General features: G+C 62.7%; 56 protein-coding genes, 5 tRNA genes and 1 pseudogene. 29 read left to right on the forward strand and 33 right to left on the reverse strand.

The genetic code is table 11. The features are described from left to right. Window positions 1-130: 130 nt before the first annotated feature. The 6 genes from HDG39_RS29450 to HDG39_RS29475 all read left to right on the forward strand — a co-directional run bounded on the left by HDG39_RS29450 (window position 131) and on the right by HDG39_RS29475 (window position 3,928). Window positions 131-397: a type II toxin-antitoxin system RelE/ParE family toxin gene (locus HDG39_RS29450; RefSeq protein WP_221305907.1), complete on the forward strand. Its 267-nt coding sequence runs from the start codon at window positions 131-133 to the stop codon at window positions 395-397. Window positions 398-413: 16 nt separating this feature from the next. Beyond that, a complete protein-coding gene (locus HDG39_RS29455) occupies window positions 414-860 on the forward strand; it encodes a HigA family addiction module antitoxin (RefSeq protein ID WP_184011077.1) in 447 nt (148 codons plus the stop codon). 85 nt (window positions 861-945) lie between these two features. Continuing rightward, the gene (locus tag HDG39_RS29460; RefSeq protein ID WP_184011079.1) at window positions 946-1,962 is read left to right on the forward strand and encodes a class 1 fructose-bisphosphatase; all 1,017 of its coding nucleotides are present in this window, start codon (window positions 946-948) and stop codon (window positions 1,960-1,962) included. Window positions 1,963-2,036: 74 nt separating this feature from the next. Continuing rightward, a tRNA-Thr gene (locus HDG39_RS29465) sits at window positions 2,037-2,112 on the forward strand. 786 nt (window positions 2,113-2,898) lie between these two features. Further along, window positions 2,899-3,048: a hypothetical protein gene (locus HDG39_RS29470; protein ID WP_008921206.1), complete on the forward strand. Its 150-nt coding sequence runs from the start codon at window positions 2,899-2,901 to the stop codon at window positions 3,046-3,048. A 283-nt stretch (window positions 3,049-3,331) separates the two neighbouring features. Further along, window positions 3,332-3,928, forward strand: coding sequence for a chorismate mutase (locus HDG39_RS29475; RefSeq protein ID WP_018421454.1), 597 nt, complete (start codon window positions 3,332-3,334; stop codon window positions 3,926-3,928). A gap of 38 nt (window positions 3,929-3,966) precedes the next feature. Here the strand turns inward: HDG39_RS29475 and HDG39_RS29480 are convergent, their stop codons facing one another. Further along, the gene (locus tag HDG39_RS29480; protein ID WP_184011081.1) at window positions 3,967-5,115 is read right to left on the reverse strand and encodes an exonuclease domain-containing protein; all 1,149 of its coding nucleotides are present in this window, start codon (window positions 5,113-5,115) and stop codon (window positions 3,967-3,969) included. Window positions 5,116-5,445: 330 nt separating this feature from the next. Then, window positions 5,446-5,649, reverse strand: coding sequence for a cold-shock protein (locus HDG39_RS29485; RefSeq protein WP_184011206.1), 204 nt, complete (start codon window positions 5,647-5,649; stop codon window positions 5,446-5,448). Window positions 5,650-6,042: 393 nt separating this feature from the next. Between HDG39_RS29485 and HDG39_RS29490 the strand changes: the two genes are divergently transcribed. Together HDG39_RS29490 and HDG39_RS29495 are read left to right on the forward strand one after the other, a co-directional pair. Continuing rightward, window positions 6,043-6,291, forward strand: coding sequence for a hypothetical protein (locus HDG39_RS29490; RefSeq protein WP_184011082.1), 249 nt, complete (start codon window positions 6,043-6,045; stop codon window positions 6,289-6,291). Between the two features lie 526 nt (window positions 6,292-6,817). Continuing rightward, a complete protein-coding gene (locus HDG39_RS29495) occupies window positions 6,818-7,987 on the forward strand; it encodes a porin (protein ID WP_184011084.1) in 1,170 nt (389 codons plus the stop codon). Window positions 7,988-8,120: 133 nt separating this feature from the next. Here the strand turns inward: HDG39_RS29495 and greB are convergent, their stop codons facing one another. Then, window positions 8,121-8,690 (reverse strand): transcription elongation factor GreB, encoded by a 570-nt coding sequence (gene greB / locus HDG39_RS29500; protein WP_184011087.1) that lies wholly within the window; start codon window positions 8,688-8,690, stop codon window positions 8,121-8,123. 123 nt (window positions 8,691-8,813) lie between these two features. Here greB and HDG39_RS29505 point away from each other — a divergent pair. After that, a tRNA-Arg gene (locus HDG39_RS29505) sits at window positions 8,814-8,890 on the forward strand. A 75-nt stretch (window positions 8,891-8,965) separates the two neighbouring features. Next, window positions 8,966-9,042: transfer RNA gene (locus HDG39_RS29510), tRNA-Arg, on the forward strand. A 73-nt stretch (window positions 9,043-9,115) separates the two neighbouring features. Here the strand turns inward: HDG39_RS29510 and HDG39_RS29515 are convergent. From HDG39_RS29515 to HDG39_RS29535, 5 genes are all read right to left on the reverse strand, one after another. Then, the gene (locus HDG39_RS29515) at window positions 9,116-9,601 is read right to left on the reverse strand and encodes a phage protein NinX family protein (protein WP_184011089.1); all 486 of its coding nucleotides are present in this window, start codon (window positions 9,599-9,601) and stop codon (window positions 9,116-9,118) included. Window positions 9,602-9,723: 122 nt separating this feature from the next. Continuing rightward, window positions 9,724-12,084: a RelA/SpoT family protein gene (locus HDG39_RS29520; RefSeq protein WP_018421461.1), complete on the reverse strand. Its 2,361-nt coding sequence runs from the start codon at window positions 12,082-12,084 to the stop codon at window positions 9,724-9,726. A gap of 98 nt (window positions 12,085-12,182) precedes the next feature. Further along, window positions 12,183-12,386 (reverse strand): DNA-directed RNA polymerase subunit omega, encoded by a 204-nt coding sequence (gene rpoZ, locus HDG39_RS29525; protein WP_008921215.1) that lies wholly within the window; start codon window positions 12,384-12,386, stop codon window positions 12,183-12,185. A gap of 60 nt (window positions 12,387-12,446) precedes the next feature. Further along, window positions 12,447-13,130, reverse strand: a complete 684-nt coding sequence (gene gmk, locus HDG39_RS29530; protein WP_018421462.1) for a guanylate kinase — start codon at window positions 13,128-13,130, stop codon at window positions 12,447-12,449. A 19-nt stretch (window positions 13,131-13,149) separates the two neighbouring features. Further along, a complete protein-coding gene (locus HDG39_RS29535) occupies window positions 13,150-14,073 on the reverse strand; it encodes a YicC/YloC family endoribonuclease (protein WP_184011091.1) in 924 nt (307 codons plus the stop codon). Window positions 14,074-14,398: 325 nt separating this feature from the next. Between HDG39_RS29535 and rph the strand changes: the two genes are divergently transcribed. The 4 genes from rph to HDG39_RS29555 all read left to right on the forward strand — a co-directional run bounded on the left by rph (window position 14,399) and on the right by HDG39_RS29555 (window position 17,165). Further along, entirely contained in the window at window positions 14,399-15,136 is a 738-nt protein-coding gene (rph, locus tag HDG39_RS29540) for a ribonuclease PH (protein WP_184011093.1), read from the forward strand. Further along, window positions 15,133-15,795, forward strand: a complete 663-nt coding sequence (gene rdgB / locus HDG39_RS29545) for an RdgB/HAM1 family non-canonical purine NTP pyrophosphatase (protein ID WP_184011095.1) — start codon at window positions 15,133-15,135, stop codon at window positions 15,793-15,795. Before rph ends, rdgB begins: the two co-directional genes overlap by 4 nt. Continuing rightward, window positions 15,792-17,021, forward strand: a complete 1,230-nt coding sequence (hemW, locus tag HDG39_RS29550) for a radical SAM family heme chaperone HemW (protein WP_184011097.1) — start codon at window positions 15,792-15,794, stop codon at window positions 17,019-17,021. The genes rdgB and hemW overlap by 4 nt, the downstream gene beginning before the upstream one ends. A gap of 54 nt (window positions 17,022-17,075) precedes the next feature. After that, window positions 17,076-17,165: transfer RNA gene (locus HDG39_RS29555), tRNA-Ser, on the forward strand. A gap of 249 nt (window positions 17,166-17,414) precedes the next feature. On the opposite strand, the gene HDG39_RS29560 is transcribed toward HDG39_RS29555, so the two are convergent. The 12 genes from HDG39_RS29560 to HDG39_RS29615 all read right to left on the reverse strand — a co-directional run bounded on the left by HDG39_RS29560 (window position 17,415) and on the right by HDG39_RS29615 (window position 27,480). Then, on the reverse strand, window positions 17,415-17,819 hold the full coding sequence (locus HDG39_RS29560; protein ID WP_184011099.1) for a lysozyme inhibitor LprI family protein: 405 nt from the start codon (window positions 17,817-17,819) through the stop codon (window positions 17,415-17,417). Between the two features lie 650 nt (window positions 17,820-18,469). Next, window positions 18,470-18,997 (reverse strand): hypothetical protein, encoded by a 528-nt coding sequence (locus HDG39_RS29565; protein ID WP_184011102.1) that lies wholly within the window; start codon window positions 18,995-18,997, stop codon window positions 18,470-18,472. Beyond that, complete coding sequence (locus HDG39_RS29570) at window positions 18,994-19,698, reverse strand: glycoside hydrolase family 19 protein (protein ID WP_184011103.1); 705 nt, start codon at window positions 19,696-19,698, stop codon at window positions 18,994-18,996. The genes HDG39_RS29565 and HDG39_RS29570 overlap by 4 nt, the downstream gene beginning before the upstream one ends. Before the next feature lie 111 nt (window positions 19,699-19,809). Then, complete coding sequence (locus tag HDG39_RS29575; RefSeq protein ID WP_184011105.1) at window positions 19,810-20,028, reverse strand: hypothetical protein; 219 nt, start codon at window positions 20,026-20,028, stop codon at window positions 19,810-19,812. Next, complete coding sequence (locus HDG39_RS29580) at window positions 20,006-20,698, reverse strand: hypothetical protein (protein ID WP_184011107.1); 693 nt, start codon at window positions 20,696-20,698, stop codon at window positions 20,006-20,008. Before HDG39_RS29580 ends, HDG39_RS29575 begins: the two co-directional genes overlap by 23 nt. 162 nt (window positions 20,699-20,860) lie before the next feature. Beyond that, the gene (locus HDG39_RS29585; protein WP_184011109.1) at window positions 20,861-21,403 is read right to left on the reverse strand and encodes a hypothetical protein; all 543 of its coding nucleotides are present in this window, start codon (window positions 21,401-21,403) and stop codon (window positions 20,861-20,863) included. Between the two features lies 1 nt (window position 21,404). Next, entirely contained in the window at window positions 21,405-24,041 is a 2,637-nt protein-coding gene (locus HDG39_RS29590) for a glycoside hydrolase family 19 protein (RefSeq protein WP_184011111.1), read from the reverse strand. 148 nt (window positions 24,042-24,189) lie between these two features. Further along, the gene (locus tag HDG39_RS29595) at window positions 24,190-24,498 is read right to left on the reverse strand and encodes a hypothetical protein (protein ID WP_184011113.1); all 309 of its coding nucleotides are present in this window, start codon (window positions 24,496-24,498) and stop codon (window positions 24,190-24,192) included. Window positions 24,499-24,755: 257 nt separating this feature from the next. Then, window positions 24,756-25,007, reverse strand: a complete 252-nt coding sequence (locus HDG39_RS29600) for an Arm DNA-binding domain-containing protein (protein ID WP_184011115.1) — start codon at window positions 25,005-25,007, stop codon at window positions 24,756-24,758. A gap of 321 nt (window positions 25,008-25,328) precedes the next feature. Then, window positions 25,329-25,733 carry a RidA family protein gene (locus HDG39_RS29605; RefSeq protein ID WP_184011117.1) on the reverse strand — a complete coding sequence of 135 codons (405 nt, stop codon included), beginning with the start codon at window positions 25,731-25,733 and terminating at the stop codon, window positions 25,329-25,331. Window positions 25,734-25,815: 82 nt separating this feature from the next. Beyond that, entirely contained in the window at window positions 25,816-26,046 is a 231-nt protein-coding gene (locus tag HDG39_RS29610) for a hypothetical protein (protein ID WP_184011120.1), read from the reverse strand. 213 nt (window positions 26,047-26,259) lie between these two features. Beyond that, complete coding sequence (locus HDG39_RS29615) at window positions 26,260-27,480, reverse strand: Bcr/CflA family multidrug efflux MFS transporter (protein ID WP_184011121.1); 1,221 nt, start codon at window positions 27,478-27,480, stop codon at window positions 26,260-26,262. Between the two features lie 282 nt (window positions 27,481-27,762). Here HDG39_RS29615 and HDG39_RS29620 point away from each other — a divergent pair, with 282 nt between their 5' ends. The 5 genes from HDG39_RS29620 to HDG39_RS29640 all read left to right on the forward strand — a co-directional run bounded on the left by HDG39_RS29620 (window position 27,763) and on the right by HDG39_RS29640 (window position 33,238). Beyond that, window positions 27,763-28,233, forward strand: a complete 471-nt coding sequence (locus HDG39_RS29620; protein ID WP_184011123.1) for a hypothetical protein — start codon at window positions 27,763-27,765, stop codon at window positions 28,231-28,233. 161 nt (window positions 28,234-28,394) lie between these two features. Next, window positions 28,395-29,678 carry a glutamate-1-semialdehyde 2,1-aminomutase gene (hemL, locus tag HDG39_RS29625; protein ID WP_184011125.1) on the forward strand — a complete coding sequence of 428 codons (1,284 nt, stop codon included), beginning with the start codon at window positions 28,395-28,397 and terminating at the stop codon, window positions 29,676-29,678. Between the two features lie 63 nt (window positions 29,679-29,741). After that, window positions 29,742-30,893 (forward strand): bifunctional diaminohydroxyphosphoribosylaminopyrimidine deaminase/5-amino-6-(5-phosphoribosylamino)uracil reductase RibD, encoded by a 1,152-nt coding sequence (gene ribD, locus HDG39_RS29630; protein WP_184011128.1) that lies wholly within the window; start codon window positions 29,742-29,744, stop codon window positions 30,891-30,893. 15 nt (window positions 30,894-30,908) lie between these two features. Continuing rightward, on the forward strand, window positions 30,909-31,544 hold the full coding sequence (locus HDG39_RS29635) for a riboflavin synthase (protein ID WP_184011130.1): 636 nt from the start codon (window positions 30,909-30,911) through the stop codon (window positions 31,542-31,544). A 155-nt stretch (window positions 31,545-31,699) separates the two neighbouring features. Then, window positions 31,700-33,238 (forward strand): TonB family protein, encoded by a 1,539-nt coding sequence (locus HDG39_RS29640; RefSeq protein WP_260328340.1) that lies wholly within the window; start codon window positions 31,700-31,702, stop codon window positions 33,236-33,238. Between the two features lie 413 nt (window positions 33,239-33,651). Here HDG39_RS29640 and HDG39_RS29650 read toward each other — a convergent pair. From HDG39_RS29650 to HDG39_RS29685, 8 genes and pseudogenes are all read right to left on the reverse strand, one after another. Continuing rightward, window positions 33,652-34,017, reverse strand: a pseudogene (locus tag HDG39_RS29650) (GTPase); the annotation flags it as partial. A 20-nt stretch (window positions 34,018-34,037) separates the two neighbouring features. Beyond that, entirely contained in the window at window positions 34,038-34,973 is a 936-nt protein-coding gene (gene catA, locus HDG39_RS29655; RefSeq protein ID WP_184011134.1) for a catechol 1,2-dioxygenase, read from the reverse strand. A gap of 78 nt (window positions 34,974-35,051) precedes the next feature. Beyond that, window positions 35,052-35,342 carry a muconolactone Delta-isomerase gene (gene catC / locus HDG39_RS29660; RefSeq protein ID WP_026225988.1) on the reverse strand — a complete coding sequence of 97 codons (291 nt, stop codon included), beginning with the start codon at window positions 35,340-35,342 and terminating at the stop codon, window positions 35,052-35,054. A gap of 27 nt (window positions 35,343-35,369) precedes the next feature. Then, a complete protein-coding gene (locus HDG39_RS29665) occupies window positions 35,370-36,506 on the reverse strand; it encodes a muconate/chloromuconate family cycloisomerase (RefSeq protein ID WP_018421515.1) in 1,137 nt (378 codons plus the stop codon). Between the two features lie 260 nt (window positions 36,507-36,766). After that, a complete protein-coding gene (locus tag HDG39_RS29670) occupies window positions 36,767-38,410 on the reverse strand; it encodes a GMC family oxidoreductase (RefSeq protein ID WP_184011136.1) in 1,644 nt (547 codons plus the stop codon). Continuing rightward, complete coding sequence (locus HDG39_RS29675; RefSeq protein ID WP_184011138.1) at window positions 38,400-39,065, reverse strand: gluconate 2-dehydrogenase subunit 3 family protein; 666 nt, start codon at window positions 39,063-39,065, stop codon at window positions 38,400-38,402. The genes HDG39_RS29670 and HDG39_RS29675 overlap by 11 nt, the downstream gene beginning before the upstream one ends. Further along, on the reverse strand, window positions 39,062-40,102 hold the full coding sequence (locus HDG39_RS29680; protein WP_184011140.1) for a hypothetical protein: 1,041 nt from the start codon (window positions 40,100-40,102) through the stop codon (window positions 39,062-39,064). The genes HDG39_RS29675 and HDG39_RS29680 overlap by 4 nt, the downstream gene beginning before the upstream one ends. A 29-nt stretch (window positions 40,103-40,131) precedes the next feature. Beyond that, window positions 40,132-41,253, reverse strand: a complete 1,122-nt coding sequence (locus HDG39_RS29685) for an enolase C-terminal domain-like protein (protein ID WP_184011142.1) — start codon at window positions 41,251-41,253, stop codon at window positions 40,132-40,134. 328 nt (window positions 41,254-41,581) lie between these two features. Here HDG39_RS29685 and ribBA point away from each other — a divergent pair, with 328 nt between their 5' ends. From ribBA to HDG39_RS29705, 4 genes are all read left to right on the forward strand, one after another. After that, the gene (gene ribBA / locus HDG39_RS29690; protein WP_184011144.1) at window positions 41,582-42,715 is read left to right on the forward strand and encodes a bifunctional 3,4-dihydroxy-2-butanone-4-phosphate synthase/GTP cyclohydrolase II; all 1,134 of its coding nucleotides are present in this window, start codon (window positions 41,582-41,584) and stop codon (window positions 42,713-42,715) included. Window positions 42,716-42,763: 48 nt separating this feature from the next. After that, window positions 42,764-43,276, forward strand: coding sequence for a 6,7-dimethyl-8-ribityllumazine synthase (gene ribH, locus HDG39_RS29695; RefSeq protein WP_018421521.1), 513 nt, complete (start codon window positions 42,764-42,766; stop codon window positions 43,274-43,276). After that, window positions 43,273-43,707, forward strand: a complete 435-nt coding sequence (gene nusB, locus HDG39_RS29700; RefSeq protein ID WP_184011146.1) for a transcription antitermination factor NusB — start codon at window positions 43,273-43,275, stop codon at window positions 43,705-43,707. Before ribH ends, nusB begins: the two co-directional genes overlap by 4 nt. Window positions 43,708-43,866: 159 nt before the next feature. Then, window positions 43,867-45,063: a pyridoxal phosphate-dependent aminotransferase gene (locus tag HDG39_RS29705; protein ID WP_184011148.1), complete on the forward strand. Its 1,197-nt coding sequence runs from the start codon at window positions 43,867-43,869 to the stop codon at window positions 45,061-45,063. 99 nt (window positions 45,064-45,162) lie between these two features. Here HDG39_RS29705 and HDG39_RS29710 read toward each other — a convergent pair whose 3' ends face one another. After that, window positions 45,163-46,377, reverse strand: a complete 1,215-nt coding sequence (locus tag HDG39_RS29710; RefSeq protein WP_184011150.1) for a transglycosylase SLT domain-containing protein — start codon at window positions 46,375-46,377, stop codon at window positions 45,163-45,165. Window positions 46,378-46,993: 616 nt separating this feature from the next. Between HDG39_RS29710 and HDG39_RS29715 the strand changes: the two genes are divergently transcribed. Both HDG39_RS29715 and HDG39_RS29720 read left to right on the forward strand, forming a co-directional pair. Beyond that, window positions 46,994-48,568, forward strand: a complete 1,575-nt coding sequence (locus HDG39_RS29715) for a UbiD family decarboxylase (protein ID WP_184011152.1) — start codon at window positions 46,994-46,996, stop codon at window positions 48,566-48,568. Between the two features lie 46 nt (window positions 48,569-48,614). Then, a complete protein-coding gene (locus tag HDG39_RS29720; RefSeq protein ID WP_184011154.1) occupies window positions 48,615-49,295 on the forward strand; it encodes a LysE family translocator in 681 nt (226 codons plus the stop codon). A 70-nt stretch (window positions 49,296-49,365) separates the two neighbouring features. Here HDG39_RS29720 and HDG39_RS29725 read toward each other — a convergent pair whose 3' ends face one another. The 3 genes from HDG39_RS29725 to HDG39_RS29735 all read right to left on the reverse strand — a co-directional run bounded on the left by HDG39_RS29725 (window position 49,366) and on the right by HDG39_RS29735 (window position 51,401). After that, entirely contained in the window at window positions 49,366-50,331 is a 966-nt protein-coding gene (locus HDG39_RS29725; protein WP_184011156.1) for a threo-3-hydroxy-L-aspartate ammonia-lyase, read from the reverse strand. A 209-nt stretch (window positions 50,332-50,540) separates the two neighbouring features. Next, window positions 50,541-50,852, reverse strand: coding sequence for a hypothetical protein (locus HDG39_RS29730; RefSeq protein WP_018421528.1), 312 nt, complete (start codon window positions 50,850-50,852; stop codon window positions 50,541-50,543). A 387-nt stretch (window positions 50,853-51,239) separates the two neighbouring features. Then, window positions 51,240-51,401, reverse strand: a complete 162-nt coding sequence (locus HDG39_RS29735; protein ID WP_184011158.1) for a hypothetical protein — start codon at window positions 51,399-51,401, stop codon at window positions 51,240-51,242. Window positions 51,402-51,677: 276 nt separating this feature from the next. Here HDG39_RS29735 and HDG39_RS29740 point away from each other — a divergent pair, with 276 nt between their 5' ends. The 3 genes from HDG39_RS29740 (at window position 51,678) to HDG39_RS29750 (ending at window position 53,740) form a co-directional block, all read left to right on the forward strand. Further along, window positions 51,678-52,613: a Rossmann-like and DUF2520 domain-containing protein gene (locus HDG39_RS29740; protein WP_184011159.1), complete on the forward strand. Its 936-nt coding sequence runs from the start codon at window positions 51,678-51,680 to the stop codon at window positions 52,611-52,613. 85 nt (window positions 52,614-52,698) lie between these two features. Then, window positions 52,699-53,019, forward strand: a complete 321-nt coding sequence (locus HDG39_RS29745) for an EthD family reductase (protein WP_018421531.1) — start codon at window positions 52,699-52,701, stop codon at window positions 53,017-53,019. A gap of 157 nt (window positions 53,020-53,176) precedes the next feature. Then, window positions 53,177-53,740, forward strand: a complete 564-nt coding sequence (locus tag HDG39_RS29750) for a YggT family protein (RefSeq protein WP_027198582.1) — start codon at window positions 53,177-53,179, stop codon at window positions 53,738-53,740. 58 nt (window positions 53,741-53,798) lie between these two features. Here HDG39_RS29750 and HDG39_RS29755 read toward each other — a convergent pair whose 3' ends face one another. Then, the gene (locus tag HDG39_RS29755) at window positions 53,799-55,382 is read right to left on the reverse strand and encodes a methyl-accepting chemotaxis protein (RefSeq protein ID WP_184011162.1); all 1,584 of its coding nucleotides are present in this window, start codon (window positions 55,380-55,382) and stop codon (window positions 53,799-53,801) included. A gap of 224 nt (window positions 55,383-55,606) precedes the next feature. Between HDG39_RS29755 and HDG39_RS29760 the strand changes: the two genes are divergently transcribed. Beyond that, a tRNA-Gly gene (locus HDG39_RS29760) sits at window positions 55,607-55,680 on the forward strand. Window positions 55,681-55,788: the final 108 nt, after the last annotated feature.

Raw genomic sequence — 55,788 nt, forward strand, 5'->3', positions numbered from 1 at the left:
GCCCGGCAACAAAGTCATCTGGCGAGGTATGCATCGATTGATCGACATCGAGCTTGGGTATTGGCTGGGCCGAGAAAAAAGTGGGTAATTGAAAGGCAGGTTTGATGGTTTACATTTAACGCAGTGCGTTATGCGATTCGATGATCGCGACATTCGCAGACCAGGCCTCCGCAAGAATTTTCCACGCTCGATCCAGGCGCTAGCGCATCGCAAGTTGCTGATGATCGACGCCGCGAGCTCCGTCTCGAATTTGCACGCGCCGCCCGGAAACCGGCTCGAAGCCTTGCAAGGCCAGCGCAGCGGGCAATGGAGCATCCGCATCAATGCGCAGTGGTGCATCTGTTTTCACTTCGTCGTCGAGGACGCGCTGAATGTCGAGATCGTCGACTATCACTGACTAGTGGGAGACCGACATGGCCATCAAACGCTCCGCGCTCAACAGCATCGATTTCTCCGACGTCGATACGGGCGCGGCCATTGCCGGGATCCATCCGGGCGAAATTCTGCGCAGCGAGTTCCTCGAACCGCTCGGCATGTCCGTCAACGCGCTCGCGCTGCGGGTGCCGGCGCCGCGCATCAACGACGTCGTGCGCGGCCGCCGCGCAATCTCCGCCGATACCGCGCTGCGGCTCGAGCGCTACTTCGGGGCCAGCGCGCAGTTCTGGCTCAATCTGCAAATCGCCTACGAGCTGCGCGTCGCCACCGCCGCCGCCAGCGAGCAGATCGAACGGGAAATCGAACCGATGCCGCGCGCCGAGCGCCCGAAACTACCCCGCGTGCCGGCCGGACACGCCCGGGCCGCGGCCCTCGCAGCCAGCGCCAGCGGCACCGTCTCGGCCAAGGCGCGCCGCAAGACCTGAAGCCGGCCGTGCGACCAAAAGCACGGAGCCGACACAAACGAGCGGTTAGAATCCCATCATTCTTCTAGCCTTCCGGAGTACAGCAATGTCTTTGCAACGTCGTACCACTCTCACGAAGTACCTGATCGAGCAGCAGCGCGAAACCAACAACCTGCCCGCCGACCTGCGCCTGCTGATCGAAGTCGTCGCGCGCGCGTGCAAGGCGATCAGCTACCACGTCAGCAAGGGCGCGCTCGGCGATGCGCTCGGCTCGGCGGGCAGCGAAAACGTCCAGGGCGAAGTGCAGAAGAAGCTCGACATCCTCTCGAACGAAATTCTGCTCGAGGCGAACGAATGGGGCGGCAACCTCGCGGGCATGGCCTCCGAGGAAATGGAACAATTCTTCCCGATTCCGGCCAACTATCCGAAGGGCGAATATCTGCTCGTGTTCGATCCGCTCGACGGCTCGTCGAACATCGACGTGAACGTGTCGATCGGTACGATCTTCTCGGTGCTGCGCTGCCCGGACGGCCATCAGGCCACCGAGCAATCGTTCCTGCAGCCGGGCACGCAGCAGGTCGCCGCGGGCTATGCGGTGTACGGCCCGCAAACGGTGCTCGTGCTGACCACCGGTAACGGCGTGAACTGCTTCACGCTCGATCGCGAACTCGGCTCGTGGGTGCTCACGCAAAGCGACATGCGCATTCCCGTCGAAACGCGCGAGTACGCGATCAACGCCTCGAACGAACGCCACTGGTATCCGCCGGTTCAGCAATACATCGGCGAACTGAAAGCGGGCAAGGAAGGTTCGCGTCAGGCCGACTTCAACATGCGCTGGATCGCGTCGATGGTCTCCGACGTGCATCGCATCCTGAGTCGCGGCGGCATCTTCATGTACCCGGCCGACAAGCGCACGCCGGACAAGCCGGGCAAGCTGCGTCTGATGTACGAAGCCAATCCGATGGCATTCATCGTCGAGCAGGCGGGCGGCGCCGCAACCAACGGCGAGAAGCGCATTCTCGACATCCAGCCGAAGAGCCTGCACGAGCGCGTCGCGGTGTTCCTCGGCTCGAAGAACGAGGTCGATCGCGTGACCCGCTATCACATCGAAGCGAAGAAGTGATCTCGAAAGAAAAAATGCCTCAAGGGGGCTTGCCAAGGCACTGAAGTAGTCCCTATAATCTCGCTTCTCCTGATGCCGGAATAGCTCAGACGGTAGAGCAGCGCATTCGTAATGCGAAGGTCGGGGGTTCGATTCCTCTTTCCGGCACCATCAAGTTTCAAGCAAAAAGCCCAGTCCTCGCGACTGGGCTTTTTGTTTTGCCGTCGCGCCACCCCTGCGCCTTCGCGATGATCGCGCGACGCGCCAGAGCACTCTCGCGCACAACGGAAACAGGAACGATAGGCACACCGATGGCGGCCCAGCCGAACGCGGTCTCGCATGAAGGCAGATACGTCCAGGCAAGGATGAAGCCGCTCAGCACGAAAAAGACACAGGTGGCCCGGTGCGCTGCCCATGACTTTTCACCAAATGAAGTCCTTTTGTCACAGCAATGCGGGAATGAGTTTGCCAACCAACTGTCACTCAGCTGATTAACGACAAAAATCTTTAAATAGTGCTTGCGCGGTCAACGCGACGGGGAATGGGTCGTTTACAAAGAATTAGACCGCGAGTTATGCAATCGGCAAATCACGTACCTTCAGTTCGGAAAGCGAAAATTTGTCGATGCGGCAATGCACAAGTTTGTCACGTTTTAGTCATGCGAAAACGTTATGTGCCGCGCAGCGACAATATCGATCGGTCGTGCTGAAACCTATGCTGGACAAGGCTCGACAGGGGCTGGCAGAAGGAGCGGCAAAGAGATGATTTCGCGCTGGCAATTAAGTGGATCAGCAGATCGCGAAACGCAAGCGGTAGTCAGACGATAAATTTTATTCAATCCCTCGGCTGGCGTGTCGGCTTGTGCCGTTAAAGCAACAGAGTGTGTATGACTCGCATCGGACACTGGTGCGATGCGGGGAACGAGGCCGATAATCGGTTCGCAAAGGAGAAAAGATCATGGATGCCAAACCACCGAAGATTCCGACCCCGGACAAGGTTTTTTACCCGGATCCGGAACCTGTGGCCGTCGAGTTTTTGGGAGCCGAGCTGCCCGAGCATGTTCGCGCTTTCTTTGACGAACAACGCAAGTCGTGCGATCCGAAGTAACGGACCACTGGCGCAACGCAGCATACGCGCTCGTTGAATTCACGCGCGGCGAATACTCGCGCGCTCATTACGCGTCCGACACCTCCGTCATGACGCTGGATCACCTCGCCTGATCACAGCAGTTGCGCGCTGGGCTACACGGCTCGAGCGCGCGAATGCGCGCGTCCTTCTCGCGCCCACTTCCCCCGACAATCTGTGTAAATCGGCCCGGTGCTCGCACTTTGCGGCGCATCGTTTATTCTTCTGGTTTTTCCGTCAACGGCCGCCCGGCCATGTCCCTCTCATGAATCATTTGCATCGCTTCGGCGCGTCATGCGCGCTCGTCATCGCCGCCGCCTTCGCCTTCTCCCCCGCCCCCGCCCTCGCCGAGGGCGGCGACACCGCGCTCACGAGCCTGATCGCGCTGGTTTCGCAGCGCCTTGCACTCGCAGAGCCGGTCGCGCGCTGGAAGTGGGCGAACCACCAGCCGATCACCGATACGCCGCGTGAAAACGCGCTGCTCGCCGAGGTGGAAAAGCGCGCCGCTGCCGCAAACGTCGACCCGGTGTTCGCCCGCGCGTTCTTCCAGGATCAGATCGATGCGAGCAAAGACGTGCAGAACGCGCTCTTCGCGAACTGGCGTCGCACCCAGCCGCCGCAAGGTCCCGCACCCGATCTCGCAACCAGCACGCGACCGCAGCTCGACAAGCTGACACAATCGTTGATGGCGAGTCTGGCGCGCGTGCAGCCGCTGCGCGCGGCGGACGATTGTCCGTCGCGGGTCGCGCAATCGCTGGCAAACTGGAAGGCGCTGACGCGCTATGACTCTGCGCATTCGAGCGCGTTGACGCGCGCACTAGGTCACGTGTGCGAGACGGGCGGAGTCGGCGCCACCGGCTGATTCCGGTAACGCGACGGCGCGCGCACGTCGCATAAGCGTCACGCGACGATGCTCGACTCCGGGCTGTCACGCGACACGCTCAACGGCATCACGCGCAGACCTCGCGCCAGATGGCTTTGCAGGATACGGTACGTCCAGAGTTCGAACGACCCAGCCAGCGTCGACGCATGCAGTTGCGCCGCCGCGACGAGCGACGGCGCGTGCCCGAGGTAGTGCCAGCGATCGACCACGTGGAAGATACGCTGCGCGTCCTCACGCTCCTCGAACACGATGGGCCCCTCGAATGGCCACGGCGCGTTCTCGGGATCGCTCTTCGCCACGCGCGGCAAGCGGTTGTGGCCCGGCCGCAACGTTGCGATCCACTGCGCCTCCGCGAGCATCGCGCCGAGTTCTCCGCCAGTCGCGCGCCATTCGACGCGTCGCACGAGCTGCGCTAGCCGCATATCCTTCGACGAACGCCGCTCGCCAGTCAGATGCGAGCGCAGCCGCTGACGCACACGCACGCTGCGACCGACATACAGCGGCGCATCGTCTTCGCCATAGAACGCATACACGCCACAGCCAGCCGGCGCAGTGTCGAGCAAATCTTCGGTTATGTCGCCGGCGAGCCGGTAGCGACGCGTCGTGCGCTCGATCTGCGCGCGCAGCGCTTCCAGCGGCACGAGCGTCGGCAGACGCTGCCAGAACTGCCAGATCAGATCGGCGTCGGCGAGCGCGCGGTGGCGGTCGGACGGCACCAGCGCATGGCGTTCGACCAGCGCATCGAGACCGTGGCGCTTTTCGCCGGGAAACAGCGCGCGCGACAGCCGCACCGTGCACAGCACGTCCGGATCGAACGCGATTCCCGCGCGACGAAATTCGCTGCGTAAAAATCCGCGATCGAAACTCGCGTTGTGCGCGACGAACAGCTTGCCGTTCAAACGCTCGAACAACGCGGGCGCGATCGACTCGAACGTCGGTGCGCCGCGCACCATGTCGTTCGTGATCCCGGTCAGCTGTTGGATGAACGACGGAATCGGCTGCTGCGGGTCGATCAGGCTGCTCCAGCGCGAGACGCCGGCCAGCCCGACTTCGACGACGCCAACTTCAGTAATGCGGTGCTCGCTAGTGGAGCCGCCGGTCGTTTCGAGATCTACGAAAACGATGGGTGCATCGAGTGCCGGTTCCGGCGAAAGCAGTTCAGACATGGGACAAGGGATTCGGGCGCATGAATTTGCGGCAAGTATGCACCAGTTGGGCGTTGCGCATCCAGACCGCACCGCGTGCGCAGTTGGAAACTGCGTCGGCATGGGCCGTCGATTTTGCGCTGAAATCCAGCAGACGCTTAAACCAGACCATTAATCCAGACGTAGTCAATTCGTTTCGACCGATTATCTCCGACAATAATGCGTATTGTTGAACCACGCAGTTACCGAAGATCCAACCTGGGGCATCTAGATAAAAATGAAAAACCCTCGCGCGACGGCGAGGGTTTTTTCGCTCCCGACTGCGCGGGCGGCGCGCCCAGCGCAGCGCATTTACAGCGGCTGAATGTTGGCCGCCTGTTTGCCCTTCGGGCTGGTCTTGACTTCAAAAGAAACGCGCTGATTTTCCTTCAACGACTTGAAGCTCTCGCTGCGGATCTCCGAAAAGTGCGCGAACAGATCCTCGCCACCCACGTCCGACGTGATGAAGCCAAAACCCTTAGCATCGTTGAACCATTTGACGACACCAGTTTCCATTTCCTGTTTTCCCCTCTGTGATTTATCCAAAGCGGGCATTGCCCTTGAATCGATCCGACCCCGATTCAGTTGCCTATATCTGATTAAGACAGAAACAGCCAATCAAATTCGGGCCTTGCCGTTATACGGGGAACAGAGAATGACGGTCAAGTAAACTTTTCATATGCGTTTAGCGTATAAAAAGATAAGACTTCAAATGCCACGGATATAGATCGGCGCGTCAGATTTACCTGAACGAAAATAATCCGAGGCAGAAAACGGGAAAATTTGCGAAAATATGCAATGCGAATGTAACAAAGTCCATCTTTGCGTAAGTGTTTGTCCGACTTGTTGCGGTGCCGCCTCACTCGCATGATGTAAATCAGTTGTAGCGATGCGCTTCAGGAGGTTGCCATGCTGTCCAAGGAAATTCGCCGTCTCTTCGCCTGGCTCACTCATTCGCATGCAAAGGTCATATCCGACCAGCCCGCACGGACCGGGGATTCATTCACCGTTTTCGACTTCGATCCGATGTGGCACGGAGACCACTGGCAGAACCTGCTCTCCTCGCCAATGGATGCGCGCCGTTATGTGATGGAAGACTGGAGCGTGTCCGCGCAGGCGGACTGGGACGACGCAGAAGGTACCGCGCCCGCTCATTAGAGACATTCGCGAAGCTCGTCCGCGATAAAAAAAAGCGCGACTCGAAGGTCGCGCTGACAAAAGGTTTGGAGATCTTTTTCGTCAATGAAAAAGTCTGCTTCGGAAAGCAGAAATTACAGTATAGCTGTCGTATGCAAGTTCGATTATTCACACAATTAACAATCGTCTATTGCCGCAACCACAACAATCGTTTTCCGCGTTTCTTCCCGTTGTTTTTCCGCATCGTTCGGTGTCGCGAATCAGCAACGAGCTTTAGGAAAACTCAGACGCCGAATCCGCCCAGTCGGCGCAAAGCCTTTATCTATAAGGCTCGAATGGCGATTAACGATCGTTTCTCCTCGCGTAATACTTTATTGCGCGAATCGGAACGCCAACTCCTGGAAGTGTCTCTCTACACTCTGCCTAATCGGAAACCGGCGCGGATCTGGTCAACGCGCTTCTCACGCGGATTCCGCTTCTCGCAGCGCTCGCGTGAAGGTCTCCCAAGCCAGGGTTTTATACCTCTCTCGCTCTCGGAGTTATATCAATGAAGAAGACACTCATGGTCGCGGCCCTGTCGGGCGTTTTCGTAACGGCAGCGCACGCACAAAGTAGCGTCACCCTGTATGGCCTGATCGACGCCGGAATCACTTATACGAACAACCAGCATCCGAATCCGAGTAGTAACCAGCACGGCGCCAACGTGGCGATGACGAGCGGCTCGGTGAACGGTAGCCGTTTCGGCCTGCGTGGCGCTGAAGATCTGGGCGGCGGTCTGAAGGCCATCTTCACGTTGGAGAACGGCTTCGGCATCAATGACGGCACGCTCAAGCAGAACAGCCGTCTGTTCGGCCGTCAGGCCTTCGTCGGTCTGTCGAGCGACCAGTTCGGTGCCGTGACCCTCGGCCGTCAATACGACAGCATGGTCGACTACGTCGGCCCACTGGCACTGACCGGCACGCAGTACGGCGGCACGCAGTTCGCGCACCCGTTCGACAACGACAACTTGAACAACTCGTTCCGTATCAACAATTCGGCCAAATTCCAGAGCGCGAACTACGGCGGCTTCAAGTTTGGCGGCTTGTACGGCTTCTCGAACCAGGCTGCCGGCTTCGCCAACAACCGCGCTTACAGTGCCGGCGCGTCGTATAACTGGGGCGGCCTGAACGTTGCCGCTGCTTACATGCAACTGAACAGCAATGGCGCGAACAGCGCAGCCGCTGCGTTCAACTCGGGTGGCGCGGTGTCGGGCGACAACACGTTCTTCGCTCAGCGTCAGCAAACGTGGGGCGCAGGTGCCAATTACGCGTTCGGCCCGGCAACAGTCGGCCTCGTGTACTCGCAGACGAACCTGCATGGCTTGGCAGGTATCAGCGCGGCCGCATCGGGCATAACGGGCGGCGTCGGCTTCCCGACCAACAGCGCTCAGTTCCAGAACTTTGAAGCCAACGCCCGTTACGCGCTGACGCCGGCAATCAGCATCGCTGGCGCGTACACGTACACCCGCGCCAACCTCTCCAGCTCGCACGTGCACTGGAACCAGGTCAACCTGCAAACCGCGTACGCATTGTCCAAGCGTACCGACGTGTATCTGCAAGGCGTGTATCAGGCAGCAAACGAAGACTCGATCGTTAACGCCTACATCAATGGCGTGGGCGGTGCTTCGGGCAACAACAAGCAAGTCGCTGTGACCGCAGGTCTGCGTCACCGCTTCTAAGCACTGCGCAAGGACTGGCAGTAGAGAAGGCGCCGTTCGCGGCGCCTTTTTTTATGTCCGTGCCGACTGGGTTTTTGCCGCTTTGTCCGCAGGCCTGCGTGCGTGCACGTGAGCCCAGGTCCTCGCCAGAGGCCTAGCGGCCGCTATCAGGCAGCGGATACTTGACGTCGAGAATGTCGATCGCCTGCGGACCGGCCGGCGTGAACAGCGTGACCGTATCGCCGACTTTAGCCTTTAGCAGCGCACGCGCAATGGGCGAAATCCAGCTTACGTGCCCGATGTCCAGGTCGACCTCGTCGACACCGACGATCGTCACCTGATGCTCTTCGCCGTCCTCGGTCGCATAGTCGACCGTCGCGCCGAAAAACACCTGGTCGACGTTTTCCTGCCGGCTGCTATCGACGACCTCGGCTAGATCGAGTCGCTTGGTCAGAAAACGGATGCGCCGGTCGATTTCCCGCAGACGGCGTTTGCCGTAGATGTAGTCGCCATTCTCCGAGCGGTCGCCGTTCGACGCCGCCCACGACACGAGCTTGACAACCTCGGGCCGCTCGACATCGATCAGACGAAGCAATTCATCACGCATACGCCGATGACCCGCGGGAGTCATGTAGTTTTTGGTGCCTGCGGGCACGTCGGGCTGGGCGATGTCGAGATCATCATCGTTGTCTTCGCTCGACTCTTTGACAAAGGCCTTGTTCATAATCATCCGTTAACAGCAACTAGCAACAATCTCATAAGAGGTTACACGATCGGGCCGGCGACACAAATCGCCGTGGTGGGCTTCCGTTTTTCAAATCTGTTGGCTATAATCTCGTTTCTGTGTGCGGCTGTAGCTCAGTTGGATAGAGTACTTGGCTACGAACCAAGGGGTCGTGGGTTCGAATCCTGCCAGCCGCACCACCTAATTCGAGAGCGCTCCTTACAGGGAGCTCTCAGGTTTCATCAGTTTTTACAGTAAGCATCACCGTTTTGCGTGCGGCTGTAGCTCAGTTGGATAGAGTACTTGGCTACGAACCAAGGGGTCGTGGGTTCGAATCCTGCCAGCCGCACCATCTATGAAGGGCCTTCGAACCGGAAGGCCCTTTGTTTTTTCTGGCGCGCCATGCCGTTCCCGTGCGCCAGCACTCATCGCGGCGGCGACTGGATATCCCCAATTTGCCCATCCGGGTGCGGCAAGTCCTCGACGACCCCGCCCACCGTTTGCTCGCTGATCGTCTCGGTCCGTATGCCGGTCAGTGCCTGGCGCTCGCGCAGCACGTCGTCGACGGTATCGCCGAAACGGCTCACGACAAACGCCCGCAGCAAAGCAATGCGCAGCGAGTCGCCCATTCCCTCCGAGGCTCGCTGCCCGCCCTTGAACTCAGCGACGCATACCGCGCCTTTATCGCTCTGTTCGCGCACGTCGAGCCGCATCGCGCGCTCGAGCACAACGGCAGCCGCCTCCCATGACGCGGAAGGCGCGAAACGCCCGTCCCACGGACGACCACGATCGTTGCCGCGGATCGCAACAGTCTCGCCACTATCGGTAAAGTAAATTTCGCGCACGAAGTCGTGCAGGCTGCGCGCCACCCAGTAATCGAGCGCCACGCCAGCGAGGTCGGACACGTTCATCTGCGTTCCCCTGGAGTTCAGGTGAGACCTGCCTTGAGTTGTATCCTGAGCCGCCGCACGAAAGACGCCTGACCGGCGCGAAGCGCCAGTCCAAGCCGCGCCGACGCCCAGCCTGAAGCCGTTCAGTAATCCGCGCGCTCGCGGTCGATGCGCATGCCGCCGTCGTGGCGGTGATGCCCCTCTTCGCTCGGCCGCTCACGCGTGATGCGCATCACATCGAGATTCGTGCGCACGCGCCGCATCACGTTGGCCAGATGCACACGGTCGCTGACCTGAATCACAAAGCGCAGAATCGTGGATTCCTGCGACAGATCTTCGTCCATCGCGATATGGACGATGTTCGCGTCCGCCGATGTGATGTCGGCCGCTACGCGGGCGAACACGCCCTTGGTGTTCTTGACCAGTACCTTGACCGCGACATCGAACAGCCGCCCCGGCTGCGGTGCCCACGCGACGTCGATCCAGCGGCCCGGATCGCGCCGGTGGATACGCTGCGCGACGCGGCAGTCGGTGGTATGAATCGCCATGCCGAGACCGATGCCGATATAGCCCATGATGTCGTCGCCCGGAATCGGACGGCAACACGCGGACAGCTGCACCGACATTCCCTCGGTACCGGTGATGACGACCGGCGGCGCGTGCGGCGTCGAGCCGGACTCGGAGCGCGAGCCGTCGTCGTCGGCGTCGCGCCCGCTCATCAACACTTCGATGCGCTTGGCCATCACCGCGGCGACCCGCCGGCCCAGACCGATGTCCGCGAAAATTTCCTGACGGTTCTTATTGCCCGTCCACTGCACGAGCTTTTCCCACGCCTCCGGCGTCACATCCGATAGCGCGAGGCCATAGCCCTTCAACGCTTGATCGACGAGACGCTCGCCGAGCTGCACCGACTCGTTCAGACGCATCGTCTTCAGATAATGACGGATCGCCGAGCGCGCCTTGCCGCTGCGCACGAAGCCGAGCCATGCCGGGTTCGGCTTCGAATACGGCGCCGTAATGACTTCGACGATGTCGCCACTCTTCAGCTCGGTACGCAACGGCAACAGCTCGTTGTTGATCTTCACCGCGACGCACTGGTTGCCGAGGTCGCTGTGGATCGAGTACGCGAAGTCGAGCGCGGTGGCGCCGCGCGGCAGCGCCATGATCTTCGACTTCGGCGTGAACACGTAGACCGCATCCGGGAACAGGTCGATCTTCACGTGCTCGAGGAATTCGCTCGAATCGCCCGCTTCGCTCTGAATGTCGAGCAGCGACTTCAGCCACTGGTGCGCACGCATCTGCACGTCGTTCAGATCCGCGCTGCCGTTCTTGTACAGCCAGTGCGCGGCAACACCCGCTTCGGCGATCTCGTGCATCTTGCGCGTGCGCACCTGAAACTCGATCGGTGCGCCGAACGGGCCGACGAGCGTGGTGTGCAGCGACTGATAGCCGTTCACCTTCGGGATCGCGATGTAGTCCTTGAACTTGCCCGGAACAGGCTTGAAAAGCGCATGCAACGCGCCGATGCAGGTATAACACTCGAGCGCGCTCTCGACGACCACGCGAAAACCATACACGTCGAGCACCTGCGAAAACGACAGCTGCTTGTCGCGCATCTTCTTGTAGATGCTGAAGATGGTTTTCTCGCGACCGGTGACTTCGGCGTCGAGCTTCGCGTCCGCAATCGCGCGCTGCACCGATTCGAGAATCTTGCCGACCACCTCGCGACGATTGCCGCGCGCCGCCTTCACGGCTTTTTCGAGTGTCGCGTAACGGTGCGGGTTGAAGTTCGCGAAGCTCAGGTCCTGCAGCTCGCGATAGGTATTATTCAGGCCGAGCCGGTGAGCGATCGGCGCGTAAATGTCTAGCGTTTCGCGCGCGACACGGCGACGTTTCTCCGGCGGCACCGCGCCGAGCGTGCGCATGTTGTGCAGCCGGTCGGCGAGCTTCACGAGGATCACGCGCACGTCGCGCGCCATCGCGAGCAGCATCTTGCGGAAGTTCTCCGCTTGCGCCTCCTCGCGATTGCGAAACTCCATCTTGTCCAGCTTCGACAAACCGTCGACCAGCTCCGCGACCTTCGCGCCGAAGCGCTCGGCGAGCTCCGCCTTGGTTACGCCCTGGTCTTCCATCACGTCGTGCAGCAGCGCCGCCATGATCGCCTGGGCGTCGAGATTCCAGCCCGCGCAGATTTCCGCGACGGCGACCGGATGCGTGATGTAGGGCTCGCCGCTCTGGCGATACTGGCCGAGGTGAGCTTCGTCGCTGAAGTGGAACGCCGCCTTGATGTCCTTGATCTCTTCCGGCTGCAGATAGCCGGACAGCGCAGACGTCAGATTGGCGATGGAGACGACGTCATGCCGGCGCGGCTGCTCCGGCGTGGCGGTCGGCCCGAACAGATGACGAAACGATTGCTCAAGGACCGCGTCGATGTACTTGCGTGCAGACGACGGCGAATCGGTGTCGTGCTCCGCTTCCGTGGCGGTGGGCGGGGTAGCACTCATGGTCGCCTCCGGTAGCGGTTAGGGTTGGACGCAGTTCTGCACGTTGAGCAATCCGGTGTGGCGAATACCGGCAAGTCGAAAACGAAAATCCCTGGGCCTTAGACCGGCACCTTCTTCAGCATTTCGACGCCGACCTGACCCGATGCGATTTCACGCAGCGCGAGGACGGTGGGCTTGTCGCGGCTTTCGATTTTCGGCGTGTGGCCTTGAGCGAGCTGACGCGCGCGATAGGTTGCGGCAAGCGCGAGTTCGAAACGGTTCGGGATCTGTTTGAGGCAGTCTTCGACGGTAATGCGGGCCATGTTGGGTTCCTTCTCAGTATGTTGCTCATTCTACCTTATGTGCTTGACACCACGCCGCGCTCACGCGTGCGGCAGGTGGATGCCGAGCTGCATGAAAAGCTGCGTGTGACGCGCGTACTGCGACGCGAAGCGCGAGCGCGTCGCGCCGACGAGGCACTGCAGTTCCGCGAGCGCGCGATCGAAGTTCTCGTTGATCACGACGTACTCCGCTTCGGCCGCGTGCGCCATCTCGCCGCCCGCCGCGAGCAGGCGTCGCGTGATTACGTTCGGCTGGTCCTGGCCACGTTTTCTCAGACGCTCTTCGAGCGCTTCGAGCGACGGCGGCAGAATGAAAATCTCCACCGCGTTGTGGAATTGCTTCTTCACCTGCTGCGCACCCTGCCAGTCGATTTCGAGCAGCACGTCATGGCCGTTTTTCATCTGCTCCTCGATCCATACGCGCGACGTGCCGTAATAGTTGCCGTGCACTTCCGCGCTTTCGAGAAACTCGCCCGCGTCGTGACGTTGCATGAAATCTTCGACGGTCGTGAAGTGATAGTGCTCGCCGTCCTGTTCCTTCGGACGCGGCGGGCGCGTCGTGTAGGAGATCGACAGACGGATCGCGTCGTCGCCCGCGAGCAGCGCGTTCACGAGCGTCGACTTGCCCGCGCCCGACGGCGCGACGACCATGAACAGGTTGCCGGGATAAGCGCCGGCGTACGGATGGCGCGCCGCGCCGGTTTCGCGTGGATGGTGGTCGGTCATGATGTGAAGTGCTCCAGCCTTATTCGAGATTCTGTACCTGCTCGCGCATCTGTTCGATCAAGAGCTTCAGCGTCATCGACGAATCCGCGAGTTCCTTCGCCGCCGCCTTCGAACCGAGCGTGTTCGCTTCGCGGTTCAGCTCCTGCATCATGAAGTCGAGCCGCTTGCCGACCTTGCCGCCCTTCTCGATCACGTGACGCGTTTCGTTCAGGTGCGCGGTGAGGCGCGACAGCTCTTCGGCGATGTCGATGCGAATCCCGTACATCGTCACTTCCTGGCGAATCCGCTCGTTGATCTCTTCGCGCGACACGATCGTCGCGGCCGCATCCGGCGCGGCGATGCCGAGCGCTTCCTGCAGACGCTCGACGATTTTCTGCTGATGTCGCGCAATCAGGTCGGGCACGAGCGGGGTGATCTTCACGACGATCGTCTCCATTTCGGTGACGTTGGCGAGCAGCATCGTCGCGAGTTGCGCGCCTTCACGCGCGCGCACGTCGATCAGGTCAGCGATCGCCTGCTTGCCGCATCCGAGCACCGCGTCGCGCAGCGTCTCGGGCGCGATGCCGCTTTCGGCGAGCACGCCCGGCCAGCGCAGAATTTCGCCGGTGCGCAGACGGCCGGCTTCAGGAAACGTGCCGAGCACCGTGCGTTCCAGCTGCGCGAGTTGCGCGAGCGCGTCGCGGTTGATCGCGCCCGCGTTCGCCGACTGCTCGCTGCGCTGCAGATTCACGCGAATGTCGACCTTGCCGCGCGACAGCTTGTTCATCAGCATCTCGCGCAGCGTCGGTTCGACGACGCGCACGTCTTCCGGCATGCGGAAGTTCAGATCGAGAAAGCGCGAGTTCACCGTGCGCAATTCGACCGACACGCTGACGCCACCCGTGCCCGAGGCTGCCACGAGTTCGCGCGTGGCGCTCGCATAGCCAGTCATGCTGTAGATCATCGTATTTCTCGCGATTGCGGCCATGCGTTGAACGATGGCCAGGGAAGCGGATCGCCCGGCGTGTACGAGACGCGGGGCGGGGAATCGGCATTATCCCATTTTTGTCGCAGCCATCCCCTCGCGAGCGAGCAGGGATGGGGCTCCGGACGTGGTCGTCATATCACTACAGATTGCCGCTCGTCGTTAAGATGCGCTTACGTACTCATGCCGCACGCGTCGCCCCCAACCTCGCGTGCCAACCGTATGGGCAACCGCCCTATCCGATCGGCGGTAAAATCAGTGTTTTTCTTCCGCCCTCCTCCGGCCCATCCCGACCCATTCCGACATGAGCAACGACACCCAACGCCCCAGCGGCCGCCAGCCCCACCAGTTGCGCGACGTGCGCATCACGCGTCACTACACGAAGCATGCGGAGGGCTCGGTGCTGGTCGAGTTCGGCGACACCAAGGTGATCTGCACCGCGAGCGTCAGCGAGAGCGTACCGCCGTTTCTGCGCGATCGTGGCCAGGGCTGGCTCACCGCCGAATACGGCATGCTGCCGCGCGCCACGCATACCCGCAGCGACCGTGAAGCCGCGCGCGGCAAACAAACCGGCCGCACGCAAGAAATCCAGCGGCTGATCGGCCGCGCGCTGCGCTCGGTGTTCGATCTCGAGAAGCTCGGCGCGCGCACGCTCAATCTCGACTGCGACGTGATCCAGGCCGATGGCGGCACACGCACCGCGAGCATCACCGGCGCGTTCGTCGCCGCGCATGATGCGGTCGCCAGATTGCTCGCTACAGGCCGCATCGAAAGCTCGCCGATCCTGGATTACGTCGCCGCGATTTCGGTCGGCGTGTACGACGGCGTGGCGGTGCTCGACCTCGACTACGACGAAGACTCGCAGTGCGACACCGACATGAACGTCGTAATGACGGGGGCGGGCGGCTTCGTCGAAATTCAGGGCACCGCGGAAGGCGTGCCGTTCTCGCGCGAAGAAATGAATGCGCTGCTCGATCTCGCGAGCGACGGCATCAGCACGCTGATCGCGAAGCAGAAAGAGGCGCTGGGAGTGCAGCAGTGAATGAGGTTCGTCAGGACGGCGGCGGGAACAATGCTCACGGCGTAACGTCGGGAACGCCTCTGAAAAAGGTCGTGCTCGCGTCGAACAACGCGGGCAAGCTGCGCGAATTTGCGGCGCTGCTCGGCGCGGCCGGCATCGAGTTGATCACGCAAGGCGAGCTCAACGTGCCGGAAGCGGAAGAACCGCATCCCACCTTCGTCGAAAACGCGCTGACGAAGGCCCGTCACGCTGCGAGGCTCACCGGCCTGCCCGCGCTCGCCGACGACTCGGGCCTTTGCGTGCGCGCGCTGCTCGGCGCGCCGGGCGTCTATTCGGCGCGCTTCGCGCAACTCGCCGGCGGCGAGAAAAGCGACGCTGCGAACAACGCGCGCCTCGTCGACGAACTGCGGGACGTGAGCGACCGCCGCGGCTATTACTACTGTGTGCTCGCACTCGTGCGTCACGCGGACGATCCCGAACCACTGATCGCCGAAGGCCGCTGGCATGGCGAAATCCTGAACGCGCCGCGCGGCGACCATGGCTTCGGTTACGACCCGTACTTCTATCTGCCGTCGCTGAACGCGAGCGCCGCCGAACTCGAGCCGGCGGTCAAGAACGCGAGCAGCCATCGCGCGATCGCGCTGCGGCAACTGCTCGCGCGTCTATCGGAGGAAGCGTGATTCCGATCCGATCGACGCCGGCGGACATCGGCAAAGGTGTCGTCAGTGCGTTCACGTCGCCGGGCAGCATCCGTTTGACGTCGCTGCCGCCACTTGCGCTGTACGTGCATTTCCCGTGGTGCGTGCGCAAGTGCCCGTACTGCGACTTCAATTCGCACGAGTGGAAAGGCGAGACGTTTCCGGAGAACGACTACCTCGACGCGCTGCGCGCCGATCTGGAAATGGCGTTGCCGCTGATCTGGGGGCGCCAGGTGCATACGGTGTTCATCGGCGGGGGCACGCCGAGTCTGCTGTCGGCGGCGGGACTCGATCGCATGCTGTCGGATATTCGCGCGCTGCTGCCGCTCGACGCCGACGCGGAAATCACTCTCGAAGCGAACCCCGGCACGTTCGAAGCCGATAAGTTCGCGCAGTTTCGCGCGAGCGGCGTGAACCGGCTGTCGGTGGGCATCCAGAGTTTCAACGATACGCATCTGAAGGCGCTCGGCCGTATTCACGACGCGGCGCAGGCGCGTCACGCGGTCGAAGTCGCCGCGACCACGTTCGACAACTTCAACCTCGACCTGATGTTCGCGCTGCCCAAGCAAACGCTCGCCGAATGCCAGACCGACGTGGAGACGGCGTTGTCGTTTGCGCCGCCGCATCTGTCGCTGTATCACCTGACGCTCGAACCGAACACGCTATTCGCCAAGTTTCCTCCCGCGTTGCCCGACGACGACGCGTCCGCAGACATGCAGGACTGGATTCATCAACGCACCGCCGAGGCCGGCTACGGGCGCTACGAGGTGTCCGCGTATGCGCAGCCGCATCGGCAGAGCAAACACAATCTGAACTACTGGCGCTTCGGCGACTATCTCGGCATCGGCGCGGGCGCGCATACGAAGCTGTCGTTTCCTAATCGCATCGTGCGCCAGGCGCGCTACAAACATCCGACCACATTCATCGAGCAGGCCAGGGCTGGTGCAGGCGTGCAGGAAGAGCATGAGGTCGGGCTGCGCGATCTGCCGTTCGAGTTCATGCTGAACGCGCTGCGCCTGGTAGAAGGATTTCCGGTGCATCGGTTCATCGAGCGCACGGGCCTGTCGATCACGACGATCGAGCCGGCGTTGCAGGAAGCGGAACAGCGCAAGCTGATCAGACGCGACCACGAACGGATCGCGCCGACGGCGCTTGGGCAGGCGTTCCTGAACGACTTGCAGGCGCTGTTTCTGAAAGATCCGCAGTGATGGCGGGTCGGCCGGACTCGCAACGAGGTCTTTTCAGGTTACAATTCGCGGCTTGGAGGTGTGGCCGAGTGGTTTAAGGCACCGGTCTTGAAAACCGGCGAAGGAGCAATCCTTCCGTGAGTTCGAATCTCACCGCCTCCGCCAGATTCAAGGCAAAGCCCCGTACAGTCAAAGATTTACGGGGCTTTCGTTTTTTTGACCCACAAAATAACCCACGTCGCGGTCGGCAACCTCGGTAGAGCGGTCTCGGTATGGGTGCGTCTCATCTTTCTTGGCATGCGTCAGACCGAAATACGTTTGAGGCAGCGCCGCCCGATGGAAGCTTGGGCGGCGCATATCATGAACTATCGATTAGCGGCTAATGCAACCGGCGATGATTCAAAGCCACGACATCTAATTCCCGCCCATTTCATCTGAAATCATCTCAAGTTCGCTTGCCCTATCGAACACCGACCGCAACATGAAATCGAGGCTGGTTCCCCGCGTAGTACCGAAAGAGCCTGACACGTGTTCGGCGAGAAATTTATAGTTACCATCCCGCCACGTGATCCATTCGTGCTGCACCTTGTCTAAATATGTCTTATCCTCGGGCGCGAGTTTTTTGGCTACATTCGCGAAAGCGATATTTAGTCGCTTCTTTTGCACTGCAATCTCCGCAGTAACGCAATCAGCTTGCGCATCACTACTGGATGCTACTTTACTGCATCGAGCGAATTGTTGTGAGTAATTTCGCTCCCCGGCATTGACGACAGGGGATAGCAATACCCCAAAAAAACAGGGGATGTTTAAATTTTTCATAAATCATTAAGTCCCACTGGGAGTGGGTCAGTTTCACATCGGCGCTAACTAGCAGCCAAGTGCGCTGCTCTCAGCGCACTTCAAATGCTCGATAATTATTGATATTTTATCGACTACTTGTGATTGGCATTTGATCTGCATTTCATCGCCACCATCCTTTAAGACTGCCACACCGTAGCTCGGAACTTGAGATTCGGTAGCATCATAATTCCTGAGTACCGAGTATTCGTATCCCGAACTTACGAAGTAAATGCGAGTGTAATCTACGCTTGGCCGGGCATAGTGATTATATAAAAATACATGTTCACTTCCTTGTTTTGCAGAGTAGGACATCTCTATTTTTCCCAACCCTCCCAAATCGATAAGCTATTGTTTGAGTGCGCTTATCCATGCACAAAGCGATAATTTTTGAAGTCGTGGTTGAGCAAGAAAACCCACAGATTCTGGTGACTCACATAGTGATGGCGCAGCTATAGCTACACTGCAAAGAGCGCCACCAAACGACATCATTGTGCAAATTACATATTTCATTGATCTCATTGTCCGCTTAGCTCTCTATAATTTATTACAATAGTTGCATCGTAGCCTTGTTGAGCCGGACCGTTGTATCTAACTGAAAATCCATTAATCAGCACCACGAGCGTTAGTTTTTACTCACCATGTTGATCAAGCTCATCAACTGAATCCTCCACGCCATATTCTAGTCCATGCCGCGCTGAATTATTGAATGGCATATAAATACTGCCTTTACAAATCTGATGGAATACAGTCTGCCCATCCTTGGCGACGTATATTTCCCCGGGCACTAGCGCATTCGAAACTATGTAGGTGTAACGACCGCTCACGAATTTCAGATGACTCCCTAAACCATCGGGTAATCTTGATACATCCACAATGGAAATTTGTCCGCGAGGTGGCATTAGTTTGTTAGGAAATTTATATTCAATATTGCTATGTGTCCCGAAGCGATACTGCACATATCCGCGATCGGGTGAAACGTTATCGGCCGCACATACAGATGCAATCTTTCTGGAATCTTGTAATTTGCAGCTAAAATACTCCACTTCACCTTGATGGCAGAGACTCGTCGCTCCAAGATAACTTTCGGGTTTGGCTGAAACCAGATCACTGGCAACTGTAATCGCCAGAACAATAGCCATTCTTACAGATTGCTTCATACGAGACCTCCCCATTGGTGGATCTCAGCGAAATTTCCTCTTCTGCCACCAATACTTTCCGTCTTCATATTATTAGGCTTTCCTTTGAATAGTCCGGGATTAATCACCTTGCTGACGGAATCGACGACATCTTGCGTATCGCCCTGGTCCGCGAGGCCGTAGAGACTATGGGCAACCCAAAAGAAACATGCTGATCGGACGGCGTACTTGACCTGCCCGACGCTTTCCGGTTCAGCCTCAAAATCAACTGTCGCCTCTTGGGGCCACGCATCGGCATTTGCTTTGTGCCACTTTGTGAAGCGTTGATACCCTCCTCGATGCGTGAGCTGAATCATGCCGCGGCCACGATAGCGGTAACCGTCACCGCTTTCTGGCTCGCCATTACAATCTTGTCCCGCGTACACTCGGTTAGCGATAGCTTCCTCGTTCGCTGGATGGTCGTTGGTCCTTCCATATTCTTTCGCCTCTTCCGGATGTTTCAAGAAATAGGAGAATGTTCCGGTAGTAAGCGCCTCGGCAGCATAATTTAAGCTTTCGTTGCGTAGCAGCAAGGCTGAACCTGTTTCCTGCTTTACCTGAGCAAAGAAATGCTCTCTTCGGAGCGCATTATCCAATCTATACAACGTGATATGCGCATTCAGCTCATCAACAACTTCTTGAAGCGTGTTTGCTGATGCATTGGCGAAAATGTGCTGAAGCATTGACAACGTGAATTGAAACATCGATGCGAAATTAGCTAGAAGTGCAATAGGATGAATGTGAAAAACCTCCGGAGCGGGGAAGCCCGGTACTCTTGCCTTCACCTCATCCCATCACACGAGCTTATCGATCCGCTTCTGCTCTTCCTCTTGCGGCGACTTGGGCCCCGTCTGCTTCTCCAGCTCGGCGATCAGCTGCTTCCATTTTTCCGGGTTCGCCCATTCGCTCTCGTGCCTGACGATCAGCCTCGACGCCGCCTGCGTCAGCCACGGATACCCGCCACGCTCGGTCTGCGACAGCGTGCATAGCTCATCCAGCTGCCTGCTTCCCATCGCCTTTCCTGAACAGGGCGTCGTACACCCTGATCATCAACGGACTGAGATTCGAACGCGAAGCGAGGTCGGCAACATCGGCGCCGCTCGCAAAATCCAACCACTGCTGGGTGGTCGCAAAAATCGTATGCGCCGGATCATGGATATCCGCCAGGCACTCGAAGTCGATCCACTTCTGCGCGAACTCCAGCGTCACCCGGCCGCTCGCGTGGTTGAAGTCGCACACCCAGCCGTCGATCGGTTGACCTTGCGCATTCACGCCGTCAACGTGCCACCAGTTCACCGGGTTACCCGGGTCGGGATGCGGATGCGGCTCGGGGACCCGTCGATTCGAATCGCGCGCCAGTTCGGCGAGCGAATACACCTGAACGGCGTCCGTCTGTCTCGACTGCGGATCAGCGCCGGGGACAAACTTATTGTCTTGAGTACGTTGATACAGCACCGTGCCCGGTGCGATCCGCCACATACCCTTGCGGCTCACGAGATATGCGCCTGATGGCTCGCGTTCGGCCAGCAGGCGGTAGATCTCGTGCTCGTCGGTGAATTGTGCGGAAGCCCCGGACTGGCCCCGTCCCTTGCGCAGGAACGGAAAGGCGAACGGCAACGGCTTCAGCCTGGCCGGGGCCGGCGTAGGCGCCAGCGGTTTCTTCGGTGCAGGTTGACTCGTCATGGCTGTGCTTACTCAGAAAATCCGAAGTTCGTTGCGTCCTTTACGTCGTTGAGCGGCGCCCTGGACCAGGTAGGAAATTTGAAACTGCCACCGTCCGCATCGTCGACTTTCAGGTTGCCCTTGAGCTCGATTTCTCCGGCCGGACAGATTCATCAACGAAATCTATCTCGGCTTGCTGCGCCAGTATTTCTTAACGTCTGCGGCGGTTCTGTATCGAAATTTAGACGCTCTGCCTTCGACATAGCCATCGACCCCAGTCATTGAATCGTCTTCAGAGACACGCTTGTTTTCCACTAACATTCCATTTTCATCAAAATTGTAGGCGTACACCTGATAAAGCCGCCCATAGGTCCGATCGCCGCGATTGTTTATATCCCACGCAACAATGGAAAACACATTAACTCGACCATGCAGAGACATAAAAAAAATTGACTCGACTATGGGTGCACTCCCCTCAATCGAGTATCGTGCAAATTCGGCTTTTTCACATCCGCTCTTCGTCGGTTGATAGAAATCAAGAACCAACGGATATTCGGCAGTGCCGTTGTCGATGGAAATCCTTGAATCTTTTACCAACGCAGATGCATCGAACACGTTGTTCGTTACATTTGCCACTGGGCAATCGACGACACTTTCAGCCCCATATCCTTTGAGCGTGAATACGAACAATAGCGCGCTCGCCATCAATAACCTGGAGATAAACATTTTACGCCACCTCTTTCGGAAGCCCGAGAATTGGGGCAACATTGTTGTATGCAATCAAGCGCTCCGGATAACCAATAGCACCGCCGTTTACCGCCTTCGATACTGCACGAACATTGCTGGAGTCCGCAATTCCGTTTACGTTTTTAGTGACAGCCCAGAAAACAAAGGCTGACTCGACTCCATACTCCAAATTACCAAGAACAAGATCTGGATTTTCTACGAAATCGCGCTGATCACCTGGAAAGCGACGATTATGCTCATTCGTAAGAACCATGTAGTTGCTTTTAAACGTTATCTGTATTAACCCTCTGCCTCGATATTTATAGCCATCACCAGATTCCTCGCTTCCATTTTTGTATCGGTCCGCATATACATAGCTTGCGAGATTTTTTGGATTGTGTTCATATTTGCCGAATTCAGTCCACAATTTTTCCCGCTTTCGTCCAAAGTTGCAGACAATCTCACCCGACACTTCAGTAAATGCCTTTTCTCCTTTTGGTGGAGCATTGCACCCAAAAATCTGTTTCATTCGTTTCGAAGAATATGAAGACCCCTCTTCGATGTTTTTAAAGCCGCTCTCGACAGAAATCTGTGAGAGAAAATGCGCGACCCTTCTTGGCGTGGTAACTTGATAGACCTTCGCGTATTTATTGAGCGATGGGAGAATTTGCCTGTGATAGGATTCACTGCCATGCGGATCAACGGCAGCGAGCATTTCAAGTGTGATAATTCCAAGCTCGAGCGAAAAATTCCCGATCAAGCCGATTGGATTGATATGAAAGACATCGGGCGGAGGGAAACCCGGAATATGAGCCTTCACCTCATCCCACCACGCAAGCTTATCGATCCGCTTCTGCTCTTCCTCGTGCTGCGGCTTGGGCCCCGTCTGCTTCTCCAGCTCGGCGATGAGCTGCTTCCATTTTGCCGGGTTCGCCCACTCGCTCTCGTGCTTGACGATCAGCCTCGACGCCGCCTGCATCAGCCACGGATACCCGCCACGCCCGGTCTGCGACAGCGTGCATAGCTCATCAGCCGCCTGCCTGCCATCGCCTTTCCTGAACAGGACGTCATACACCTTGAGCATCAACGGACTGAGATTCGAACGCGAAGCGAGGTCGGCAACATCGGCGCCGCTCGCAAAATCCAACCACTGCTGGGTGGTCGCAAAAATCGTATGCGCCGGATCATGGACGTCTGACAGGCACTCGAAGTCGATCCACTTCTGCGAGAGTTCCAGCGTCACCCGGCCGCTCGCGTGGTTGAAGTCGCACACCCAGCCGTCGATCGGTTGACCTTGCGCATTCACGCCGTCAACGTGCCACCAGTTCACCGGGTTACCCGGGTCGGGATGCGGATGCGGCTCGGGGACCCGTCGATTCGAATCGCGCGCCAGTTCGGCGAGCGAATGCACCTGAACGGCGTCCGTCTGTCTCGACTGCGGATCAGCGCCGGGGACAAACTTATTGTCTTGAGTACATTGATACAGCACCGTGCCCGGTGCGATCCGCAGGATCGTCGGCTCGGACGACAGGCCCAGTGCCGCCCAGTCCTCCTTGTGCGGACCGTGCTGCTTGACCCATGCGCGCCCCTGCTCGAGGAACGACTGGATGCTGTCGTCGCAGAACACCTCGATGTGCGCCATCCGGGTTCCAGACGTGCCTTGATTCAGCGAGTCGTAGCGGCCGAGGTGACCGATCAGGTCTCCCGCCTTGATTGGGACGCCGCCTTGTGTTCCCTGAGGATCGCCCGAGCTGCATGTCTGATGCGTTGTGACAATCACACGGTCGAAATTCGACTCAGGGATGCGCTCTTCGGCAACCGGGCCGCCGTTCTGCGCACCCAGGTAAATCCAGCCATTGATAGCCACGGCGGGCGCGACGTAGTCACCCGCTACGGGCGCGTGCAGCGTCGCACCGTTCAGGCCGGTTACCTGGCCCCATGCTGCACCCTGTAGCGTCTCCGTCTTGCCTATGCTGACGCTCGCCCCCTGCGGCAGGATGCCAAGAACGGAGCCGTTGGGCGTCTTGCGCACATGCAAACCTACCTGCGCCGGGTCCGCGAGCTGACCAGCACGACCCCGCAGAGGCTTGTCCTGGGCGTACTGCGTCACCCGCCACTGCCGCGACCAGTACGCCGGTTTCTGCCGCTTCGGGAAATTGCTGTCGTAGTCGGCGTTCGACATAAGGTGCATGTACAGGCTGTAGAACGTCAGCTTCGAGCCGCGCGGAAACTCCATCTCGTGCCGCACGAGGGCAAAGCCCGTACTGTAAGGGGCTCGAAGCGGTACGTTACTGCCGTCCACGCTCACTTCGCTGATCGGATAGTCGCTGTCGGCGCGATAGGCGACCAGCACGCCGTCCGCAATGCATCGCAATCCGGCGTCAAGGTCCAACGCCTGCCCCGCGCCTGCGTCCGTGACATGTATCCCACCGTGCCATATACCCTTGCGGCTCACAAGGTACGAACCGGACGGCTCGTTCAAGGCCAGCAGCCGGTAAATCTCGTGCTCATCGGTGAATCGGGCTGGTGCCCCCGCATTGCCTTGCGCCTTGCGCAGAAAGGGAAAGGCAAATGCCGGTTGCCTGAGGCCGGGCGGTGGTGGCGTTTGCGGGTGATGCGGTACCGACTTGCTCGTCATGGATTCGGTGCACTCCGTATAGATGAGGTCGCACCACCTTATGACGGATCGAGAGCCAGCATCAATGCGTCGCGCTCTGAATTTATGCAAACGACTGTCAAATGAAAAAATTTGCCGCTTCGCTGCGGCCGGTGGCCTTAGTTGTCCTCTACCGGTCGACCTTGTATCGGGTCGAAGTCCGCCAGCCGTGCGCTGCCGTTCTTGAGTTTCCTTGCGCGTCGTACCGCCGTCGCGCTTCGTAAACAATGTGTTGCCATTCGGTTGATGCGGCTCGTTCCCGGCAAATCTCAACCAGCAGTTCGCCGAGGTCGTGGCGTTTCGTCGCGACGCCAAGCCCGCCCCGCATAAGACGCAATCCGTTGTGCAGCAGCGACACGCGGGCCTTCGCCGCGCCGTATTCCGCCGAACCCGGCAGAATGAACCTCACGGACTGCTCAGCGGGAGCGAGCGCCATCATGAGGTGGGCGCGCTGCGGTTCCAGCGCTTCGGCAGTTGCTTGTCGAGCTGGCCGCGCCAGCGCGCGGGTTGTCGCCGCTGCGGTGGCCGCGCACCGTCACCTAGTCGAGAACCGGTTCGATGCGCCCGCGAAGGCGCGACGCGTTTTGGGCTTTCATCGCGCACATCGGCTCCAGCACCTTCATGACGAGCGCGGTTCGACGGCGGCGAGCGGAAGTTCGCCGAATACCGGCCCGGCGTAGGTCCTGATGGTGTTCATCACTGACTGACCTGCTTCGCGTTCTTACAGCCGTTGCGGTGAACGTCGATATAGGCCGTCGCGCACGCGGCGAACGTCATGCCCTTTGCCTTTTCGACCTTCGCCGCTGTCCGCTCGCCCTGCCGGGCGTCGAGCGGATCAACGCCGTCAAGTAGCTGGCGGCAGCATTCGAGCGCAAGCCGGCGGGCGTCAGCCAGTCCGACAGCGCGCAAAGGTCCGACACCAATGTAGCGGGCGCGGCCTTGGCGCATGTGGCGATACAGCCTAGGACTTGACGCCCGCCGTCGCGATTTGCAGATACAAGCCATTGTCGTCACAGTCGTAGTCGCCCGCCTCGGCGGTACGATCAACGAATGCGTGGGGAAGTCGGCTAACTGCCTTAGCCATGAGCCAGATTCCGTGGCACTCCAACCCCGTCAATTCTCGTGAATGACGGGGTTTTGTTTTTGCGACTCTGAAAACGCCGTCGGTTTGGAACGTGTTGAATTCAAACCGTCCGCCTGCTCAACACACTTCAGGCAGGCATCGAAATGCGAGCGGAAACTCGCGAATTCCGTTGCCACCATCACGAACTAAACCATCGCCACCGCCTCAACCTCGATCTTGAACCCATAGTGCAACTGCGGCACCGGCACGACCGCGCGCGCCGGCCTTGCCTCGCCGGCCCAGCCCGCATAGATCTGATTGAAGCTCGCCCAATGTTCGACATCGACGACATACACGCGCACCTGCACCAGTTGCGCGACGCTGCTGCCGACGCTTTCGAGCGCCGCCTTCACATTGGCCAGAACCTGTTCGGCCTGCGCGTCGAACGACGCATCGGCGAGCTTTTCGCCTTGCGCGTTGATCGGCAATTGCCCGGACACGAAGACGAAGCCATTCGCGACCGCGACATGACTGTAGTGGCCGCCCGGTTTCGCCAGCGCGGCCGGATTGTCGGTATGGGGCAAATGTAAGGCGTGCGTGCTATCGGTCATCAACCACTCCAGAAGTGAAAATCTCGGAGCGATTCATCGCCGTGCTTCATTCAGCACGAACCCGCGCAGAACGCAACACGCATCACGCGCCCGCCATCTCGAGCTTTTCGCGCGCATCCGCGCAACGACGATTCAGATCGCGATGCATCAACTGGCTATCGAGCAGAGCCGATACATCCGTCAAACCGTGATCAAAGCGCAACACGTATTCGATGTCGGTGTAATCGTAATAAGCGCCGCTGTCGGCCAGCCGTTGCGCTTCGGCGAATGCGGCAAATTGCCGTTCGCCGTTCATCAGGTCTTTGATCGCCATGAATGCCGCTCCGAGGAACAGTGACTTCATCATAGCAATGCAAACCGCGACGCACGGTGGTGCGCGCGCAACACCAGGTGTTTTCCGGAGACGCGTCCGATGAACTCACGCGTCGGCCGATGCCCACAACCGGAATAGCACGATCGTCATCCAGTTTTCACGCCGTTTCACAGCGCTCGCGCAGTGCTCACCCTCGATATCCGAACAACACGCTCACACAGCCGCAACCGGCGACTTTGTCCCGTGCCAACGCATCACGAGCATGCGTCCGACAAAGCACAGACAGCCCGCCACGCCGACCACGATACCCATGCCCTTCGGCGTGCCGTCCTGCCACAGTCCGACCGCGAGGCTCGACAGTGCGCCGAGCGCGAGTTGCACCGCGCCGAACACGGCCGCCGCGGCGCCCGCGTTGGCGGGATAGCGATGCATCAGATCGGTCGTGCAGTTGGCGGACAACACGCCCACCACGCTGACGACGAAGAACAGCCCGAACACGATCGACCATAAGCCGCCCCACCCCGTCAGCGACACGACACACACGAACAGCGACGCGACGAAGCTCACGATCGCCGCGAACGAGATGATCGGCACCGGCCCGAGCCGGCCGACGAGCCGCGTGTTCAGGTAATTGCCGAAGATGATGCCGACAATGTTCAGCGCGAACAGGAATCCATAGTGCTGCGCGGACACGTGGAAATACTCGATGTATACGAACGGTGTCGCCGTGATGTACGCGAACATCGACGCGAACGCCATGCCGCCGCACAACATGTGTCCCCACGCGACCGGATCGCGCAGCAGCGTGCCATACGCGCCGAACGACTTCAGCAGCGCCGACTGCGCGCGCATCTCGCGCGGCCACGTCTCCGGCACCTTCAGGAATGCGGTCACCGCGCACACGGAACCGAACAGCGTCAGCGCGACGAACACGGCGCGCCAGCCGCCCAGCAGCAGCAACTGTCCGCCGATCAGCGGCGCGAGCAGTGGACCGATCGCCGTGACGATCGCGATCATCGACAGGACGCGCGCCGCGTCGCCCGGCTCGTGCGCGTCGCGCGCGATCGCGCGAGCCAGCACCGACGCCGCGCCCGCGCCCAACGCCTGCACGAAGCGGAAACCGACCAGCGAGCCGATCGAGACCGACAGCGAGCAGGCGATGCTGGCGAGCGCATACATGATGATGCCGCCAAGCAGGATCGGCCGACGGCCATACGTATCGGACAGCGGACCGTACAGCAGCATGCCGATCGAAAAGCCGAACATGAAGCTCGTGAGCGTCGATTGCGCGGCGCCCGTGCCGACCGCGAACGCCTGCGCGATGGTCGGCAGGCTCGGCAGATACATGTCGATGGAGATCGGCCCGCACGCGGCCAGCGCGCCGAGCAACAGGATCAGCCGGCCATCGGGCCGGCGTCTGACGACGTGAGACATGGGAAATCCGGATGGAACGCCGCGCCGGCATCGGCAGCGGAACGGTGAAGCGGGAACGGCCATCAGTTGACCGGCTCGATTGTACGCGACGGTTAATCCGCTGACGGCGCTCGTGGCCCGCTGCGTGGACGTTGCGCGACAGCGCCGCGCGGCGCAATCAGCCTCGATCGGTTAAGCTGCCGCCTGCATGTCCAACGCGCTTCCGTACGCGCAGCTTGACGTCGCGACATAAAAGGCTCGACGTCGCGCAACCCCCTTCCCCTGATCCCGTTCGAACCCGCGATGACCGCCTTCCTGTTGATCTGGAGCCCCAAAAAATGGCCGTGGCCCGAGTTGCCCGACATCGCGAAACGCGTGGCGGCCGGCGACGCGGTGGCCGACGTGTGGGGCTGCGGCTTTGCGCGCGGCATCCTGCCCGGCGATCGCGTGTTCCTGCATCGCGTCGCGCAGGAGCCGAAGGGCATCTTCGGTTCGGGCTACGTGACGCGCGCGCCCTACGAAGTCCCCGACGCGTCGACCAAACGCGGCTACCGGCTGTGCATCGATTTCGTCTACGACTGGCTCGTCGATGCGCATCACGCGCCGGTCATCACGCGCGATCAGCTGCGTGTGCATCCGTTGTCGGTGCAGACGTGGGATGCGCAAAGCTCGGGCACGATCATCAAGCCGATCGCCGAAGGCGCGCTGGAGAAGCGCTGGGCCGAATTGACCGGCAGGCGCAAACCGCCGACGATACCCGCAACGGGCAGCTAGGCGAAACACGCGCCGCCGCGACCGCCCGCCCGCACAGCCCGCCGGCGCCGACTCCGGTACAATTTCTCGATCCACCCCAGCATCGCGCGAAGGGTCCGCGGGAATCGTCCGAGGCCCCTTGCGCCGCTGCGCAACCCCTGCTCCCTATTCCAGCCATCGCCATGTCCAGAAACGAAACCCTCTTCGAACGCGCGCAACGCACGATCCCCGGCGGCGTGAATTCGCCGGTGCGCGCTTTCCGTTCCGTCGGCGGCACACCGAGTTTCATCGAGCGCGCGCAAGGCCCGTACTTCTGGGACGCGGACGGCCAGCGCTATACCGACTACATCGGCTCGTGGGGCCCCATGATCCTCGGCCACGTTCATCCCGAAGTGCTGGAAGCCGTGCAGCGCGCGCTCGTGAATGGCTTTTCGTTCGGCGCGCCGACCGAGTCGGAAGTCGAGATCGCCGAGGAAATCTGCAAGCTGGTGCCGTCGATCGAACAGGTGCGCATGGTGTCGAGCGGCACCGAGGCGACGATGAGCGCGCTGCGTCTCGCGCGCGGCTTCACGAACCGCAGCCGCATCGTCAAGTTCGAAGGCTGCTATCACGGCCACGCGGACAGCCTGCTCGTGAAGGCCGGCTCGGGCCTCCTGACCTTCGGCAATCCGACCTCGGCGGGCGTGCCGGTCGATATCGCGAAGCACACCACCGTGCTCGAATACAACAACGTCGCCGAGCTCGAAGAAGCATTCAAGGCGTTCGGCAACGAGATCGCCTCGGTGATCGTCGAGCCGGTCGCTGGCAACATGAACCTCGTGCGCGCGACCCCTGAATTCCTGCAGGCGCTGCGGCGCCTGTGCACCGAGTACGACGCGGTGCTGATTTTCGACGAAGTGATGTGCGGCTTCCGCGTCGCGCTCGGCGGCGCGCAGCAACTCTACGGCATCACGCCGGACCTCACCTGTCTCGGCAAGATAATCGGCGGCGGCATGCCGGCGGCGGCGTTCGGCGGCCGGCGCGACATCATGGCTCACCTCGCGCCGCTCGGCGGCGTCTATCAGGCGGGCACGCTGTCGGGCAATCCGATCGCGGTCGCGGCCGGCCTGAAGACGCTGCAGCTGATCCAGACGCCCGGCTTCTACGACACGCTCGCCGTGCGCACCACGCGTCTCGCGCAAGGGCTCGCGCGGGCGGCACGCGAAGCGGACGTGCCGTTCGCGGCCGATGCGCTCGGCGGCATGTTCGGCATCTACTTTCGCGAATCGATCCCAACGAGCTTCGCCGAGGTCACCAAGAGCGATGTGCCGCGCTTCAACGCGTTCTTCCACAAGATGCTCGACGCGGGCGTGTACTTCGCGCCGTCCGCGTATGAGGCCGGCTTCGTGTCGAGCGCCCACGACGACGCGGTGATCGACGCGACGATCGATGCCGCGCGCGGCGCGTTCGCAGCGCTGAAGGGCTGAAGCCGGGCCCGAAGCAAAGGCCGCAACCCGCACGACCCAGACACCGCACCACAACGGACACCGATGTTCTCGCAAACCGATTTCGTCCACATGGAACGCGCGCTCGCGCTCGCGAAGCGCGGCATGTACACGACCGACCCGAACCCGCGGGTCGGTTGCGTGCTCGTCAGAAACGGCGAGGTGATCGGCGAAGGCTTCACGCAGCCGGCCGGCCAGGATCACGCCGAAATTCGCGCGCTGAAAGACGCGCGCTCGCGCGGCCACGACCTGCGCGGCGCGACCGCCTACGTGACGCTCGAACCGTGCAGCCATTTCGGCCGCACGCCGCCGTGCGCGAACGCGCTGATCGAAGCGCAGATCGGCCGCGTGATCGCGGCGATGGAAGATCCGAACCCGCACGTCTCCGGCCGCGGTCTCGCGATGCTGCGCGAAGCCGGTATCGAAGTGCGCTGCGGGCTGCTCGCGAACGAAGCGCGGGAGCTGAACATCGGCTTCGTGTCGCGCATGACGCGCGGCCGTCCGTGGGTGCGCATGAAAGTGGCGGCGTCGCTCGATGGCCGCACCGGCTTGCCGTCGGGTGAGAGCCAGTGGATCACGAGCGCGGCCGCGCGGGCCGACGGTCATGCGTGGCGTGCGCGCGCGTCGGCGATCCTGACCGGCATCGGCACTGTGCGCGAGGACAATCCGCGCATGACCGTGCGCGCGGTCGATACACCACGCCAACCGCACCGCGTGCTGATCGACAGCCAGCTCGACGTGCCGCTCGACGCGCAGATCCTGGCCGGCGCGCCGACCCTGATTTTCTGCGGCGAGCTCGACGCGCGGCTCGAAAAACGCGCGAGCGCGCTGCGCGAGCGCGGCGCCGAGATCGTGCCGCTGCCGAACGCATTCGGCAAGGTGGATCTCCCGCGCATGCTGAGCGTGCTCGGCGAGCGTCACGTCAACGAGCTGCACGTCGAAGCCGGCTACAAGCTGAACGGCTCGCTGCTGCGCGAAGGCTGCGTCGATGAACTGCTGGTCTATCTCGCGCCGAGCCTGCTCGGCGTGGACTCGATGAGCATGTTCAACCTGGACGCGCCCGACCGGCTCGAAGACCGCGTGAAGCTGAATTTCCACACGGTCGAGCGGATCGGCGACGATCTGCGGATCCTCGCGCGTTTCGCGCCGGCAGCCTTACCCGGGACCGACGCCGTGTCCCCCACCGTTTCGAAATGATCAAGGACTAGCACGATGTTTACAGGAATCGTCGCGGCAGTGGGCCGCATCGAATCAGTCGAGCCGCTCGGCACGGGCGGCGACGCGGGCGTGCGCCTGAACGTCGAGGCGGGCGGGCTCGACCTCGCCGATGTGCAGCTCGGCGACAGCATCACGATCCAGGGCGCCTGCATGACGGTGGTCGCGAAGACCGCTCATTCGTTCGAGGTCGACGTGTCGCGCGAGAGCCTGAACCGCACGGCCGGTCTCGGCGAAACCGGCGAGGTCAATCTCGAGAAAGCGCTGCGCGCGCATGACCGGCTCGGTGGACATATCGTGTCCGGACACGTCGACGGGCTCGGTATCGTCACGCGATTCGCCCCGGTCGGCGAATCGCACGAGCTGCGCATTCTCGCGCCGCGCGACATCGGTCGTTATCTCGCGTACAAGGGATCGATTACGGTCAATGGCGTGAGCCTGACCGTGAACTCCGTCGTTGATCGCGACGACGGCTGCGAGTTCTCGATCAATCTGATTCCGCATACCGTGCAGGTGACGGCGCTCAAGCATCTGCACGACGGGGAAAAAGTGAATCTGGAGATCGATCTGATTGCGCGGTATGTGGAGCGGATGCTCAATGCGCCGCGCGATGGCGATCCATCCTCGACGTAACCTGGCCACTTGCCTCGAGACCGTTACGCGATACCTGGAGCACATGCTCGGTGCGTATCGGGAAAGCGATCGATCTGCGCAGCAAGCCGGTTTGGGCGAGGCGAATCCGGGGCCGTGACCCAGCGCGCGTGCACGATCCGAAGCTGACAAACACAATGAAAGAGCCGCACCTGCTCCGTCGCTGGAATCCGCTGCGTGTGCACCTGACGAAAGCGTCGCTAATCCTCGCCTGCATCGTCGGTACGGGCGCAGCCAGTGCCACGATCACGTCGACACCGAACTTCGTGTCCGCGCAGAGCCTGGCCTGCACCTACGGCTTGTCCAACGACGATCTGAAGTCCGCCGGCGCTGCGGTCGCGCAGTCGCCGCGCCCCAATGCGATCGTGCGCGCATGGGTCGACGAACGTGGACAGATCGGCGACGCGGTCGTCGAAGTCTCGTCCGGCAATCCGGCGTTCGACAACCTCGCTCTTCAGGCATCGCGGCGTGCCCAGTGCAGCCCCTTCACGGGCATGGACAATCAGCCCGTGGCGGTCGAAACGAATTTCGTTTTCAAGCTGCCGCACGCGAGCGGCGATACGGCTCGCTCCGGCGCAGGCGTCGCGGCGGCCGCGAGCAACGCGGGCTCCACACGACTGCCGTCTTCTCCTGCGGGCGCGACCGGTTCTTCGCTGCTGTCGACCGCCTTGCCGTTTCTACCCGGCAAACCGCTCGATGCCGCCGAACTGGCCAACCGCTTGGGCATCGCGGCCGGCTCGTCCAAAGCGAAGCTGCTCGCGGACTGGGCGCAGAAGCTGACAGCCGATCCGGACATTCAGCGCTACTACTTTTCCTCCGACAGCAATGCGGCTACGGCGGGTTCCGCTGTGCTCGCTCGCGCGCTAGGTGTGCTGGACGGCATGGCGCGCATCTCGCAGCAGGATCGCGAACAGCTGATGAGCCTGACGACGCGCGCGCTGAACGACGCACCGCCCGATTGCGGCGGGCTCAAGAATCTGCAACTGATCACGTCGCGCTATCTGTCGATGGATAAGGAGACCGACGCGGAACTGCAGTCGCAACTGCAGGCGATGTTCAACCTCGTCAAACAGTCGACGCAAACCACGCCGCTGCCGCAAGTCACGCCAGGACAACGGCTGCGCGGGCAACTGGCGCTGTCGGCGTCGCTCGCGGACGCGCTGAATCGCGACCCTTCCGAGGCCGATGATCTGGGGCTGTTGACGAGCGGCCGCCAAGGCGAGCTTTCGCCCGAGGCGTGGTGCAAGGCCATGCGCTTTTACCGCCAGGCGTTCGATAAAACGCCGCAACCCGCGCGCGAATGGATCACGCTAGCGGAACTCGACAGCAGCAGACGTTCGGCGGCGTCACTGATCTCGGCGCTGACAAATTTCGCTTCGGCGGCGCCTCGACAACCGGCGTCCGCGCCGAAAGTATTCGACTACGCAGAACTCGTCCGGCAACGCGTGCAGCCCAATATCGTCTGGAATGGCAAGACCGGGCATCGCGAAACCGTGGTCGAAGTGCACTGCACGTCGTCTGGCAGCCTCGAATCGGTAAAGATCGTTCGATCGAGTGGCGATCGGGCGTGGGACAAGGCCGCCATCGAGGCGGTCAAGCGCTCCGACCCGATGCCGCGCAATGAAAGCGGTGAGGCACCACGGTCGTTCACGATCACGCTGAGGCCTGGCGTTTGAAAGGCGCTTCAGAAAGTTTCCGACCGCACCTGCGACTTCAGATCGAGCAAGCCTTCCTCATGCATCGCCAACGACGCCTCGAGACGTCGCGCGAGCATCGTCATCTGAGCGATCGACGCGCGGCACCGTTGCGCGGCATGGCCGGACGGACTCAGCACGCACTCGCGAATCGCGTGGCTGAGCGCCGCGTGAAGGCGTCCGTAGTCGACGCCCGCAAGTTCCCGCACCGGTCCATTTGCGCCCGCCCGCTCGACGACGATATCGTCGAAACCCACATCGTCAGCGAGTTCGATGGTCGCGACCGAAGCGTCGGGCTCGATCAGATAGTCGCCCAACAGCCTGCCTGCCTCGCGACGATACAGCTCGAAGATCGACTGCGACGGCGCGTTGCACAGCCCGATCACGTCATGCGTCGCCGCATGCGCATCGAGCAACGCGGCGTCGTCGGGGAGCTGGTCGACTTGCGACAGCACGAACAGCGTTTGCCGCCCGGTCCTGACGCGGTCGGCGTCGAGCTCGGTCAACAGCGTCAGTTCTTTCGCGTCGAGTTCGCCCTCTTTCGCGGCATGCACGAACAGGCGAATGTCGGACTTCAGCCACGCGGCGCGCAACGCTTCTCGGTCGTCTTCGCTGCCGACGTCGGCGTCGAGTCCGGGTGCGTCGAGCCAGCGCACGCCCTGATGCACGCTATCGCCCAGGCGCACCGTTTCGCGCCGGTCGGAGACCGCGAACGCATCGCGGCCCAACAGCTCGTTGAGCAGGCTGCTCTTACCCGTCGCCACGGCGCCGCCTCGTGCGATTACGCTTCGGCCGAAGCGCGCAGACGATGGACGAGCTGGTTGTCCTTACCCTGGACCAGCGGGGTGATCGTGAAGTTGAACTCGATTTCCCTGTACGCATCGGCCTTCAGGCCCAGCGCCGCGCCACCGCTTTTCTCGACGACCGGCGGAATCAGCTCTTCGCGCGTTGCATACGCGAAGTCGTCCCAGATCAGCGGATCGCCTTCGATGTTGAACTGCGTGGTCAGCTTGCGATGGCCGTCGCTGCTGACGAAGAAGTGCACGTGCGCCGGACGGTTGCCGTGGCGGCCCAGCACGTTCAGCAGCTGCTGCGTCGAGCCGTGCGGCGGGCAGCCGTAGCCTACCGGCATCAGCGTGCGGAATTCGTACTTGCCGTCGGCGCCGGTCTTCACCGCGCCGCGCAGGTTGAAGTCGCTCTGCGCGCCGGTCGGATCGAAGTGCGAGTAGAAGCCCTTCGAGTTCGCGTGCCAGCACTCGACGACCGCGCCGGCGACCGGCTTGCCGTCCAGATCCTTGACCGTGCCGCGAATCACCAGCGGGCCCGCGTCTTCGTCGGCGTTGATGTCGATCTTCGAGACGCCCTCGCGCACCGTCGCGCCGGCGACGTACAGCGGGCCTTCGATCGTACGCGGCGTGCCGCCTTCGAGACCGATCTTCTTGTCCTCGGCGTCCATGCGGATGTCGAGATACTTCTCGAGACCGAGGCCGGCCGCCAGCAGCGCCGCTTCGCCGTCCTGACCGAGCTTGTTCAGATAGTTGACGCCGGCCCAGACTTCGTCGGGCGTGATGTCGAGGTCATCGATTGCCTTGAACAGGTCGCCCAGCAGACGGAAAACGATCTGCTGGAAACGCGCGTTGCCATTCCCGGCATCGACGTTGGAAGCGGCTTTCAGCAGATCCTGCACTTCTTTGGTTTCAAATACTTTGACGCTCACGATGACTGTCTCCAGTTGGTATAGGGGGAAAAGATGGCTTTGGATGCGCTCGCCGTCAAAAGCGCCTGGCCCCTGGGCTCAGATGTCGTCGTCCCGAATCGACGACGGGTGACGACACAGAGGCGTCACCGAAATCTTCATGTACGGGAACAGAGGCAAGCCGGACAGAATGTCGTGAAGTTCGGCATTGCTCTCTACATCGAAGATGCTGTAATTCGCGTACTCGCCAACGAGGCGCCAGATATGACGCCACTTGCCGCTACGCTGGAGCTCCTGCGAGTAAGCCTTCTCGCGGGTCTTGATTTCGTTCGCCACTTCGGCCGGCATGTCGACCGGCAGGTGCACGTCCATTCGCACATGGAAAAGCATCGTTGAATCCTCTTGATCTAAATCCGTTTAGCGGGTGACCTTCATCAGCCCGTCTCGCGTGAATCGTTTGACCTTCGCCTCGTCGAGTTCGATGCCGAGACCCGGGCCGTTCGGCACGGTCAGTTCGAAGTCGCTGTAGTCGAGCGGCGTGGTCAGAATTTCTTCGGTGATCAGCAGCGGCCCGAACAGTTCGGTGCCCCATTGCAGATTCGCGAAGCTCGCGAACAGGTGCGCCGACGCCACCGTGCTGAACGCGCCTTCGAGCATCGTGCCGCCGTACAGCTCGATGCCGGCGGCATCTGCGATCGCGGCCACGCGCTGCGCGGCGAACAGGCCGCCGCTCTGTTCGATCTTGATCGCGAACACATCGGCGCCGCCGTTCTTCGCGATCTCGAACGCGCTGTCCGGGCCTTGCAAGACTTCGTCGGCCATCAGCGCGACCGGGAAGCGGCGCATCAGTCGCGCGAGCGCCGCGGCGGACGCGACGGGCTGCTCGACCAGATCGCAGCCCGCGTCGGCCAGCGCCGGAATCGCCCAGGCGGCCTGGGTCTCGCTCCACGCCATGTTCACGTCGACGCGCACCGCGGCGCGCTCGCCGACCGCTTTCTTGATCTCGGCGACGTGCTTGATGTCGGTCTTCAGTTCCTTCGCGCCGATCTTCAGCTTGAAGACGTTGTGGCGGCGCACGTCGAGCATGTGCCCGGCTTCGGCGATGTCCTTCGCGGTATCGCCCGACGCGAGCGTCCACGCAACCGGCAGGCGCTCACGACGACGGCCGCCGAGCAGTTCGCTCACCGGCACGCCGAGACGCTTGCCTTGCGCGTCGAGCAGCGCGGTTTCGAGCGCGCTCTTCGAAAAATGATTGAGCTTGACCAGCTTGCCGAGGTGCGCCATCAGCGCCTGGATCTGCGTCGCGTCCTTGCCGATCATCGCCGGGGCGAAGTAGGCGTCGATCGCGAGCTTCATTGCTTCGGGGCTTTCCGGGCCATAGGCCATGCCGGCGATCGTGGTGCCTTCGCCAATCCCGACGATGCCGTCGCTGCAGTACACCTTGACCAGCATCAGCGTCTGCCCGTACATCGTGGCGACCGACAGCTTGTGAGGGCGGATCGTCGGCAAATCGACGAGGCGGGTTTCGATACGTTCGATGGTCGCTTGGGGCATGGCGGCTGCGGCGGGAAGTGAGTTCATTGGATGTTTTTATACCCTTCGCCCGTTTGGCCCGTCCAATACTTTTCCTGTCCTTTTTCATACCTGCAGGGTATGGTGGGGTCAGCAAGCCCGGCCTTTCTATGGGTATCGCATTGCACCATGCAGCTGGGGCATTCGAAAAGAGGCCGTTTTTGCGCCTCAAACATGACGTGAGTCAATGTTCGATGCATGCAGAGCATGTTGTGTACCACGCGGATCGCGCAGTGAGTACGCTACAACTCGCCGCGCGCGGCCAGCGCGGCGATGCGCTCGGCGGTGCGACACGCGATCGCCTGAATCGTCAGCGACGGATTCACGCCGCCGACGGTCGGAAACACCGAGCCGTCGCACACCCACAGGTTGCGGATGTCCCAACTGCGGCAGTCCGCGTCGACGACGCTCGTCGACGGATCGTCACCCATGCGCGCGGTGCCGTTGAGGTGGCAGGCGTCGTCGGTCTCTCGCCAGATCTCCTTGCCGCCGGCGGCCGCGAGCGCCTGCTCCATGAAGTCGAGCGAATGCGCGATGAGCCGCTTGTCGTTGTCGGACCATGAATAGGTGACGCGCGCGATCGGCAGCCCGTACTGATCCTTCTCGTCGGCAAGCGTCACGCGGTTGCGCTCCTGCGGCAGCATCTCGCCGACGATCTTCAGCCCCGCCTGGTGGTTGTACTTGAGCATCTCCGCGCCGAGCGCGTCGCCCCACAAGCCGCGGCCGTTCTGCACCGCGACCCATCCGTTCGGCAGCGGCCCCTGGCTCATGTAGCAGTAGCCGCCGAAAAAATCTTTGCCCTTGTCTTCGTAGTTCCAGTGCTCGGTGAGCGCGAGCGACGGCGGCCCCTTGTACCAGCGGATGTCTTCATCGAAGGTGCCGTAGACGGCCTGATTCGACTGCGCCATCAGGTTTTTGCCCACAAGTCCCGAACTGTTCGCGAGTCCGTCGGGAAAGCGGCTGTTGGCCGACATCAGCAACAGGCGCGGCGTTTCGATCGCGTAGCCGGCCACCACCACGTGCTTCGCGCGCTGGAATCGCCAGCGTCCTTCGCGCAGATATTCGACGCCGGTGGCGAGCCCCGCGTCGTTGGTGACGACGCGGCCGACCATCGCCAGATCGCGCACCTCGGCGCCGGCTCGAAGCGCACGCGGGATCCACGTGACGAGCGCGCTTTGCTTCGCGTTGGTCGCGCAGCCGGACACGCAAAAGCCGCGGTACACACACGGATGCGCGCGGCCACGGGGCGCGGAGAGGGTCGCGAGCGGCGTCGGGCTCCAGCCGATGCCGAGCGCCTCGGCGCCGCGCGCGAGCACCAGCGCCGCCGCGTTCAGCTCATGCGCGCGATACGGATAGCGCGGCCGCTTTGGCCCCCACGGATAGTTCACCGGTCCGGAGATTTTCAGCGCGTCCTCGACCTCGCCGTAGTAGTGCCACATCTCGCGCCAGTCGAGCGGCCAGTCGGCACCATAGCCGAGCACGCTGCGCGACTTGAACCACTCGGGCCGAAAACGCAGCGACACCATCGCGAAATGGACCGTGCTGCCGCCCACCGCCTTGCCGCTGTTGTTGTTGCCGAGCTTCAGCGGATTGTCGCCGTCGCAGATGCGCTCGTCGGTCCAGAACAGGTTTTCCTGATGCGCTTCGTCCGACGCGAATTCTTCGAGCGGACGCCACCACGCGCCGGCATCGAACGCGACGACCTTGAAGCCTTTCTCCGCGAGCCGGCACGCGAGCGTGCCACCGCCTGCGCCGGTGCCGACGATCGCGAAATCGACCTCCTCGCCGTCAGGGTACGTGCGCATCGGCACCCAGCCGCCGCGCTGGAACACGTCGGGTGCGCGGCCGTCCTTGCCGCGCGGCCGTTGCTGCGCGTCATCGGACACGGCGGTTCTCCTTCGCGGCCTGCTCACGGGTGTCGGGCGTCGCTTCGACCGCCTCCCACGGATCGCGCCGGTTCAGGTACATGCGCACATAGCCGCGCGGATTCGCCGGGCCGCCGAAGCCGATCTCGCTCCACGCGTGCGGGTGCGAGTAGTAGAGCCCGCAGATGTCGTGCAGCACGCGCTCGCCGAAGAACAGCTTCGACGGCATGCCGCGCCACGCGGGGTTCGTCAGTTCGCCGCGTTGCATCTGGCCGAGCAGCGCGATCTGCGTGTCCTCCGCGAGGCTCGCGAACGGCAGGCCGCCGCGCTCGCGGCACTCGGCATCGAGCGCGGCGAGGCCGATACGCCAAGCGTCGCGCATCGGCGGCAAACGGGCGTCGCGGTAGCCGTCGTTGCCATTGCCGGCGAGCCGCGCGTCGAGCAGCGCGGCGAGCGGCACCACCGGTTGCGCATTCGCTTGCGGCACGATGCGGGCGCACAGCGACGTGACCGCGAGCCATTCGACCGCGTTGAAAAAGCGCGGCTCGAGCGGTGTCGCGAGGCGTTCGGCGATCACCGCGCGGGTGTGCGCGTCCCACGACGGCGTCGTGCGTTTGTCGAGCACGTCATAGCCGGGATAGCGGGTGGCTCGGGTCGAGCGTGGTCGGTTGGTCATTTTTCACTCTCCCGCAGACGCAGTGCGGCGAGCCCGGCGAGCGCCAGCGCGGAAAAGCTCGGCGGCGCGGGCAGCGGCGGCCCGTCGAACAGATTCTGGCTCCAGTTGCGCCAGCCGCCCTGACGACGCGCGATCCCGCGCGCGTGAAAACCCGCGCCGACAAGGCCGAGCACGGTCGTGATGCGTAACCAGAGCCGCGTGTACCAGCGCTCGCGCGGAGCGGACAACGCGGCATGCGCGAGCAGCGCCGCGGTGATGGGCGCAATGCTGACCGGCGCGTACATCGCGCGATGCTGAAACGCGCCACGAAAATGCAGCAGCGCGGCCTCCCCCACCGTGCCGACGAGACCCGCCGCGACCAGCAGACCGAGCGCCTGACCGGCCGGCATGCCGAGCAGTTGCGGGTCGTCTGCGGGCTCGTCGCGCAAGCGTTCGGCGACGGCACCGAGCGCGCCTGACAGCAGCAACGCGCTCGGCGCGCCGAGCGGTGCCGCGTGAAACAGGTTGTTCCAGCTCCAGCCGCCCGGCCGCTTCATCACGTTGTAGAAATGGAAGCCCGTGCCGGCGATGCCCGTCGCCGCCGCGGCCAGATAGATCGCATGGCGCGCGCGATGCGTCTGGCCGCGACGATCCGCGCCACCATGCAGGCCCGCGGCGAGCGACAGACTCGCGCTGACGAGTGGCGTGAACATCGCGGGGTTGTCGAACGAGCCGCGGTAGTGCTCCATCGCGCTGTCGGCGAGCACCGACAGCGCGAGCAGCGCGGAGCTGTGACTGAAGGTGCGGGCCGCTTCGACGTGTGCCTCCACCTCGGCGGTGGGTTCACTCGCGTGCACGCGCGCCGGCGCGCGCTGACGGCTGGGGGCGGCACACGTCGGGAACGTCCCGGGTGCCCGACGCTCGTGGTGTTGCGGGCCGGTCTCACGCCGTTCGCGATGCGACTCAGGTCTTCCCGCGCCGCGCGCGGCCAACGCCGCCGCGAGGGCCGTCACCGCCGCCGCCGTGTACAGCAATCCGGGTACGCGTGAAGAGCCCATCGATATCGCTTCCTTGTCCGTGGCCTGCTTTATTTGATGAGGTAGCGCTCGGCGTCACCATGCTTGAACTCGAGCCCGCAACCGGGCCGCGACAGATCCGGCTCCATCTGGCCGTCGCGCAACCGCGGCGCACCGTCGAACAGCATGGCTTCGATTCGGGCGTGGTCATGGAACCACTCCTGATGCCGCAAGCGCGGCGCCGCGCACGCGACGTGCAGATGCAGCGCCGGTGCGCAATGCGCGGACAGCGGCACGTGATACGCGTCGCACAGCGCGGCGGCCCGCAGAAAGCCGGTGATGCCGCCGCAACGGCTCGCGTCGGCCTGCAGCACGTCGACCGCCCCCGCCGCGAGCAGGTGGCGGAAGTCGTCGAGCGTATAGCCGTATTCGCCGGCGGCGATCTCCATGCCGGCCGGCACGCGCTCGCGTACGCCGCGCAGGCCCGCTTCGTCGTCCGAAGACACGGGCTCCTCGAACCAGCTCACCTCGTGCTCGGCTAAACGTTGCGCGTAGTACAGCGCCCGTTGCGGCGTGAACGCGCCGTTCGCGTCGACGAACAGGCCCGCGCCGCCGATCGCCGCGCGCGCCGCCGCGACGCGCGCCGGGTCCTTGTCCGGCTCGCTGCCGATTTTCATCTTTACCCACCGGCAGCCGTCCTGCGCGACCCAACCGGCGAACTGCTGCTGCAAGCGCTGGTTCGTATACGTGGTGAAGCCGCCGCTGCCGTAAGCCGGCACGGCCGCGCGCAACGCGCCGAGCAGCCCGACGAGCGGCACGTCGAGCAGCTTCGCCTTCAGGTCCCACAGCGCGCAGTCGATTGCCGAAATGGCTGTCGCGGCCAATCCCGCGCGGCCGAGATTGCGCACCTGGCGTTGCAACCGTTGCCAATGCGCGCCGACATCCAATCCGTCGTGATTCAGCACGCAGGCGGCGAGCGCGCCCTGGATCAGCGCGACGATGCAGGCATCGCTGTACGTGTAGCCGATGCCGGTGTCGCCGCCCGCGTCAACCTCGACGACGACCAGCGTGGTCGCGTCCCACGCGAACGTGCCGTCGGCCTCCGGCGCGTCGGTCGGAATGCGGTACGCGCTCGCGCGCAGCGCGGTCACGGGCGCCTGCGACGCGCCCCCGCTCGTGGCGCCGCGCTTCATCGACGCGCTCCTTGCGCGCACGCGTGACGCCCTTCATTGATGCAACAGCCGACGTTCCCCGACATTCCGTTCTCCGGGTGGTAGTGAGACGAAGCTGCCTGCTGCCTCGCAAGTACCGTTCCGCACTATTGCAATCCGTAAAGCGGGCCGCGCTCGAGCACACTTCGCGTTGCCGCCAACGCCAGTCGCGCGCTCGCCTACCGTTTCGAGGAGCATGGCAACCCCGCCCGGCTCGTCACAGTCGGCCAAACGGCCTATGTCGTCTGGCGGAGGCGACTTGGACTCGCGCGTGGCGTAAAATACGCGCTTTCCCGAAAAACTCGCCAACATGACGCTCGCCTCCACCCAAGAGATCATTGCCGAACTGAAAGCCGGCCGGATGGTGATCCTCGTCGACGAAGAAGACCGCGAAAACGAGGGCGACCTCGTGATCGCCGCCGAGTTTGTCACTCCGGAGGCGATCAATTTCATGGCTCGCTACGGCCGCGGCCTGATCTGCCTGACGCTGACCCAGGATCGCTGCAAGCAGCTGAACCTGCCGCTGATGACCTACCGCAACGGCACGCAGTACGGCACCGCGTTCACGGTCAGCATCGAAGCGGCCGAAGGCGTGACGACCGGCATCTCGGCGGCCGACCGGGCCCGCACGATCGCGGCCGCGGTCGCGCCGGACGCCAAGGCCGAGCACATTGTGCAGCCGGGCCATATCTTCCCGATCATGGCCCAGCCGGGCGGCGTGCTGGTGCGCGCCGGCCATACCGAGGCCGGCTGCGACTTCACGAGGCTCGCGGGCCTCACGCCGGCCGCGGTGATCTGCGAAGTGATCAAGGACGACGGCACGATGGCGCGTCTGCCGGACCTGCTCGAGTTCAGCAAGGAACACGGCCTGAAGACCGGCACGATCGCCGATCTGATTCACTATCGCAGCCGCACCGAGTCGATCGTCGAGCGTGTTTGCGAACGTACGATGCAAACCGCGCACGGCGCGTTCCGCGCGGTCATGTATCTCGATCAGCCGAGCGGCCAGCCGCACATCGCGCTGGTGCGCGGCACGCCGATGCCCGATCGAGACACGCCGGTGCGCGTGCACGAGCCGCTGTCGGTGCTCGATCTGCTCGAAGTCGGCGAATCCACCCATTCGTGGACGCTGGACGCGGCCATCAAAGAAATCGCAGAACGCGATCTCGGCGTGGTCGTGCTGCTGAACTGCGGCGACTCGAAAGATCATCTGATCGACGTCTTCAAGGCGTTCGACTCGAAGGAAAAAGCGGACGCGCTGAAGCGCCGGCCGGTCGACTTCAAGACCTACGGCATCGGCGCGCAGATTCTGCGCGAACTCGGCGTCGGCAAGATGCAGGTGCTGTCGAACCCACGCAAGCTCGGCAGCATGTCGGGTTATGGTCTCGAAGTCACGGGCTTCATTCCGATGCCCGGCAGCAAAACGCAAGCCCCGCAAGTCTGATCCTGCCACTCACGCGCCTCGCGCCCACTCAAACACTACGGAATTCATATGGAAATCGGACAATACCAACCGAATCTCGACGGCGACGGACTGCGCATCGGCATCGTCCAGGCGCGCTTTAACGAACCCGTCTGCAACGGCCTCGCCGACTCCTGCATCGAAGAACTCGAACGCCTCGGCGTGACCGGCCAGGACGTGCTGCTCGTCACGGTACCGGGCGCGCTGGAAATCCCGCTCGCGCTGCAAAAGCTCGCGGAAAGCGCGCAATTCGACGCGCTGATCGCGCTCGGCGCGGTGATCCGCGGCGAGACCTACCACTTCGAGCTGGTTTCGAACGAAAGCGGCGCGGGCATCACGCGCATCGGCCTCGACTTCGGCATTCCGGTCGCGAACGCGGTGCTGACCACCGAGAACGACGAGCAAGCCGTCGCGCGCATGACCGAGAAGGGTCGCGACGCCGCGCGCGTGGCTGTCGAAATGGCGAACCTCGCGGTCGCGCTCGAGCAGCTCGGCGGCGATGACGACGAAGATGAAGACGAAGGCGACGAGGAAGAGGCATGAAGAGCGCACGCCGACGCTCCCGCGAACTGGCCACGCAGGGGCTTTACCAGTGGCTGCTGTCGGGCTCGCCCGGCGGTGAGATCGACGCGCAACTGCGCGGCGCGCAAGGTTACGACAAGGCTGACCACGAGCATCTGAACGCGATCCTGCATGGCGTGATGCGCGATTCCGAAGCGCTTTCCGCCGCGATCGCGCCGTGCCTCGACCGTCCGATCGATCAGCTGTCGCCGGTCGAACGAGCGGTGCTGCTGGTCGCCGCGTTCGAACTGAAGAATCACGTCGACATTCCGTATCGCGTGGTCATCAACGAAGCGGTCGAGCTGACCAAGACGTTCGGCGGCTCGGACGGCTACAAGTACGTGAACGGCGTGCTCGACAAGCTCTCGGCGCAACTGCGCGCCACCGAAACGCATGCGGCTCGCAAGAGCTGAGCGCGGCGCCGCTGGGGCCATGCCGCGCATCGGCTCCTTGCCACGTCGCACTGCACAGGGCGAAGCACCTCGATCGCCCGCGAGGACGGCGCTGCGCGCATCGATGAGCGCATCGTTTGATGGGTAGGCGCCGTCCTGCTTCTGAACTGGACTGACCGTATGAACTCCGTGACCGAACCTCTCGTGCGGCTTGCCGCGCGCGTCGATGCCATCCAGCCTTTCTACGTGATGGAACTGGCCAAGGAAGCCACGCTGCTCGAACGCGCGGGGCGCGACATCATTCACATGGGCATCGGCGAGCCGGATTTCACGGCGCCCGAGCCGGTCATCGAGGCGGCCGCGAGCGCGCTGCGCCGCGGCGTCACGCAGTACACCAACGCGCTCGGCGTGCACGCGCTGCGCGATGCGATTTCCGCACATTACGCCGAGTTCTACGGCATCGACGTGGATCCGGCGCGGATCGTGGTCACGGCGGGCGCGTCTGCGGCGCTGCTGCTGGCCTGCGCGGCGCTCGTCGATCGCGATGACGAAGTGTTGATGCCCGACCCGTGCTATCCGTGCAACCGCCATTTCGTGATCGCCGCCGAAGGCAAGCCGGTGATGGTGCCGAGCGGGCCGGCCGAGCGCTTCCAGCTGACCGCCGCCGACGTCGAACGCCTGTGGGGCGAGCGCACCCGCGGCGTACTGCTCGCGTCGCCGTCGAATCCGACCGGCACGTCGATCGAGCCGGCCGAACTCCAGCGCATCGTCAAGGCCGTGCGCGCGCGCGGCGGCTTCACGATCGTCGACGAGATCTATCAGGGCCTCAGCTACGACGCGAAGCCGGTGTCGGCGCTGTCGTTCGGCGACGACGTAGTCACCGTCAACAGCTTCTCGAAGTACTTCAACATGACCGGCTGGCGCCTCGGCTGGCTCGTCGTGCCGCCCGCGATGGTCAGCGCACTCGAAAAGCTCGCGCAGAACCTGTTCATCTGCGCGTCGGCGCTCGCGCAGCACGCGGCGCTCGCCTGTTTCGACCCGGCAACGATCGCGATCTACGAAGCGCGGCGCCTCGAATTCAAGCGACGCCGCGACTTCATTGCGCCGGCGCTCGAATCGCTCGGCTTCTCCGTACCGGTGATGCCGGACGGCGCGTTCTACGTGTACGCGGACTGCCGTGGCGTCGCGCATCCGGCGGCCGGCGACAGCGCGGCGCTCACGAAGGCGATGCTGCACGATGCCGGGGTCGTGCTGGTGCCGGGCATGGACTTCGGCACGCACGCGCCGAAGGACTACATCCGGCTGTCGTATGCGACCGCGTATCCAAAGCTCGAAGAGGCGGTCGAGCGGCTGGCAAAGCTGTTCGGGCGGCATTGACGCATCGGGATTGATTCGGCAGCAACCGGCCTGCCAGACGCAAAAAAAAAGACACCTGCGAGGGTGTCCTTTTTTGTGTCTGGCACGGCAACGTCTAACTCAAGCCCCCAGCTCCGACGCCGACGCCACGTGGCGCGTCGTCGAATTGGCGCTCGCGTCGTCCTGATCGGCCGGCTGCGTGTGCACCGCCGACGTCGCAGGACTCAGCGCGTGACCGCCTTGCAGCGTCACCTGAACGCGCTTGCCGTTGCCACCGCTCGTCGCCGCCGCTGGCGCCGGCGTGGCCGACGCGGTCAGCACCGGAGCTTGCGGCGCGTTGATCGGCACCTTACGGCCCCGCGCGACGTCGCGCAGACGGCCGCGCTCGGCCATCACCTTCGCGCCGTAGCCGCCGTCATCCGGCGTGGTCGAGCCGACGTACAGACGCAGACCGCCCGGCAGCGAGCCGCCACGCGCGATGCAATCCTTCAGCACGAGCGCGCCGACCTTGATGTTCGCGAGCGGCTCGAGCGCCGCGCTTTGGCCACCGAAATACTGGAATTTGTCCGAATGCACCTTCGACATCACCTGCATCAGGCCCTGCGCGCCGACGCCGCTCTCGGCGTACGGATTGAAGCCCGATTCGATCGCCATCACTGACAGCAGCAGCAGCGGATCGAGGCCGACTTCGCGGCCGGTGTCGAACGCGGCTTTTACGAGCTCGCCGACGGGCTCCTGAGCGACGCGATAACGCCGCGCGAGGTACGACGCGACCAGGTCCTGCTCGCGGCTCGACACGAGCACGCGATCATCGCGCGCATCGGCGGACACGCGCTGCTGCGGAATCAGACGTGCGAGCGCGCTGACGCCCTGCATCGTGCGCGGATCGAGGCCGTTGAGCGCGGCGGCGCTCGTGCCCGACGTGCCAGCGCCGTCGAACGCGCCGTCGAAGCTGGTGGTGGCCGCGGTGAGGGTCATGCTGCCGTCGTTCGAGCCATCGGTGGGACTCGGCGCGGTCAGCGTAGTCGGCGAATTGGCCGACAGCGATTCGTCGAAGGATGCGCCGGCGTTTCTGGTCGGTCCGATGGCGGGCAGCGGATTGCCTTGCAGCAGGCGGGCGGGGCCCGCTTGCACGGCGGCGGAAATGGCCGGCATCAGACGCGCGGCGAGCGCGCCGCGCCAGGTCGGCATCAGCCACAGTGCGAGAGCCAGCACTACGGCGATCCCGCCGACAATACTGAACAGGTGATGACTCAATCGCGTCCCGCGGCGCAGCGCACCGCGCACAACCTGCGCAATACGCTCATCGGGACGCCACGATAACCAGGCGTTCATTCAGATCTCCCATCTTGCATGATCCGCGAACTCCGCCGGGACAATTCAGGCGGTACAGCGCGCTCGCAGAGTCAAGACATCGCGTGCTCTCTGGTTGGGCAGCAGCGACGTCGGGAAAACGGCAACAAATACCGTTTGGGGAGCCATCTCAAAAACAGCCCACACATACTCGATGTGTATCGGGCTTGGCTCCCACGCGAAATACCAGCGTTGGTGGACGCTGGTGAGGGACTTCAACAATGCCGTTCTACCCTGCAGGGAAGCAAAACGGTGACGCGTTGCGTCTGAGGACCGGGGGCGACGGTAAAAAGGTTAACGCCCTGCAACCCAATGTGGACGGATTCTATGCACGGTTTTATAGATCGTCAACACTATAGAATGCAAGAACTATAACTATTTGTAATTATGAACAGTGTTCAGTCACCCGAGAACCGCGCTCGATGCGCGTTTCGGACGATCCGACCCTAGCTGTTTGGACTAGAGCATTTGGTTGATCTACGTGCGGTGGCTAACGCAGGTAAAATCGACAATCGTTTTTTGCGTTAGATAGGTACCAACGCCGTTCCTCCTGCCTCCCCGTCCTATGCGCCGTGCACGCGGCCCTGAACCGTCACAGATGAAATACAAAGACTTACGCGATTTCATCGGCCGCCTCGAGGCGATCGGTGAATTGCGCCGAATTTCGCAAAAAGTGTCGCCGAATCTCGAAATGACCGAACTGTGCGACCGTGTGCTCCGCGCGGGCGGCCCGGCTCTGTTGTTCGAGAACACCGAGCGGCACGCGTTCCCGGTGCTCGGCAATCTGTTCGGCACGCCGCGCCGCGTCGCGCTTGGCATGGGCATCGATGCCGAAGCGGGCGCGGGCGATCAGGCGGCGCTCGAATCGCTGCGCGACGTCGGTCGGCTCCTCTCCGCGTTGAAGGAGCCCGAGCCGCCGAAAGGGCTCAAGGACGCCGGCAAGCTGCTGTCGCTAGCGAAGGCCGTGTGGGACATGGCCCCAAAGACGGTCAGCGCACCGCCCTGCCAGGAAATCGTCTGGGAAGGCAATGAGGTCGACCTTGCCAAATTGCCCATCCAGACCTGCTGGCCCGGCGATGCCGGGCCGCTGATCACCTGGGGTCTGACCGTCACGAAAGGGCCGAACAAGAGTCGACAAAACCTGGGTATCTATCGCCAGCAACTGATCGGGCGTAACAAACTGATCATGCGCTGGCTCGCGCATCGCGGCGGCGCGCTCGACTTTCGTGAGTTCGCGCTGAAAAATCCCGGCAAGCCGTATCCGGTGGCCGTCGTGCTCGGCGCGGACCCGGCGACGATTCTCGGCGCGGTCACGCCGGTGCCCGACACGCTGTCCGAATACCAGTTCGCCGGCCTGCTGCGCGGCGGGCGCACCGAGCTCGCGAAATGTGTCACACCGGGCGTCGACGGCTTGCAGGTCCCCGCGCGCGCCGAGATCGTGCTCGAGGGCTTCATCTGTCCGCAGGAAGGCGCACCCTCGCCCGCCCCGGCGGGCGCACCGCCGCGTCCGTCGAAGGGTGCGTCGGCCACGTACGAACACGCGCTCGAAGGCCCGTATGGCGATCACACCGGCTACTACAACGAACAGGAGTGGTTCCCGGTCTTCACGGTCGAGCGCATCACGATGCGCCGCGACGCGATCTATCACTCCACCTACACCGGCAAACCGCCCGACGAGCCGGCGGTGCTCGGCGTCGCGCTGAACGAAGTGTTCGTACCGCTGCTGCAGAAGCAGTTCACCGAGATCACGGACTTCTATCTGCCGCCCGAAGGCTGCAGTTACCGCATGGCGATCGTGCAAGTGAAGAAGAGCTACCCCGGCCACGCAAAACGCGTGATGTTCGGCGTGTGGAGCTTCCTGCGGCAGTTCATGTATACGAAGTTCATCGTCGTCGTTGACGAGGACGTCAATATCCGGGACTGGAAGGAAGTGATCTGGGCAATTACCACGCGAGTGGACCCGACGCGCGACACGGTGCTCGTCGACCGCACGCCGATCGACTATCTCGATTTCGCGTCGCCAGTAGCCGGCCTCGGCTCGAAGATGGGGCTCGATGCAACCAACAAGTGGCCGGGCGAAACCGACCGCGAATGGGGCCGCCCGATCGTGATGGACGACGCGGTCAAGCAGCGTGTCGATAGCCTGTGGAACGAGTTGGGCCTCGGCCTGTAACGCGCGCCGGACAACACAATCAATAACGGATGGAGCGCTCGCGCGCATGCACGCTTTCTCAATGATGTCGGACGGCTTTTTTCTGTCCTTGTCGCTGTGCCTCGATATCGGTCTCGTCAACGTGGCGATCATTTCGCTGACGCTGTCGCACGGCTTTCGGCCGGGCTTCTGGCTCGGCCTCGGCTCGTGCGTCGGCGATCTCATTTACGCGACGCTCGCGCTCGCGGGCATGGCCGCGCTGCTGCAGTTCGAATCGGTGCGCTGGGTCGTATGGATCGGCGGCGCAGCGATCCTCCTGTTCCTCACCTGGAAGATGGCGCGTGAAGCGGTGTTCCCGGCCACGGCGCCAGTTGTTGCCGGCGAAGGCGACGCGGCTGCGCCGCATCAGTCGGCATGGCGCGGGTTTCTGCGCGGCGTGCTGCTCGCGGTGTCGTCGCCGTCGGCGATCCTGTGGTTCGCGGCGGTCGGCGGCGCGCTGATCGCGAAGGCCGGCGCGACGAGCCCGACAACCGCGCTGATCTTCCTCGGCGGATTCTTTCTGGGCGGCCTGTGCTGGACGCTTTTCATCTGCGGGCTCGGCAGCCAGGGACGCAAGCGCGCGGGCGCCGGTCTGCTCCGCGCGTGTCACGTTCTGTCGGCGCTGCTGTTCGCCTATTTCTCGTACAGCGTGATCGTCAACGGGTATCGCGATCTGATCGTGCAGAGCACCGCGCAAGTGGCAAGCTGAAGCGGCTCGCGAACAAAAAACGGCTCGCATCGGCGAGCCGTTTTTCTTCATGCGACTCGACGTGAGCCGCTCATGCGAGGTACTGCGCGAGCTTTGGCAGATCGACATTGCCACCGCTCACCACCACGCCGACGCGCTTGCCCTTCACCGGCACGACGCCGTTCAGCACCGCCGCCGCCGCGAGACAACCAGTCGGCTCGACGACGATCTTCATGCGCTGCGCGAAAAAGCGCATCGTCTCGATCAGTTGCGCATCGCTGACCGTTTCGATTCGCGCGACCAGCTTGCGGATGACCGCGAACGTGTAATGGCCCAGATGCGTCGAGGCGGCGCCATCGGCAATCGTGCGCGGCGTGTCGATATGAACGATCTCGCCGCGTGCGAGCGACTGCTGGCCGTCGTTGCCCGCCTCGGGCTCGATGCCGATCACCGTGCAGGCCGGGCTCAGCGCGGCCGCCGACAATGCGCTGCCACTGATCAACCCGCCGCCGCCAAGGCACACGAACAACATGTCGAGCGGGCCGGTTTCGTCGATCAGTTCTTTGACCGCGGTGCCCTGGCCGGCGATCACGTGCGGATGATCGTACGGCGGAATCAGCGTCATGCCGCGCTCTTCGGCGAGCCGGCGGCCGATTTCCTCGCGATTTTCCTTGTAGCGGTCGTAGGTGATCACTTCGCCGCCGTAGCCTTTGGTCGCGGCAACCTTCGCCTCGGGTGCGTCGTGCGGCATCACGATCGTCGCGTGAATGCCGGCGAGGCGCGCCGACAGCGCGATCGCCTGCGCGTGATTGCCCGACGAATAGGTCAGCACACCCGCCTTGCGCTGCTCCGCGTCGAAATGCGAAATCGCGTTGTACGCGCCGCGGAACTTGAACGCGCCCATGCGCTGGAAGTTTTCGCACTTGAAGAACACCGACGCGCCAGTGCGCTCGTCAAACGTGCTCGACGTCAGAACGGGGGTGCGGTGCGCGACGCCTTCGAGACGCGCGGCGGCGTCGAGGACGTCATCGAAGGTGGGAGCGGGAAGCGCTTGCATCGGCGAAACTCTCCTGGAGCGGTGGCGAAGCCGCCATTCTCCCAGCTTCCTCAATGCTTTGGAACGGCGCTCGCGCGAGCGCGCGACACCAGCCAGGAACGCTGCGGAAAGCAAAAGGCCAGCGACGCAAAAAGAAACGACGTAACCCGGCACAAGCCAGCGTTACGCCGTCGACGTTCCCACACGCGCGTCAAGCGCGCCCGCACTTCTTAACGACGATAGTACGGGTGCCCGTAGCCGCGATAGTAGCCATGGTAGCCGTGGTAGTAACCACGATAGTAAGGTCGGCCATAGCCGTAATAGCCTCCGACCACCACCGGAGCCGGTGCGACCACAATCGGCGGCGCGTACACCGGCGGAGGCGGCGGCGCGTAATAGACAGGCGGCGGCGCCGCATAGACCGGATAGGCCGGCGCGATCGGCACCCCAAGGCCGATACCGACGGAAACACCTGCCTCAGCGGCCCCGGCAAGTCCCAAGCCGAGTGCGGCTGCAACGACAAACGGAACGATCTTTTTCACTTCTATTCTCCTAGCGCGGCCTGCCAAGGTCGCCGACTGCGCATGCCTCGCATGCTCTGGACTCAATGTATCTAAAAAGCCCCGGCCGAACTGTTCGCATTTGTTGCAAATTGCAAAGGGGAGCCGAAGCGTTTTGCCGAGCGCGGCGCGAGCGTGTCTACGCGCCGCCCCGCCCTGAGCGAAATCAGCCGGGAATCAAAGGGTTGCACGCGGGCGACGGGCCGCGCGTCACAGGTGTCTGATCGAGCGCGGGGGTTTGAGTTCGCGTATCGGTAATCTTTAATTACAAATTCGCTTCAATCCTGACAGGCGAAAGGAATTTCCCAATAAAAATGCCCGGCTCAATGGCTCGAGCCGGGCATTTTCTCACCTGCAAAGACGGCGCGACTAACCGACCTTCACGTACACGAATTCGCGGGACACGTTGGGCGGCACGTATGCGCCGCTGATCTGCACGCGCGGCGTAAGGCGCTTTTTCTGATCCCACCAGCGACGGCGCTGGGCATGCGTCAGGAACCGCAAGTGCTTTCGGTAAGAAAAAATACTCATCTCGACCCTCCCGAATTTCCGACTGTGAACGAAGTATTGAAAATACGACTGCCAAACCGGCTCATCGACCACTGTTCCTGTCACGTACGATTGTGAGCAGTTTTCCCACCCGTGGGCGTCACGCCACCCGATGCCCGACCGTTGGCGCCATATCGCCCGCAAACTCATCCGACGACCGCTGTCGAACCGTGCAAGGGGCCGGATCGCGCCCGCGCTTCGCCGGATGCGAGATACTGCTGCTTTCCCGTTCACACGATCCGTCTGGAGCAGGTGACCATGTCTCAGTCTTCCTTGCCGCGCGTCGGCTTCATCGGCGCGGGGCGGCTCGCGCGTTGTCTCGCGCTCGCGTTTGCGCGCGCCGGCTATCCGGTCACCGCGGTGGCGAGCCGCTCGGCCGATTCCGCGCGCCGGCTCGCCGCCCAGATCGCACACTGCGCGGCCTCTGACGACCCGCAACAGGTCGTCGACGCCGCCGATATCGTTTTTTTAGCCGTTCCTGACGACAGCATCGGTACGACAGCGCACACACTTCGCTTTGGAGGCGATGCGGCAAGCCACCCGGGCAAAGCGCTCGTGCACTGCAGCGGCGCCTCGCCGGTCGAACTGCTCGCACCAGCGCGGGATCAGGGCGCGGCGATCGGCGGCTTTCATCCGTTGTATCTATTTAGCGGCGAGCCCGCCGATCTCGAGCGTATCGTCGGCTGCTCGGTGACGATCGAAGCCGACGGCGAACTGAAGGAGACGCTGACCGCGCTCGCGCTCGCGCTGCGCTGCCATCCGCTGTCGATTCCGCCGGGCGGCCGCATGCTGTATCACGCCGCCGCGCATTACGCGGCGAGCTTCGCGCTCTGCAGCCTCGCCGAATGCGTGGCGTTGTGGCGCACGCTCGGCTTCGCCGAAGACGACGCGCTGCGCGCGCTGCTGCCGATGCTCGCCGGCACGATCGAAACCGCGCGCGACAAGGGCCTGCCGAACGCGCTCGCGGGGCCGGTATCGCGCGGCGACACGGGTGTCGTCGAGAAGCAGCTTGCGCTGCTCGAAGGCATCGGCGGCGACCATGCCGCGCTGTATGGTCTGCTGACGCGCCGCGCGGTCAACCTCGCCCGACGTCGCGCAACGCCGGCCGCGACGATTGAAGCGATCTCCGAAGCTGTGGAAAAATCGCTGGGCCGCTCGCTGAATCAGGCCGCGGCAGGTGCAAGCGTCAAGTAAGCCGTGATAATGTGACGTCCGGCACGCGGGGCGAACCACGCGACGACCCGCGCCGCGCTTCGGGACCAACAGACGAGAACGCACAATGATCAAGGTCAGCATCCTCTACCCGTACCGGGAAAACGGCCGCTTCGACATGGACTACTACTGCGCGACCCATATGCCGCTCGCGGCGAAGCTGTTCGGGCCGGCGCTGAAAGGCTGGTCGGTCGACGCGGGCCTGAACGCCGGGCCGCCCGGCACGCCACCGCCTTACGTGGCCGCGGGACACTTCCTGTTCGATAGCGCGGACGACTTCTACAAAGTGTTCAAGCCCGCGTCCGAGCAACTATTAGCGGATATCCCGAACTACACCGACGGCGGCAACGGCACGATCCTGATCAGCGAGGTCCGGACTTCCGTGTGATGCCGGACAGACAGCCATCGGGAGGCGGCGCGCAATGACGTCGAACCTCCGGTTGGCTAACCGGGTAAATCCAGAAAACTGCCGGCGCGCACCGATCGGGCGACGCCGGCAGCCCGCGGCCGGTCGGCGGCCGCCATCAGAAGCATAAGGACACGAGATGTTTGGCGATATCGCCCGTTTTCTGCTCAATACCGTTTTCACGCTGTTTGGCGCCGCGCTGCTGTTGCGCGCGTGGTTGCAGGTTGTGCGCCTGCCGCCGTACAACCCGGTCTCGAACGCCGTGCTGCAGGCGACCAACTGGATCGTGCTGCCGCTGCGGCGCGTCCTGCCGAGCACGCGCAACATCGACTGGGCGAGCGTGGTCGCGACGCTGATCGCCGCGATCATCTACGTGGTCCTGATGATCGTGCTGACGGGCGCGGATCCGCTGACGCTCGTGCCGACGCTGCTGATCGTCGCGGTGCTCACCGCGATCAAGTGGGCGCTCAATCTGATCATCTGGATGACGATCCTGATGGCGCTGCTGTCGTGGCTCAATCCGCGTTCGCCCGCGATGCCGATTTTGTATCAGCTGACCGCGCCGTTTCTGAATCCGTTGCGCCGCGTGCTGCCGAAATTCGGCGGTATCGATCTGTCGCCGATCCTGCTGTTCGTGATCGTGCAGGTGCTGCAGATGGTCGTCACGCGCGCGGCGGTTCAGCTGACTTATTTTGTGATCTGAGCTGATTGCGCGGGAAAGTTGGGCTGACGCGCGGCGGCCGCTTGAGTCGGCGCGGCTTCTACACGGCTGCCGCGAAACCGCGGCTCTCCCCCGTCCGGAACACCGACACCGTCTGCTTCATCCTGCGCGCCTGCGTCTCGAGCGATTGCGCGGCCGCCGCGGCCTGTTCGACGAGCGCCGCGTTCTGCTGCGTGGTCTCGTCCATCTGCGTGACGGCCTGGCCGACCTGGTGAATGCTGCGATTCTGCTCTTCGGAGGCCGTTGCGATCTCGCTGACGATATCCGAGACGCGATGAATCGCGGCCTTGATATCCGACATCGTTGTGCTGACTTCGGCTGCCTGCTGCGTGCCGCCTTCGATGATCGCGACCGACGTCGTGATCATCTCCTTGATCTCCTTGGCCGCGCTCGCCGAGCGCTGCGCGAGGTTGCGCACCTCGCTCGCGACCACCGCGAAACCGCGCCCCTGCTCGCCCGCGCGCGCGGCCTCGACCGCCGCGTTCAACGCGAGAATATTGGTTTGGAACGCGATGCCCTCGATCACGCCGGTGATCTCCGAGATCTTCGTCGAACTGCCGCTGATATCACCGATGGTGCGCACCATGCCCTCGACGGCAGTGTTGCCGGTGTTGGCGACCTTTGCCGCCTCAGTCGCGAGCGCGCTCGCGTTGCGCGCGTTGTCGCTGTTGCGGCTGACGGTCTGCGTCAACTCCGACATGCTCGCTGCGGTCTCTTCGAGCGAAGCGGCCTGCTCTTCGGTGCGAGCGGACAGATCGATGTTGCCGCTCGCGATCTGCTGCGAAGCGATGCTGACCGACTCGGCGCTTTCGCGGATTGAACCGATCGTCGCCGCGAGACGCTCCTGCATGTGCGTGACCGCGCGCAAGATGCTGCCGTCGTCGGCGGCGCCGGTGTGCAGTCGCTGGCTCAAGTCGCCGCCCGCGATCTGCTCGACGACCTTCGCGACTTCGGCCGGTTCGCCGCCGATCTGCCGCACGACCGCGCGCGTCACCAGCAGCCCCAGGCCGATCGCAACCGCGACGCCGACGACCGCGCAGCTCGCGATCCACCACGTCACCGAGCGAACCATCTCGACGCCGTTCGCGACACGCTGTCTGGCCAACTCATCCCGCACGTCGGACAGCTTGATCATCAGCGTGCGCAGCTTGACGTGCAGCGGGTCGGTGGTCGATTTGAGCTCGGCGAGCGCGCCGGTCTGATCGCCCTGATCGGCCAGCGCCATCACCTTCGCGACCGAACTCGTATAGGCCGGATAGGCGGCGTCGAAGTCGCTCAGCAGTTGCTTCTGCGCGTCGGTGGTCGCATGCTTGCGCTCGTAGTCGAATGCCGACAGGATCGCCGCTTCACCGCCGTGATTCAGGCGCACCGTATCGGCGCGGCCTGCCGGCTCCGGATTCAGGATGTACGAATAGAGTCGCCGGAAGTGCGAAGCCGCCTGCCACGCGGCGGTGCCGTCGTCGCGCACAGGCACGAATTCGCGGTCGTACATTTCGGTTTGCATCGTCGCGACTTCGCGCACCTTCAGCACACCGACGGTGCCGACGATGGCCGTCACGAACGCGCACAGCATCAACGAGCCGACAAGCTTCTGGCTCAGTTTCAGATTGGAAAGCCACTGCATCTTGGGAAAATCTCTTGATCGGGATGGGAAGCGCCGGGTTCGTGCCGGCTTGCGGGTGTGCAAGCGCGCGGTGTTGGGCTGTACTCGGGGTTAACGGCAGGCGCAGACGCAGTCTGAAGGCTCGCGCCGTTCGAACCGCAGAAGCGAAAAACGGGTCGGCTGCTCGTGCGCGCGAGCCATACCTCTGCCCAAACGGCCCAAAAACCTGTAAAATCGCCAGTTCTGCGGGCGTCGTATAATGGTAATACCCTAGCTTCCCAAGCTAGAGCCGTGGGTTCGATTCCCATCGCCCGCTCCACTTTCCCGCTGAGTGTTCAGCGGAATCCAGCAAGAGCCGCCTCCCTGAAGGCGGCTTTTTTGTAGTGGCAACGGCCCGGCACAGCGCGCAAGCCGCGCAGCCCTCACC

This window comes from Paraburkholderia lebeckiae (genome assembly GCF_014201005.1).
GTDB classification, from domain to species: Bacteria; Pseudomonadota; Gammaproteobacteria; order Burkholderiales; family Burkholderiaceae; genus Paraburkholderia; species Paraburkholderia tuberum.

Bases quoted from the DNA above. Each gene is read 5' to 3' on its own strand.
- HDG39_RS29450 (WP_221305907.1), top strand. From the start codon at position 131: ATGCGATTCGATGATCGCGACATTCGCAGACCAGGCCTCCGCAAGAAT.
- HDG39_RS29455 (WP_184011077.1), top strand. From the start codon at position 414: ATGGCCATCAAACGCTCCGCGCTCAACAGCATCGATTTCTCCGACGTC.
- HDG39_RS29460 (WP_184011079.1), top strand. From the start codon at position 946: ATGTCTTTGCAACGTCGTACCACTCTCACGAAGTACCTGATCGAGCAG.
- HDG39_RS29470 (WP_008921206.1), top strand. From the start codon at position 2,899: ATGGATGCCAAACCACCGAAGATTCCGACCCCGGACAAGGTTTTTTAC.
- HDG39_RS29475 (WP_018421454.1), top strand. From the start codon at position 3,332: ATGAATCATTTGCATCGCTTCGGCGCGTCATGCGCGCTCGTCATCGCC.
- HDG39_RS29480 (WP_184011081.1), bottom strand. From the start codon at position 5,115: ATGTCTGAACTGCTTTCGCCGGAACCGGCACTCGATGCACCCATCGTT.
- HDG39_RS29485 (WP_184011206.1), bottom strand. From the start codon at position 5,649: ATGGAAACTGGTGTCGTCAAATGGTTCAACGATGCTAAGGGTTTTGGC.
- HDG39_RS29490 (WP_184011082.1), top strand. From the start codon at position 6,043: ATGCTGTCCAAGGAAATTCGCCGTCTCTTCGCCTGGCTCACTCATTCG.
- HDG39_RS29495 (WP_184011084.1), top strand. From the start codon at position 6,818: ATGAAGAAGACACTCATGGTCGCGGCCCTGTCGGGCGTTTTCGTAACG.
- greB (WP_184011087.1), bottom strand. From the start codon at position 8,690: ATGAACAAGGCCTTTGTCAAAGAGTCGAGCGAAGACAACGATGATGAT.
- HDG39_RS29515 (WP_184011089.1), bottom strand. From the start codon at position 9,601: ATGAACGTGTCCGACCTCGCTGGCGTGGCGCTCGATTACTGGGTGGCG.
- HDG39_RS29520 (WP_018421461.1), bottom strand. From the start codon at position 12,084: ATGAGTGCTACCCCGCCCACCGCCACGGAAGCGGAGCACGACACCGAT.
- rpoZ (WP_008921215.1), bottom strand. From the start codon at position 12,386: ATGGCCCGCATTACCGTCGAAGACTGCCTCAAACAGATCCCGAACCGT.
- gmk (WP_018421462.1), bottom strand. From the start codon at position 13,130: ATGACCGACCACCATCCACGCGAAACCGGCGCGGCGCGCCATCCGTAC.
- HDG39_RS29535 (WP_184011091.1), bottom strand. From the start codon at position 14,073: ATGATCTACAGCATGACTGGCTATGCGAGCGCCACGCGCGAACTCGTG.
- rph (WP_184011093.1), top strand. From the start codon at position 14,399: ATGAGCAACGACACCCAACGCCCCAGCGGCCGCCAGCCCCACCAGTTG.
- HDG39_RS29560 (WP_184011099.1), bottom strand. From the start codon at position 17,819: ATGAAAAATTTAAACATCCCCTGTTTTTTTGGGGTATTGCTATCCCCT.
- HDG39_RS29565 (WP_184011102.1), bottom strand. From the start codon at position 18,997: ATGAAGCAATCTGTAAGAATGGCTATTGTTCTGGCGATTACAGTTGCC.
- HDG39_RS29570 (WP_184011103.1), bottom strand. From the start codon at position 19,698: ATGCTTCAGCACATTTTCGCCAATGCATCAGCAAACACGCTTCAAGAA.
- HDG39_RS29575 (WP_184011105.1), bottom strand. From the start codon at position 20,028: ATGGGAAGCAGGCAGCTGGATGAGCTATGCACGCTGTCGCAGACCGAG.
- HDG39_RS29580 (WP_184011107.1), bottom strand. From the start codon at position 20,698: ATGACGAGTCAACCTGCACCGAAGAAACCGCTGGCGCCTACGCCGGCC.
- HDG39_RS29585 (WP_184011109.1), bottom strand. From the start codon at position 21,403: ATGTTTATCTCCAGGTTATTGATGGCGAGCGCGCTATTGTTCGTATTC.
- HDG39_RS29590 (WP_184011111.1), bottom strand. From the start codon at position 24,041: ATGACGAGCAAGTCGGTACCGCATCACCCGCAAACGCCACCACCGCCC.
- HDG39_RS29595 (WP_184011113.1), bottom strand. From the start codon at position 24,498: ATGATGGCGCTCGCTCCCGCTGAGCAGTCCGTGAGGTTCATTCTGCCG.
- HDG39_RS29600 (WP_184011115.1), bottom strand. From the start codon at position 25,007: ATGCGCCAAGGCCGCGCCCGCTACATTGGTGTCGGACCTTTGCGCGCT.
- HDG39_RS29605 (WP_184011117.1), bottom strand. From the start codon at position 25,733: ATGACCGATAGCACGCACGCCTTACATTTGCCCCATACCGACAATCCG.
- HDG39_RS29610 (WP_184011120.1), bottom strand. From the start codon at position 26,046: ATGGCGATCAAAGACCTGATGAACGGCGAACGGCAATTTGCCGCATTC.
- HDG39_RS29615 (WP_184011121.1), bottom strand. From the start codon at position 27,480: ATGTCTCACGTCGTCAGACGCCGGCCCGATGGCCGGCTGATCCTGTTG.
- HDG39_RS29620 (WP_184011123.1), top strand. From the start codon at position 27,763: ATGACCGCCTTCCTGTTGATCTGGAGCCCCAAAAAATGGCCGTGGCCC.
- hemL (WP_184011125.1), top strand. From the start codon at position 28,395: ATGTCCAGAAACGAAACCCTCTTCGAACGCGCGCAACGCACGATCCCC.
- ribD (WP_184011128.1), top strand. From the start codon at position 29,742: ATGTTCTCGCAAACCGATTTCGTCCACATGGAACGCGCGCTCGCGCTC.
- HDG39_RS29635 (WP_184011130.1), top strand. From the start codon at position 30,909: ATGTTTACAGGAATCGTCGCGGCAGTGGGCCGCATCGAATCAGTCGAG.
- HDG39_RS29640 (WP_260328340.1), top strand. From the start codon at position 31,700: ATGAAAGAGCCGCACCTGCTCCGTCGCTGGAATCCGCTGCGTGTGCAC.
- catC (WP_026225988.1), bottom strand. From the start codon at position 35,342: ATGCTTTTCCATGTGCGAATGGACGTGCACCTGCCGGTCGACATGCCG.
- HDG39_RS29665 (WP_018421515.1), bottom strand. From the start codon at position 36,506: ATGCCCCAAGCGACCATCGAACGTATCGAAACCCGCCTCGTCGATTTG.
- HDG39_RS29675 (WP_184011138.1), bottom strand. From the start codon at position 39,065: ATGACCAACCGACCACGCTCGACCCGAGCCACCCGCTATCCCGGCTAT.
- HDG39_RS29680 (WP_184011140.1), bottom strand. From the start codon at position 40,102: ATGGGCTCTTCACGCGTACCCGGATTGCTGTACACGGCGGCGGCGGTG.
- HDG39_RS29685 (WP_184011142.1), bottom strand. From the start codon at position 41,253: ATGAAGCGCGGCGCCACGAGCGGGGGCGCGTCGCAGGCGCCCGTGACC.
- ribBA (WP_184011144.1), top strand. From the start codon at position 41,582: ATGACGCTCGCCTCCACCCAAGAGATCATTGCCGAACTGAAAGCCGGC.
- ribH (WP_018421521.1), top strand. From the start codon at position 42,764: ATGGAAATCGGACAATACCAACCGAATCTCGACGGCGACGGACTGCGC.
- nusB (WP_184011146.1), top strand. From the start codon at position 43,273: ATGAAGAGCGCACGCCGACGCTCCCGCGAACTGGCCACGCAGGGGCTT.
- HDG39_RS29705 (WP_184011148.1), top strand. From the start codon at position 43,867: ATGAACTCCGTGACCGAACCTCTCGTGCGGCTTGCCGCGCGCGTCGAT.
- HDG39_RS29710 (WP_184011150.1), bottom strand. From the start codon at position 46,377: ATGAACGCCTGGTTATCGTGGCGTCCCGATGAGCGTATTGCGCAGGTT.
- HDG39_RS29715 (WP_184011152.1), top strand. From the start codon at position 46,994: ATGAAATACAAAGACTTACGCGATTTCATCGGCCGCCTCGAGGCGATC.
- HDG39_RS29720 (WP_184011154.1), top strand. From the start codon at position 48,615: ATGCACGCTTTCTCAATGATGTCGGACGGCTTTTTTCTGTCCTTGTCG.
- HDG39_RS29725 (WP_184011156.1), bottom strand. From the start codon at position 50,331: ATGCAAGCGCTTCCCGCTCCCACCTTCGATGACGTCCTCGACGCCGCC.
- HDG39_RS29735 (WP_184011158.1), bottom strand. From the start codon at position 51,401: ATGAGTATTTTTTCTTACCGAAAGCACTTGCGGTTCCTGACGCATGCC.
- HDG39_RS29740 (WP_184011159.1), top strand. From the start codon at position 51,678: ATGTCTCAGTCTTCCTTGCCGCGCGTCGGCTTCATCGGCGCGGGGCGG.
- HDG39_RS29745 (WP_018421531.1), top strand. From the start codon at position 52,699: ATGATCAAGGTCAGCATCCTCTACCCGTACCGGGAAAACGGCCGCTTC.
- HDG39_RS29750 (WP_027198582.1), top strand. From the start codon at position 53,177: ATGTTTGGCGATATCGCCCGTTTTCTGCTCAATACCGTTTTCACGCTG.
- HDG39_RS29755 (WP_184011162.1), bottom strand. From the start codon at position 55,382: ATGCAGTGGCTTTCCAATCTGAAACTGAGCCAGAAGCTTGTCGGCTCG.